A 57080-nucleotide genomic window follows, 5' to 3' on the forward strand; every position below is an offset into this window, starting at 1 on the left:
AGGGCGATCTCCATGCCCAGGGCGCGGGCCTCGGCGACGAAGTGGTCGAAGTCCTCCAGGGTGCCCAGGTCGGGGTGGATGCTGTCGTGGCCGCCATCGGGGGAGCCGATGGCCCAGGGGACGCCGACGTCGTCGGGGGTGGGGGAGAGGGTGTTGTTGCGGCCCTTGCGGAAGGTGGTGCCGATGGGGTGGATGGGGGGCAGGTAGACGACGTCGAAGCCCATCGCGGCGATGGCCGGCAGGCGGCGGGCGGCCGTGCGGAACGTGCCGTGGGGCTGGGAGGGGGTGCCCTCGGACCGGGGGAAGAACTCGTACCAGGAGCCGAACAGGGCGCGTTCGCGCTCCACCAGCAGGGGCAACGGTTCGGAGGAGGTGACCAGCTCCCGCAGGGGGTGGCGGGCCAGGACCTCGTCCACCTCCGGCGCCAACGCCGCCGCCAGCCGGGAGGACACGGGCCTGGCGGTGTCCCGCAGCGCGTCCACGGTGGCGAGGAGGACGCCCCGTCCGCTCCCGCCCTCGGGGACGCCGTCGGCGGCGCGTTCGTGGAGACGCGCGCCCTCCTCCAGGACGAGTTCGGTGTCGATGCCGGCCGGGATCTTGATGCGCGCGTGATGGCGCCAGGTGGTGACCGGGTCGCCCCAGCCCTCCACGGCGTAGGACCAGACGCCCTCGCTCGGCACGGAGACGGTGGCGCCCCAGCGGTCCGTGCCGGGGGCCAGTTCGCGCATCGGGGCCCAGTCGGCCGGGCGGCCGTCCGGGTCCCTGAGCACCACATTGGCGGCGACCGCGTCGTGGCCCTCCCGGATGACGACGGCCGAGATCTCGAAGGCCTCGCCCACGACGGCCTTGGCCGGACGGCGGCCGTGATGGACGGTCGGCCGTACGTCCACGACCGGTATCCGGCCGATGGTGGGGGCGCCCGGAGTGCCGGGGGCCGGGGGTGGCGCCGCCGGCGCGGGCGGGTCCGTGTGCGCCGGGCGTGCGGGGCGTGCGGGGCGTGCGGCGGTGCTCTCTGGAGTGGCGCTGGTGGTACTGGTCGTCGGGGGTGGTGACGAGTGGTGCGTGGCGGGCATGACCGCTCCTGTCCGCGTCAACGTGGGTGGGCGGATAAGGGTGTGGGGAGGTGGGGCCAGCGGGACGTACCGGTGGAGCCTTCCCACACGGTGCGGGTGGGCATTCCGGCACTTTGTTAACTACTCACGCGTATGTCTACACACAAGACCGGCCTCGTCCGAAAGGGGGCGAGGCCGGTCACTGTAGTCGCTCTCGGTAAAGAGACCTTCACCTCCGGTGTTACGGACTCCTACGAACGGCCGACCTGGAGAAGCCTGTTCGGGGAGCCCGCCCTCCTCTCCTTCACCTTGCCCGAAACCGCTCGTTCAACCAGGGCCCCGCGTACGTCGGCCGGTGACGCCCTCGGGCGGTCGGCCAGATACAGGGCCGCCGCGCCCGCCGCGTGCGGGGCGGCCATGGACGTACCGGAGTGGGTGGCCGCCCTGGTGTCATCGCGGTGGGAGGCGGAGGTGACGGACACGCCCGGGGCGAACAGGTCCAGGCTCGGGCCCCAGTTCGAGAAGCCGGCGCGGACGTCCTTCCTGTCGGTGGCGCCGACGGTGATGGCCTGCTTGACGCGGGCGGGGGAGGAGCGGCTCGCCGCGAGCCCGTCGTTGCCCGCCGCGACGGTGTAGGTGACCCCCGATGCGATGGAGGTGCGTACGGCCGCGTCGAGCTGGGCGTTGGCGGGGCCGTCGAGGCTCATATTGGCCACGGCCGGCTTCTTCCCCGCGTGCCGGGTGACCCAGTCGACACCCGCGATGAGCTGGGACGTCGTCCCGCCGCCCGCGTCGTCGAGCACGCGTACGGAGACGATCCGGGCCTTCTTGGCGACACCGTGGGCGGTGCCGGCGACGATGCCCGCGACATGGGTGCCGTGGCCGTTGCCGTCCTGCGCGGTCCGGTCGTCGTCGACGAAGTCCCAGCCGTCGACCGCCCGGCCCCCGAAGTCCCGGTGTGTCACCCGTACGCCGGTGTCGATCACGTACACGGTGACGCCCCTGCCCGCCGAACGCGGTCCGCCGTAGCTCCTGTCGAGCGGCAGGTCAGGCTGGTCGAGACGGTCCAGACCCCACGCGGGCGGGCCGGGCCGTCGCCGTTCGTCGCCGGTCCGTTCGTCGGTGGTCCAGCCGTAGGTGACCTTCGTGTCCTGGACGACCGAGGCCACGCGGGAGTCCGCCGCGAGACGCCTGGCCTGGGTCTCCCCGGCCGTCACGGCGTATCCGTTCAGGGCGGCGCCGTACATGTGGCGTATTTCCGCCCCGTACCTCGCCACCACGTCCCTGCCGGCCGCCGACGGGGCCCGGATTCCCGGGCCGAGGGTCACGATGTAACTGCCGTTGACGGAACCCGGATCACCGGCTCCGTGGACGGGTCCCTCCGCGGCGGCCCGCGCGGGCAGGATGCCGGCCGCGAGCACCGCCGCCGTCATGACCGCCGTGAGCCCTCCCGCCCGGCGCACACGTCTCGCTCTCGCCTCGGCCGGGTGACGCACACGCCTCGCTCTCGCCTCAGCCGGGTGACGCATGGGTGGGAACCCCCTCCTCGGACCGGGTGACGCCACGGGGCAGCCTCTCGTGCGGGGTGAAGCGCCACAAGACCGCGCAGAGGGGGGTAATCGGCCATATCGTCCGGTGGCGCATGCGCGGGTGCTGCCGGTTGCTGCCGTGTCGCCGATCGTCTGCGGCGAATTCAGGACTGAACGCCCGGGAAGGGACTGGCCGCCGGGGCGGCCGGGGTACGGATGCGCCGTAATCGCATACCGGGGGACGCCCCGTGGTTACCGGGCCCCCGCGCCGCTACCGTCGGGGGTGACGAACGGCGCACAGCGGAGTGCGTCCCCCCGGCCCGTACGTCCTGGCGCGAAGGTGGAACCCTCTGTGAAGGCCATCCGCAGATTCACCGTCCGACCCGTCCTCCCTCAAGCCCTGCATCCGCTCAGCGAACTGGCGCGCAATCTGCGCTGGTCCTGGCACGCGGAGACCCGTGACCTCTTCCAGTCGGTCGACCCCGAGCGCTGGGCCTCGTCCGGCGGCGACCCCGTGCGCCTCCTCGGTTCCGTCCCCACCCGGCGCCTCGCCGAACTCGCCGATGACCGGCGTTTCCTGCGCCGGCTGACCGCCGCCGCCGACGACCTGCGGGACTACGTCGGCGGCGACCGCTGGTACCAGGCCCAGGCGCAGACCTCCGAGCTGCCGGCCGCCATCGCCTACTTCTCGCCCGAGTTCGGCATCACGGCCGCGCTGCCGCAGTACTCCGGCGGCCTCGGCATCCTCGCCGGCGACCATCTGAAGTCCGCCAGCGACCTCGGCGTCCCGCTGATCGGCGTCGGACTGCTCTACCGGCACGGCTACTTCCGGCAGTCCCTGTCCCGCGACGGCTGGCAGCAGGAGCACTACCCGGTGCTCGACCCGCACGAACTGCCCCTGGTACCGCTCCAGGAGGCCGACGGATCGGCCGCCCAGATCGGCCTGGCGCTGCCCGGCGGCCGCCGGCTGCACGCCAGGATCTGGCAGGCCCAGGTGGGCCGGGTGCCGCTGCTGCTGCTCGACTCCGACGTCGAGGACAACGACATCGGCGAACGCGGCGTGACCGACCGGCTGTACGGCGGCGGCAGCGAACACCGGCTCCTGCAGGAGATGCTGCTAGGTATAGGAGGTGTGCGGGCCGTACGCGCGTACTGCCGGCTCACCGGCCACGCCGGGCCCGAGGTCTTCCACACCAACGAGGGCCACGCCGGCTTCCTCGGCCTGGAACGCATCGCCGAACTCGGCAGTGAGGGGCTGGACTTCGATGCCGCTCTGGAGGCGGTCCGCTCCGGCACGGTCTTCACCACCCACACACCCGTGCCCGCCGGCATCGACCGCTTCGACCGCGAGCTGGTCGCCCGCCACTTCGGCCCCGACGCCGAACTCCCGCGCATCGACGTCGGCCGCATCCTGGGGCTCGGCATGGAGACCTACCCGGGCGGCGACCCGAACGTCTTCAACATGGCGGTGATGGGGCTCCGCCTCGCCCAGCGCGCCAACGGCGTCTCCCTTCTGCACGGACAGGTCAGCCGGCAGATGTTCTCCGGGCTGTGGCCGGGCTTCGACCCGGACGAGGTCCCCATCACCTCCGTGACCAACGGCGTGCACGCCCCGACCTGGGTGGCCCCGGAGGTCTTCCGGCTCGGCGCCCGGCAGATCGGCGCCGAACGGACCGAGGACGCCATGAGCGTCGGCGGCTCGGAACGCTGGGACGCCGTCGGTGACATCCCCGACCAGGACATCTGGGAGCTCCGCCGCGACCTGCGCGAACAGCTGGTCGTCGAGGTGCGCGAGCGGCTGCACGCCTCCTGGCGGCAGCGCGGCGCCGGCACCGCCGAACTCGGCTGGATCGACGGCGTCCTGGACCCGGACGTCCTGACCATCGGGTTCGCCCGCCGTGTCCCCTCCTACAAACGCCTGACCCTGATGCTGCGCGACCAGGACCGTCTGATGGACCTGCTGCTCCACCCGGAGCGGCCGGTACAGATCGTGATCGCGGGCAAGGCGCACCCGGCGGACGACGGCGGGAAACGCCTGATCCAGGAACTGGTGCGGTTCGCGGACGACCCGCGCGTCCGCCACCGGATCGTGTTCCTGCCCGACTACGGCATGGCGATGGCACAGAAGCTGTACCCCGGCTGCGACGTCTGGCTGAACAACCCGCTGCGCCCGCTGGAGGCGTGCGGTACGTCCGGCATGAAGGCCGCGCTGAACGGCTGTCTCAATCTGTCCGTCCTGGACGGCTGGTGGGACGAATGGTTCCGGCCGGACTTCGGCTGGGCGATCCCCACGGCGGACGGCACGGCGACGGACGAGCACCAGGACCGCCGGGACGACGTGGAGGCGGCGGCCCTGTACGAGCTGCTGGAGCAGCGGGTCGCCCCGCGCTTCTACGAGCGCGGGCAGGGCGGTCTGCCCGACCGCTGGATCGCGATGGTCCGCGAGACGCTGACCCACCTGGGGCCGAAGGTGCTGGCGGGCCGCATGGTCCGGGAGTACGTGGAGCGCCTGTACGCCCCGGCCGCCCGCGCCCACCGCTCGCTGGTCCCGGACGCGGCCCGTGAGCTGTCCGAGTGGAAGGCACGGGTGCGGGGGACCTGGCACCGGGTGAGCGTGGACCATGTGGAGACCTCGGCGGCGCCGGTGGGCACGGCCGCCGAGCTGGGCGCGACGCTGGTGCTGCGGGTGCGGGTGGGCCTCGGCGAGCTGGTCCCGGACGACGTCGAGGTCCAGGCGGTCTCCGGCCGCGTCGACTCCGACGACCGCATCACGGACGCGACGTACGTCCCGCTGAAGCCGGTGAACGGTCCCGACGAGGAGGGCCGCTGGGTCTACGAGGGCCCCCTGTCCCTCGACCGCACCGGCTCCTTCGGCTACACGGTCCGCATCCTCCCGTCCCACCGCCTGCTGGCCTCCACCGCCGAACTGGGCCTGGTGACGGTGCCTTCGGAGGAGCTGGGGGAGGGGGCGGGGGTGCTGCTGCGGTAGCGGTGGCGTTGGTGGCCGCGTCCCGTACGGGTACTGCCCGTGCGGGACACCGCGTCAGCCCTTCGGGTCCTCCACCAGCCTCCGCAGCACCACCCCGCACCGCCGCGCGTACGCGTGCTGCAGTCCCCGCGTCGCCGCCCCGCCCGCCCGGGCGTACCACTTGGCGCCGCGGCTGAAGGCCGAGACCGTCAGCCAGACGGTGCCGTCCCCCGTGCGGTCGACGATGAACGCCTCCTCGCCGGTTTCCGGGTGGCCCGGCAGCGTGCCGTAGGCCCAGCCCCTGCGGCGAGGCTCGTCCACTGTGTAGACGACGCGGCAGGGGGCCTTGATGACGCCTCCGAGGGTGACCGTCACGTCGACGCCGGGGGCCGCCTCGGGGGCGGAGGCGTGGATGCCGACGCCCAGCGCGCGGTGCATCTCCCAGGTGAGGACGGCGTGCGCGGCCCGCTCGAACACGTCCGTGCCCTCGCCTATGCGGGAGCGGACGTGGAGGCGGTTGAAGTCGGGCGGGCAGTGACCCTCGCGGGTCGCGCCGACCGCTTCGTAGGTGAAGGGGCCCTCGGGGAGCGGGCCGTGTGATGCGGGCATGGCGCAAAGCCTAGGGCGGCACCCGGCGTCGCCTTCTCGCCGGGTACCGCCCCGTCACCTATTCCTGCACCACCACGTCAGGTCAGGCGTTGACGTTGACCGCCGCCCACGCCGCGTTCACCGCCGCGTACTCCGCGCTGGAGGCGCCGTACAGGGAGGAGGCCGCGTTCAGGGTCGCCGTGCGGGCGCCCTTGTAGTTGGTCGTCGAGGTCATGTACGTGCTCAGCGCCTTGTACCAGATCTGGACGGCCTTGGTGCGGCCGATGCCGGTGATCGTGGCACCGTTGGAGGTGGGCGAGTTGTACGAGACGCCGTTGATGGTCTTGGCGCCGCTGCCCTCGCTCAGCAGGTAGAAGAAGTGGTTCGCCGGGCCCGACGAGTAGTGGACGTCCAGGCTGCCGAGGGACGAGGACCAGTAGTTGGCCGAGGAGCCGTCCTTGCTGGGCTGGTCCATGTAGCGCAGCGGGGTGCCGTTGCCGCGGATGTCGACCTTCTCGCCGATGAGGTAGTCGCCCGGGTCCTTGGAGTTGGCGGCGTAGAACTCGACCGCCGTGCCGAGGATGTCGGAGGTCGCCTCGTTCAGACCGCCGGACTCGCCGGAGTAGTTGAGGCCGGCCGTGTTCGAGGTCAGGCCGTGGGTCATCTCGTGGCCGGCCACGTCCAGGGAGGTGAGCGGCTTGACGTTGCCCGCGCCGTCGCCGTACGTCATGCAGAAGCAGCTGTCGGACCAGAAGGCGTTGACGTAGGCGTTGCCGTAGTGGACGCGGGAGTACGCGGCGACGCCGTTGTTCTTGATGCCGTTGCGGCCGAGGACGTTCTTGTAGAAGTCCCAGGTGACCTGGGCGCCGTAGTGGGCGTCCACCGCGGCGTTCTGGTCCGTCGAGGAGCTCGTCGCGGTGCCGGTACCCCAGACGTCGTCCGCGTCGGTGAAGAGGGTGCCCGCCGAGGAGGACGTGGCGCGGGCCTTGTTGTACGTCTTGTGGGCGCCGCGCGAGGCGTCGTTCAGCTGGTACGTCGAGCCGGACAGCGAGGTGCCGATGGTGACCTTGCCGTTGTACTGGCTGTTGCCGCTGCCGGTCTGGATGGCCTCCCACTCGTACAGCTTCTTGCCGGTCTCCGCGTCGGTGATCACGTGGAGCTGCTGCGGGGTGCCGTCGTGCTGGAAGCCGCCGACCACCGTCTCGTAGGCGAGCGCGGGCTTGCCGCTCGCCGCCCAGACGACCTTGCGCGGGGCCGTGTCGGCCTCGGTCTTGGTGGAGCCCTCGGCCTTGGCGGCCTTCAGCGCCTGCTTCTCGGCGGTGGCCTTGGTGACGTCCGCGGTGAGGTCGGCGACCTTGACGGTGGCCTTGGTCGCTCTGGTGACGCTCTTGACGGCGCCGGCCTTGGACTCGTGGACGACGAGGTCGCCGCCGAGGACAGGGAGGCCGCCGAAGGTGCGCTCGTAGCGGGTGTGGACCGTGCCGTCGGCGTCCTTGAGGACGTCACGGACGACCAGTTCCTCCTTGGCGCCGAGACCTATCTCGTCGGCGGTCTCGGCCGTGGCCGCGTCCGCCTTCTTGATCAGGGCGGTGCGCGCGGCGGGGGTCAGCGCGACCGGGGCGCCGGCGGGCCGGGCCTTTTCCGCGACGGGCGTGGGCTGCGCGGTGGCGCCCGTGGTCAGCCCGGTGGTCAGCAGCGTACCTGCGGCGACAGCGGTCGCGATGGCCAGCGTGGTGCGACGGCGACGCGCGTAGAACGGAGTCACTCATGCTCCTTGGTGGGGGAGACCGGACGGCATGGGGCTGTCGTCCGGCGGATCTGAAGTTACGAGTGCGGCGGGTGGGTGAAGCGTGCCACCACGGCGCGTACATGTCAGGAGGGCAAGGTGATGTTGGCCGGAAATCAACAGTCCGGAAATGTTGCGGCCATGTAAAACCGCTCCGACCACGGCAAAGGAGCGACCAAGGTGCGGCAAAGCGGCCCCCGGGGAACGGCAAAGAAGGCGCCGCCCCGGGGAGTTGGATCCCCCGGGGCGGCGCCCTGTCACGTCACGCTCGTGGCGGGCCCCCGTGGACGTGGAGCCCGGCCATGTCCTACGGGAACGTCAGCTTCCAGCTGTTGATGTAGCCGGTGTCCCGGGCCGCGTTGTCCTGGACCCGCAACTGCCACACGCCGTTGGCGACTTCGGACGACGCGTTCACGGTGTAGGTGGTGTTGATGTTGTCCGCGCTGCCGCCGGTGCCGTACGCCTTCAGCGTGTAGGCCGTGCCGTCGGGGGCGACCAGCTGGACCTGGAGGTCGCCGATGTAGGTGTGGACGATGTCCACGGCGACCGCGAGGTTCGAGGGCGCGTTGCCGGTCCGGCCGGAGACGGTGACGGGCGAGGTGACCGCCGCGCCGTTGTCCGGAATCGATACGTCGGTCGTGCTCTCGAACGACGTACCGCCGCCCCCGCCGCCGCCGGGACGTGAGCCCACGTTGATGCCGGCCCACGCGTTCTGCACCGCCGTGTACTCGGCGGACGTGGTGCCGTACAGCTCACCGGCGACCGCGAGCGTGCCGGTGCGGGCCGCCGCGTAGTTGGTCGTCGACGTGAACTTCGTGGTCAGCGCCTTGAACCAGATCTGCTCCGCCTTGGCGCGGCCGATGCCCGTCACCGGGAGACCGTCCGAGGTGGGCGAGTCGTAGTTCACGCCGTTGATGGTCTTGGCGCCGCTGCCCTCGGAGAGGAGGTAGAAGAAGTGGTTCGCGGGGCCCGACGAGTAGTGCACGTCGATGTTGCCGATGCCCGAGTACCAGGAGTCCTTGGACGAGCCGTCCTTGCTCGGCTTGTCCATGTAGCGCAACGGCGTCCCGTTGCCGTTGATGTTGATCTCCTCGCCGATGAGGTAGTCACCGACGTCGGAGGAGTTCGCCGCGTAGAACTCGACCGTGGAGCCGAAGATGTCCGAGGTGGCCTCGTTCAGACCGCCGGACTCGCCGGAGTAGTTGAGGCCGGCCGTGTTGGACGTGAGGCCGTGGGTCATCTCGTGCGCGGCCACGTCGATCGACGTCAGCGGGTTGGCGTTGCCCGAGCCGTCGCCGTACGTCATGCAGAAGCAGGAGTCCTGCCAGAACGCGTTGACGTAGTTGTTGCCGTAGTGCACGCGCGAGTAGGCGCCGACGCCGTCACCGCGGATGCCGTTGCGGCCGTGCACGTTCTTGTAGTAGTCCCAGGTCAGTGCCGCGCCGTAGTGGGCGTCGGCGCCGGCCGACTCCAGGTTCGACGGCAGGCCGTTGCCCCAGACGTCGTCGGGGCCGGAGAACAGGGTCCCGGTGCCGGAGGTGCCGCGGTTGAGGTTGTACGTCTTGTGACCGCCGCGCGCGCCGTCGGTCAGGTTGAACGTCGACCCCGACTGTGTGGTGCCGAGGGTGACCGAGCCGCTGTAGACCGTGTTGCCGGTGCCGGTCTCGACCGCTTCCCACTCGTACAGCTTCGCCCCGCTGGTGGCGTCGGTGATGACGTGGAGCTCCTGCGGGGTGCCGTCGTGCTGGAAGCCGCCGACGACCGTCTCGTAGGCGAGGACGGGCTTGCCGCTCGCGGCCCAGACGACCTTGCGGGGCGCGCGGTTGACCTCGGGGTTCTTGGCCTTCTCCGCCTTCGCGGCACCGAGCGCCTGCTTCTCGGCCCGGGCCTTGGTCACGGTGGGCGTCAGCGACGACACCGCGATCTTCGCCTTGGTGGCCTTGACGACGCCCTGGGTGGCGCCCGCCTTCGAGGTCTTGACCACGAGGTCGCCGCCGAGGACCGGGAGGCCGCCGTACGTGCGCTCGTACCGCGTGTGCAGGGTGCCGTCGCGGTCCTTGACCACGTCACGGACGACGAGCTTCTCCTTCGCGCCGAGGTCGAGCTTCCCGGCCGTCTCCGCCTTCGTGGCGTCGGCCTCGCGTATCAGCTCGGCCCGCTGGGAGGGGGAGAGCTTCATCGAGACCGCGCCCGGGTTGGCCTTGCCCGCCGCCGACGGTGCCTTCTCCGGGGCGGCGGTCGCGGCGCCCGACTGGACGGCCGCGGCCAGCAGGGCGGTGACGGCGACGAGCGCGCCGGCGGCCGCGCGCCGACGGGTGCTGTGGCCGAAAGTGTTACCGGTGTGGGAGGTGCGTCTGTGGGACTGGCGTCTCAACACTGACTCCTTCTGCATGGCCGCGACCGGCGCGGCCAGGGGAGACCGGGCGGCTGGTGGCCGCCCGGGCAGAACAAGGTGAGAACTGGTGAACGCTTAAACCACATGCGTGGGGGGTGCTTCCGCGGCACGGCCGGACCCGCTGTGAGGTTGCTGTGTCGCGGTTGTGGGCAGAGTGGCAGGAGACCGAGGGTCCTGTCAGGAGCGCGTCAAGAACTTGGCTGGAAATCGTCCGTTGCCCGGTTGGTCATGTTCGCTATACGGACTGTTCGCCGTGTGTCATGCGAGGCGCTCCAGCGCCTCGGCGGCCGTGCACTCTTTCAGGCGCTCGGCGAGGGGCGCGTGTGCGTCGCAGAACCAGACCGCGTTCTCCGGGTGTCCGACCCAGCCCCCCTCGTACGCGGGGGCCGCCCGGGTCGCGCGGAAGTACACCAGGGTGAACTTCCCGAACGGAGCGGTGCCGAGCGGGTCGGGGGGACAGACGGCACACATCGGCGGCATCACGGGACGAGAACTCCACGTCGTCGTAGGGGTGTTCGGCATGCTGCCGCGTGGCCCGCGGCCCCTCAGGTCTCCCCCTCCCCGTGCCACCGCTGCCACAGCGCCGCGTACGCGCCCTTCGCCGCCACCAGCTCCTCGTGGGTGCCGAGTTCGGTGAGCAGGCCGTTCTCCATGACGGCCACGCGGTCCGCGTCGTGGGCGGTGTGGAGGCGGTGGGCGATGGCGATGACCGTACGGCCGTGCAGGACGGCCGCGAGGGCACGTTCGGTGTGGCGGGCGGTGGTGGGATCCAGCAGGGCGGTGGCCTCGTCGAGGATGAGGGTGTGCGGGTCGGCGAGGACCACCCGGGCGAGCGCCAGCTGCTGGGCCTGGGGGCCGTCCGTGCGGCGGCCGCCCTCGCCGAGCCGGGTGCCGAGCCCGTCGGGAAGGTCGCGCACCCAGACGTCCGCGCCCACGGCCGACAGTGCCGCCCACAACTCCGCGTCCGTGGCCGCCGGTTCGGCGATCAGCAGGTTGTCGCGGACCGTGCCCAGGAAGACGTGGTGCTCCTGGGTGACCAGCACGACCTGCCGGCGCAGACGTTCGGGACCGAGGTCCACTACGGGAACCCCGCCCACCGTCACCGAGCCCTCGGTCGGCGCGTCGATACCGGCCAGGAGACGGCTCAGGGTCGTCTTGCCGGCACCGGACGGGCCGACGACCGCGAGCCGTTCCCCGGGGCGGACCGTCAGGTCGACGCCCCGCAGGACCTCGCCGCCCCGGTCGTACGCGTACCGCACGCCCGTGACGTCGATACGGTCGTCCGCCGGCTCCGGGGTCTCGGCCGACCCGGCGCGCGGGGCGCCGGCCAGCCCCTCCACCCGGGCGAACGAGGCCCCGCTGCTCTGCAGCAGCTCCACCCGCATCAGGATCTCGTCGAGCGGACCGGCCAGTTGCTGCAGATACAGGGCCGCCGACACCACCGCGCCCAGACTCACCGAACCGCGCGCCAGCAGCATCCCGCCGAGCAGGAGGACCAGCACCTGCGGCACGAAGTACGAGACCTCGACCCCGGGGAAGAACACCGTGCGCAGGAAGAGGGTGTGGAACCGGCGCCGCCGGGAGACCTCCAGCGCGTCCCGGCTCGCGGTGATCCGGCGGCGCTCCAGCCGCAGCGCCTCGACCGTACGGGCCCCCGACGCGGTCGCCGCGACGATCTCCGCGACCTCCGAACCGGCCGCGCCCTCCGCGAGATACCCGGTACGCGCCCGGCGCAGATACCAGCGCAGCACCACCGCGATACCGCTGAGACCGGACAGCGCGCACAGCCCGAGCAGCGGATCCAGCGCGAACACCGCGCCGATCAGGAACACCGCCTGCACCGAGCTGATCAGCAGTTCGGGCCCCACGTCCCGCAGCGTCCTGCCGACCGCGTCCACGTCCGCCGTGCCACGCGCCGTCAGATCACCGGTCCCCGCCCGCTCCACCACCGACGCCGGCAGTGCCAGCGTCCGGTCCACGAACTCCTCCCGCACCCGCGCCAGCGTCCGCTCCCCGAACCGGTGCCCCACGTACCGGGCCCAGCGCGCCAGCAGCAGCTGCGCCCCCGCGCACAGCAGGATCGCCGCAGCCAGCCGGTCCACCGCCGCGACCCCGCCCCCGCCGCGCACCTCGTCGATGATCCGGCCCAGGAGCCACGGGCCGGCCAGCCCCAGGGCGGCAGCAGCCGCGTTCAGCCCCAGCACGGCCAGGAACGCCCGCCCGTCCGCCCGCACCAGCCGTACGGTGGCCCGCCGCACGGCGGCCGCCGACGCGATGGGCAGCCGGCCCGGGGCAGGGGAGGTGGGGTCGACCGTCGTCGTCACCGTGCGACCTCCGCGTCCGTGCTCTGCGCGCCGTACGCGCTCTCCGTGCTCTGCGCGCCGTCCCCGCCCGCCGCCTCGCCCGCGTCCCGCGCCACCAGCGTCCGGTAACCCGGCTCGTCCGTGAGGAGTTCGCGGTGGGTGCCGCGGGCGGCGACCTTGCCGTCGACCAGGTGCAGGACGGTGTCCGCGTGGTCGAGGACGAGGGGCGAGGTGGTGGTGACCAGGGTCGTACGGCCCGCTCGGGCGGCCCGCAGCCGCTGCGCGACCCGCGCCTCGGTGTGGGCGTCGAGCGCCGACGTCGGCTCGACGGCGAGCAGGATCTCGGGATCGGCCACCAGCGCCCGCGCCAGCCGTACCCGTTGGCGCTGACCGCCGGAGAGGTTGCCGCCCCGCGCGTCGACGGCAGCGTCCAGACCGTCCGCCAGGCCCTGGACGATGTCCTCGGCCACGGCCGCGTGCAGCGCCCGCGCGGCCGTGGCGTCGTCGAGGTCGCCGTGCCCGCCGAGCAGGTCCCGCAGCCGGCCCGCGAACAGGTCGGCCTCGTGGTCCGCGACCAGGATCCGCGCGCGGACCTGTGCCAGCGGGATCGCGTCGAGCGGGGTCCCGCCCCACGTCACCGCCGTCGGCGCGTACCGGCCGAGCCGGTCCACCACCGCCGTCGCGTCGGCCGGGCGGTCGGCGGCCAGCGCGACCAGCCGCCCCGGCGGCACCCGTACCCCCGACACGGGGTCGTGCAGCGCCGAGGGCTCGGCGGGCGCGTCCGTGGTGCCGTGGTCCGGGAGCGGCTCCAGGGTCAGGAACCGGATGACGCGCCGCGCGGCCACCACCCCGCGGCTGACCTCGTACCCCCAGTCGACGAAGTACGACACCGGCCGCACCAGCACGGTGACGTACCCGTACACCGCCACCAGCTCACCGACCGTGATGGCCCCCTGGGCGGCGAGCCGGGCCGCGAGCCAGGTCACCACCGCGAGGAAGACCGTCGGCAGCCCCACCCCGACCGCCTGCATCCAGCTGGTCACCGCTCCCACCCGGTAGCCCTGCGCCCGCAGCCGCTGCGAGTCCCGGTGGAACGCGTCGGCGACCAGCCCCTTGCCACCGAGCCCGTTGAGCACCCGCAGGCCGCCCGCGAGGTCCGCGATCCGCGCCGTCAGCACGCCCTGCCGCTCCCGGTACTCCGACTCCGTGCCCTGCAGCCGCCGCATCAGCGGGCCCACGATCACGGCGATCAGCGGCATCCCCAGCAGCACCACCCCGGCGATGGGCAGGGACACCGACACCAGCAGCCCCGCGACCACCAGATACGCGGCGAGCGCGCCGGCCCCCGGCCCGATGACCGTCAGCGAGGAGGAGATCGTCTGGACGTCGCCCACACCGATCGTGACGACCTCCCCGGCGCCGACGCGACGGGGCAGCGCCGCGCCCAGCCGGACCGCGTGCGCCATCACGACCTTCACCGTGCGGAAGTTGGCGTCCATCCGGACCCGGGTCATGGTGCGGTGGCGCATGATGCTCAGCCAGGCGTTGAAGGCCCCCACACCGAAAAGCGTGGCGGTCCAGCCGGCCAGGGCCGGGTAGTCACCGGGTTGCAGTCCCTCGTCGATCGCACGGGAGAGCAGGTACGGGGTGGCCGCGAGCAGCACCATCCACACACAGGAGATCAGCGAGCCGAGTGCGGAACGGCCCGCCTGTCGCTTGACCAGCCACCACAGATACCTGGCGCCGCCCCGGCAGTCGGGCGTGCCGGGGTCCTCGTACGCGTTGATCATCGGCCCCCGATTCTGTGTGTACTGGCTGAGTGGGTGAGTGGGTGAGTGGGTGAGTGGGTGAGTGGGTGGCTGGCTGGGTGAGTTCGGGCGGCGCCGCTACGCCAGGCTGTCGCGCCAGGCCCTGTGCAGGTCCGCGAACCTGCCGGTCCCCGCGATCAGGTCCGCCGGCGTGCCGTCCTCCACGATCCGGCCGTGCTCCATCACCAGGACGCGGTCGGCGATCTCGACCGTGGACAGCCGGTGCGCGATCACCACGGCCGTACGCCCGCGCAGGACCGTGGACATCGCGCGCTGGACCGCCCGCTCGCCCGGGACGTCGAGGGAGCTGGTCGCCTCGTCCAGGATGAGGACGGCCGGGTCGGCCAGCAACGCCCGTGCGAACGCCACGAGTTGTCGCTGGCCCGCGGAGATACGGCCACCGCGCTTGCGTACGTCGGTGTCGTAGCCGTCGGGCAGGGCGGCGATGAAGTCATGGGCGCCGATGGCCTTCGCTGCCCGCTCGATCTCCTCGCGGCCGGCGTCGGGGCGGCCGATGGCGATGTTCTCGGCGACCGTGCCGGAGAACAGGAACGACTCCTGCGTCACCATGATCACCCCGCGCCGCAGCTCGGGCACCGGGAGGTCACGCAGGTCGACGCCGTCGAGGAGGACCCGTCCGGACGAGGGGTCGTAGAAGCGGGCCACCAGCTTGGCCAGGGTCGACTTGCCGGCGCCCGTGGACCCGACGACCGCCACCGTGCTGCCCGCCGCGAGCGTGAGGTCGAAGCGGGGCAGGATCTCGCCGCCGGTGCGGTACGCGAACCGCACGTCGTCGAACACGATCTCACGGCCCGGCATGTCCGAGGCCGCCGCCGGCAGCTCCTTCGGCCGGGCGGGCTCGGGCACCGACGGGGCCTGGGCCAGCAGTCCGGCGATCTTCTCCAGCGAGGCCGCCGCCGACTGGTACGAGTTGAGGAACATGCCGAGCCGGTCGATCGGGTCGTACAGCCGCCGCAGATACAGCACGGCCGCCGCCAGCACACCCAGGGCCAGCGTCTGCGAGGCCACCCGGTACGCGCCCCACAGCACGATCGCCGCGACCGTGATGTTGGCGACGACACGCGAGCAGACCACGTAGCGGGCCATCTCCAGGATCGCGTCGCCGTTCCTGCGCTCGTGGATCCCGTTCAGGGCGGCGAACTCCGTGTCGTTCGCGGCTTCGCGGCGGAACGCCCGCACCGGCCGGATGCCGTTCATCGTCTCCGCGAACTTCACGATCACCGCGGCGATCGCGGTGGACCGGGCCGTGTAGACGCCGGCCGCGCGCCGCCGGTAGGACCGCACGAACCCGTACAGCGGCACGAACGACGCCAGCGCGGCCGCGCCGAGCCCCAGGTCCAGCCAGAGCAGCATGGCCGAGATGTAGACGAAGGCGAGGATCACGCCGATGAGTTCCTGCAGACCCTCGTCGAGGAGTTCGCGCAGCGACTCGACGTCCGTGGTGGAGCGGGAGATGAGCCGGCCCGAGGTGTACCGCTCGTGGAAGTCGATGCTCAGGGCCTGCGCGTGGCGGAAGATCCGGCCGCGCAGATCCAGCAGCACGTCCTGGTTGACCCGCGCGGACGCCCCGATGAACGCGAACTGCAGTCCGCCGGCCGCCAGCGCGCACGCCAGATACCCGGCCGCCACCACGATCAGCGGCCCGTGCCGGCCGTCCCGGAGCGCGGGTACGGCACTGTCGATGGCGTACGCCACCAGCAGCGGGCCCGCCTGCACCGCCGCCTGCTGGAGCAGGAGCAGCACGCTCGCGACGACCACGCGGGTCCGCATCGGCGCGAGCAGGGAGCGCAGCAGCGCGAGGGTGGCACCCGGGGGAGTGGGCAGGTCGTCGTGGTCGAACGGGTCGTCGGCGGACGCCCCGCGCCCGGCGGCGGGTCGGCCGCCGGGCGGCTCCTTCGCGGACGCGGCCCCGTCCGGCCCGCCGTCCGCATGCGCCTTGCCGGTCCCCTCCGGTGTGCCGTTCGGTCCCTCCTCCGGTTCCTTGTCCGGCGCTGTGGTCAGGGGCGCCGTCATCGCTCGTCCTCCTCGGTCCCGGACATCAGATGGGCGTACTCGGCGTTCGTACGCAGCAGTTCCTGGTGGGTGCCCACGGCGGCGACCCGGCCGCCGGAGAGCAGGGCCACGCGGTCGGCGAGCAGCACCGTCGACGGGCGGTGCGCCACGATCAGCGCGGTCGTCTCCGCGAGCACGCGGCGCAGCGCGGCCTCCACCGCGGCCTCCGTGTGCACGTCGAGTGCCGAGAGCGGGTCGTCCAGCACGAGGAAGCGGGGGCGGCCGACCACCGCCCGCGCCAGCGCGAGGCGTTGCCGCTGGCCGCCCGAGAGGCTGAGGCCCTGCTCGCCCACCTGGGTGGCGGTGCCCCGGGGGAGCGCGTGCGCGAACTCGGCCTGGGCGATGGCCAGGGCGCGGTCCAGCTCGGGTTCGCCCGCGTCGGGGCGCGCGCCCATCAGGACGTTCTCACCGACGGTCGCCGAGAAGAGGGTGGGCTCCTCGAAGGCGACGGCGACCTTCGCGCGCAGTTCGTCGCGCGACATCCCGGTGATGTCCTCGCCGTCCAGGGTGATGCGGCCGGAGGTGACCTCGTGGAGGCGGGGCACGAGCGCGGTCAGGGTGGTCTTGCCGGAGCCGGTGGCGCCGACCAGGGCCATCGACTCGCCGGGGCGGATGTGGAGGTCGACGCGGTCGAGGGTGGGGGTGGAGCCGGGTGCGGCGTCGGGGTACCGGAAGGTGACGTGGTGGAACCGCAGCCCGCCGCCTCCGGACCCGGGCGCCCTGCCCGCGGTGGCCTGCGGGGCGGTTGGGGTGACAGCGATGTCGGCGGTGACAGCGATGTCGGCGGAGGCGGAGGCGGAGGAGGAAGCGGAGAAGGAGGTGGAGGCGGAGGAGGAAGCGGAGAAGGAGGCGGAGGCGGAAGCGGACACGGAGGCGGACACGGAGGCGGCGGCGCGCACGGCGTCGGCCGACGACTCCGGCTCCTCGTCCATCACCTCGAAATACCGTTCCGTCGCCGTCGCCGCCTCCTGGCTCATCGCCAACAGGAAGCCGATCGAGTCCACGGGCCAGCGCAGCGCGAGGGCCGTGGACAGGAACGCCACCAGCGTGCCCGCCGACAGGACACCGTCCGCGACCTGGACGACGCCGAGCACGAGGGCCGCCCCGATCGCCAGCTCGGGGAGCGTGATGATGACGCCCCAGATCACCGACAGCAGGCGGGCCTTGCGCAGCTCGGTGCCGCGCAGGGTCCGGGACAGCTCCCGGAAGGCCCGGGCCTGGCTGCGATGGCGCCCGAACCCCTTGATGATGCGGATCCCGAGGACGCTCTCCTCGACGACCGTGGTGAGGTCGCCCACCTGGTCCTGGGCGAGGCGCGCGACCTTGGCGTACTTCCGCTCGAAGATCACGCAGGTGACCATCACGGGAATCGCCGGACCCAGGATGACCAGCCCGAGCGTCCAGTCCTGGACCAGCATGATGATGACGCCGACCACGATGGTCACCGCGTTGACCAGCAGGAACGTCAGAGGGAAGGCGAGGAACATCCGCAGCAGCATCAGATCCGTCGTGCCGCGCGAGAGCAGCTGCCCGGAGGCCCAGCGGTCGTGGAAGGCGACCGGCAGCCGCTGCAGATGACGGTAGAGGTCCGCGCGCATCGACGCCTCGACCCCGGCCAGGGGCCGCGCCACCAGCCAGCGCCGCAACCCGAACAGCAGCGCCTCGGCGAGACCGAGCAGCAGCAGGTACAGCGCCCCGAGCCACACCCCCGCCGGGTCCCGGTCCGCGACCGGCCCGTCGACCATCCACTTCAGCACCAGCGGGATGAACAGGCCCACGCAGGAGGCGACTATCGCGACGAGCGCGGCCACGGACAGCCGCGCCCGCACGGGCCGCACGTACGGCCACAGCCGCAGCAGCGTACGGACGGCGGACCGGCCCTCGGGCTTCTCGGGCGCCTCCGCCCTGTCGCGCTCCTCGGGCTCGGGGGCGGTCTCCGGTGCGGTCTCGGGATCCAGGGTCCGGTCGGGTTCCTCGGGGGTTGCACGTGTCGTGGCCATCAGCAGCGAGCCTACGGATCGCCACTGACAACGCCCACCGAGTTTTGGCCGGACCGCCCTCGGTCGTGAGTCCTACGACCTCTCTCCGCCACGGACGCGTACGGGGAGACCGGCGAGGTCGTACCGGCACATCGACCGATCGGCTGATGCCCGTTCGAGCGAGTCGGCCGATGTGCGTACCCGCGCGCGACCGGGATTCTCGACGCATGCCTCACACGTCGTCCACATCCGTCATCGAGGTCGCCGGCCTCCGCAAGGCCTACGGCGGCCGCAACGTCGTCGACGGTGTCTCCTTCAGCGTCGCGGAGGGAGAGATCTTCGGGATCCTCGGCCCCAACGGCGCCGGCAAGACCACCACCGTCGAATGCGTCGAGGGCCTCCGGGTGCCCGACGCGGGCCGGGTCCGGGCCGCCGGCCTCGACCCCGTCGCCGAGCACGAGGCCACCCGCCGGGTGCTCGGCGCGCAGCTCCAGGAGAGCGAGCTGCAACCCAAGCTCACCGTCCGGGAGGCGCTGGAGCTGTACGCCGCCTTCTATCCGAACCCGGCCGACTGGCGGCCCCTCGCCGAACGCCTCGGTCTGACCGCCCGGCTCACCACCCGGTTCGCCAAGCTCTCCGGCGGACAGAAGCAGCGGCTGTTCATCGCGCTCGCGCTCATCGGCAACCCCCGGATCGTCGTCCTGGACGAGCTGACCACCCCGCAGCAGCCCATCTCCCTGCTGATCGTCGACGACCATCCCGTCGTACGGGACGGCCTGCGCGGCATGTTCGAGTCCGCGCCCGGCTTCCGCGTCCTCGGCGAGGCGTCGAACGGGGCGGAGGCGGTGGAGCTGACCGCCTCCCTGGACCCGGACGTCGTCCTGATGGACCTGCGGATGACGGGCGGCGGGGGCGTGGACGCCATCCGGGAGCTGACCCGCCGCGCCGCCCGTGCCGAGGTGCTCGTCCTCACCACCTACGACACCGACTCCGACACCCTCCCGGCCATCGAGGCGGGCGCGACGGGCTACCTCCTGAAGGACGCCCCGCGCGAGGAGCTGTTCACCGCGGTCCGCGCGGCGGCCGAGGGCCGTACCGTGCTCTCCCCGGCTGTCGCCTCCCGCCTGGTCACGGCGGTGCGCACCCCGCGCGCCCCCGGCAACGAGCCCCTCTCCGCCCGTGAGCGCGAGGTGCTGGCCCTGGTGGCCAGGGGCACCGCCAACCGTGAGATCGCCCGTGAACTCTTCATCAGCGAGGCGACGGTCAAGACCCACCTCACGCACCTCTACGCCAAACTCGGGGTCAAGGACCGGGCGGCCGCGGTGGCCACGGCCTACGAACGGGGCATCCTCGGCTGACCCGGGGCCCGGGAGCGCTCACCCCAGCACCCGCAGCAGCAGCACGCACCGCGCCGCGACGGCGACCTCCGCCCCCGCCTCGTGCACCACCCCCACCGGCTCCCCCTGCTCCTCCCGCGAGGTGTCGACCACCACCTCGTACCGTTCCGCCCACGGCGTGCCCGGCAGGACGAAGTCGACCGGCCGGTCACCGGCGTGCAGGACGATGAGGAAGCTGTCGTCGAGGATCGGGACGCCCCGGGCGTCGCGTCCGGGGATGTCACGGCCGGAGAGGTACATCCCCAGCGTCGCGGCCGGGGCGTACCAGTCCCGTTCGGTCATCTCGGCGCCGCGTGCCGTGAACCAGGCCAGGTCCCGCAGTCCGTCCGCCGAGTGGGCCCGGCCGGAGAAGAACGCCCGGCGGCGCAGGACGGGGTGCTCGTGGCGGAGGGCGATCAGCCGGGCCGTCAGGTCGAACAGGCCCTTCCAGGCCGGGTCCTCCAGCAGCCCCCAGTCGACCCAGCTGATCTCGTTGTCCTGGCAGTAGGCGTTGTTGTTGCCCCCTTGCGTGCGGCCCAGCTCGTCGCCGGCGACCAGCATCGGCACGCCTGTGGACAGCAGCAGCGTCGTCAGCAGGTTCCGCAGCTGCCGCCGCCGCAGCGCGCGCACGCCCTCGTCGTCCGTCTCGCCCTCGGCGCCGCAGTTCCAGGACCGGTTGTCGTCCGAGCCGTCCCGGTTCCCCTCCCCGTTCGCCTCGTTGTGCTTGCGTTCGTACGACACCAGGTCGCGGAGCGTGAAACCGTCGTGCGCGGTGATGAAGTTGACCGACGCGTAGGGCCTGCGGCCGCCCCAGGCGTACAGGTCGCTCGACCCCGACAGCCGGTAGCCGAGATCCCGTACGTCCGGCAGGGCGCCCCGCCAGAAGTCCCGGACCGCGCCCCGGTAGCGGTCGTTCCACTCCGTCCACAGGGGTGGGAAGGCGCCCACCTGGTAACCGCCCGAGCCCACGTCCCACGGCTCGGCGATCAGCTTCACCCGCCGCAGCACCGGGTCCTGGGCGATGACGGCGAGGAACGGGGACAGCATGTCGACGTCGTGCATGGAGCGCGCGAGGGCGGCCGCCAGATCGAAACGGAAGCCGTCCACCCCCATCTCCGTCACCCAGTACCGCAGCGAGTCGGTGATCAGGCGCAGGACGTGCGGCTGGACCACGTGCAGCGTGTTCCCGCAGCCCGTGTAGTCCGCGTAGCGCCGCGCGTCGCTCTGCAGGCGGTAGTAGCCCCGGTTGTCGATGCCGCGCAGCGACAGGCTCGGACCGCGTTCGTCGGCCTCGGCGGTGTGGTTGTAGACCACGTCGAGGACGACCTCGATGCCGGCGGCGTGCAGCGCCCGCACCATCCGCCGGAACTCCCCGACCTGCTGCCCGGCCGTGCCCGAGGAGGAGTACGCCGCGTGCGGGGCGAAGTAGCCGACCGAGTTGTAGCCCCAGTAGTTGCGCATGCCCCGGCGCAGCAGATGGTCCTCGTGGGCGAACTGGTGCACGGGCAGCAGCTCCACCGCCGTCACCCCCAGCTTCACCAGGTGCTCGATCGCGGCGGGGTGCGCGAGGCCGGCGTAGGTGCCGCGCAGCTCCTCGGGGACGCCCGGGTGGGTCATGGTGAAGCCGCGTACGTGCAGTTCGTAGATGACCGAGTCCGCCCAGGGCGTCTTCGGACGGCGGTCGTCGGTCCACTCGTCGTCGGGGGCGTCGTCGTGCACGACCACGCCCTTCGGGACGTGCGGCGCCGAGTCCCGCTCGTCGCGCACGGTGTCGGCGACGTGCTGCTCGGGCCAGTCCCTCACGTGCGCGTACACCTCCGGCGGCAGGCCGAACTCCCCGTCCACGGCACGCGCGTACGGGTCCAGGAGCAGCTTCGCCGGGTTCCAGCGGGCGCCGGTCCACGGGTCCCAGCGGCCGTGCACGCGGTAGCCGTACCGCTGCCCGGGCAGGACACCGGGCACGAAGCCGTGCCAGATCTCGTGCGTCAGCTCGGTCAGCCGCAGCCGGGTCTCCTCGCCCGCCGCGGAGAACAGACACAGCTCGACGGCCTCCGCCCCGCCGGCCCACAGCGCGAAGTTGGTGCCCGCGACCCCGTCGGGGCCCACCCGGAACCGCGCGCCCAGCGGCGTCGGCGCCCCCGGCCACACGGGCCTCGTCCCCGGCGACGGCTCCTCGCGCCGGCCCCCGTTCAGCACGACGGCCGGACGCGCGGCCGGCACCCCGCGCGTCCCCGTCACTTCCTCCTGCTCGGCTGCGCTCGACACCTCAGGCCTCCCGCGGCTCGGTGGGCGACGGGAAGGGGGAGCCGGCCGTCCCCGCACCGCTCCCCGTCTCGTCGTCCTCCCAAGTGTTCTGCCCAGAGCACGCCTCGCACTCACGTTTCCCGGGGGCGTGCGCCGTCGTTGGGCCGCACGTGAACCACGCACAGACGCACGCGCGCCGCGCCGTGGCCGCCCTGGCCGCCGCGCTCACCGGGGCGGCCCTGCTGGCCGGGGCCGCCGGATGCACGACCGGGCCTCCGCTGACCAGCGGAAAGGCACCCGACGACACGATCAGGGTCACTCCGGCGGACGGCAGCAAGGGCGTGCGCCCGGAGCAACGTCTCGCCGTGCGGGTGCCCAGCGGGCGCCTGGAGTCCGTCAAGGTGGTGAAGTCGCAGGACGCGCAGGAGTCACCCGTGCCGGGCCGTCTGTCCGCCGACGGGCTGACCTGGCGCCCCACCGGCTCACCGAAGCTCGCGCTGGCCGCCCGGTACACCGTCGACGCGGTCGCCCTCGACGGCCACGGCCGCCGCTCGGCCCGGCACGTCACCTTCACCACGTACGTCCCCGACGAGCGCTTCATCGCCTACGTCACGCCCGAGAACCGGGCCACCGTCGGCACCGGGATGATCGTCTCCCTGGAGTTCAACCGGGAGATCGAGGACCGCGCGGCCGTCGAGCGCGCCGTCGACGTGACCGCCGAACCCGCCGTCGAGGTCCGCCCCCACTGGTTCGGCCGGGGGCGCCTGGACTTCCGTCCCGAGACGTACTGGAGGCCCGGCACACGGGTCACCGTCGGCCTGCGGCTGCGGGACGTCGAGGGCGCGCCCGGCGTCTACGGCCAGCAGTACCGGACGTTCTCCTTCACCGTCGGCCGCCACCAGGTCAGCGTGGTCGACGCGGCGCGGCACACCATGCGCGTGGAGCGCGGCGACGGTGTGCTCGCCACGCTGCCCATCACGGCCGGGGCGCCGAGGACGACGACGTACAACGGGAAGATGGTCGTCACCGAGATGCTGGAGGTGACCCGGATGAACGGCGCCACCGTCGGCTTCCGCAAGGCCGACGGCAAGGGCGAGTACGACATCCCGGACGTCCCGCACGCCATGCGCCTCACCACCTCGGGCACCTTCCTGCACGGCAACTACTGGGCCCCGGACGCCTTCGGCAGGGCCAACGTCAGCCACGGCTGTGTCGGCCTGCGCGATGTGAAGGGCGGCGACTCGGGCACGCCCGCGGGCTGGTTCTTCGACCGCAGCCTCGTCGGGGACGTCGTCGAGGTCGTCAACAGCACTGACAAAAAGGTCGCTCCGGACAATGGCCTCGGAGGGTGGAACATGGGGTGGAAGGAATGGAAAGCGGGTGCCGCGGTGAAGTAGGCGGACAAAGCCCGGACATGGGGGGTGCGCGCGTGATCATTGAAGTTGGGACTGAACGGTGACATACGCCGAGGCCAAATCATCCCGATCATCTGGTTAATGTACGAGCGTACGCGCGCTCTGCGCGTAGGGGTGCGGGCCTGATCAGGCCGTGCGAGGGGAGAACAGAGAGTTGAACGGGCGACCGATATCGGGGGCGTCGGTTGGCGCGCGGACGCGGCGGCGCAAGGGGGCCCTGGCCGTGCTGCCGGTCCTGATGCTGCTCGCGGTCACCGCGTGCGGCGGGGGCGGGGGCTCGGACACCGGCTCCGACGGCGGCAAGGGGAAGGGCTCCGACAGGACCGCTTCCGACAAGGCGGCGGCCACCGGTGCCTCGGAGGCCGTGGTCTCCATCGCGCCGAAGAACGGCGCCGACTCCGTGGCCACCAGCGGTGCCCTCAAGGTGAACGCCACCAAGGGCAAGCTGTCCGAGGTCACGGTCGAGAACGACAAGGGCGAGAAGATCGCCGGTGAGATATCCGGCGACGGCACCTCCTGGACGCCGTCGATCCACCTCAACTCGGCCACCGAGTACAAGGTGCACGCCGTGGCGAAGGACTCCGAGGGACGCGAGGCGGCCGAGGACTCGTCCTTCACCACGCTGACCCCGAAGAACACCTTCGTCGGCATCTTCACCCCCGAGGACGGCTCGAAGGTCGGCGTCGGCATGCCGTTCTCGATCCGCTTCACGCGGGGCATCACGGCCCCCGAGGACGTCGAGAAGGCCATCACCGTCAAGACGGACCCGCCCGTCGACGTCGAGGGCCACTGGTTCGGCAACGACCGCCTCGACTTCCGCCCGGAGAAGTACTGGAAGGCCGGCACGAAGGTCACCGTCGACCTCAACCTCGACGGCGTCGAGGGCCGCGACGGCGTCTACGGCGAGCAGAGCAAGAAGGTCTCCTTCACCATCGGCCGCAGCCAGGTCTCCGTGGTCGACGTCAAGAAGCTCACCATGAAGGTCAAGCGGGACGGCAAGGTCATCAAGACCATCCCGGTGACCACCGGCAAGCCCGGCATGGAGACCTGGAACGGCCAGATGGTCATCAGCGAGCGTCTGCGCGTGACCCGGATGAACGGCGAGACGGTCGGCTACGGCGGCGAGTACGACATCAAGGACGTGCCGGACGCGATGCGCCTGACGAACTCGGGCACCTTCATCCACGGCAACTACTGGGGCGGCGACGCCTTCGGCAACTACAACGCCAGCCACGGCTGCATCGGTCTGCGCGACACCCGCGGCGGCTACGACCGCAAGGCGCCGGGCGCCTGGTTCTTCGACCACTCCATGGTCGGTGACGTCGTGGTCGTGAAGAACTCCAACGACCGGATCGTGGACCCGGACAACGGCTACAACGGCTGGAACATGGACTGGGACAAGTGGAAGGCGTAGGCGTCACCGTCTGAGCGCCCCGACCCCGACGCACGGCCCCGGTGTGATGTACCGCACCGGGGCCGTTGCCGTTAGTCACCGTTAACCTGCCCTCATGACTGTGCATCTCGAAGTCGCCGAGGGCGTCGGCACCATCCGCCTCGACCGGCCGCCCATGAACGCCCTGGACGTCGCCACCCAGGACCGCCTCAAGGAACTCGCCGAGGAGGCCACGCGCCGCGACGACGTCCGCGCGGTGGTCCTCTACGGCGGGGAGAAGGTCTTCGCGGCCGGCGCCGACATCAAGGAGATGCAGGACATGGACCACGCGGCGATGGTCGCGAGGTCCCGCGCCCTGCAGGACTCCTTCAGCGCCGTGGCCCGTATCCCCAAGCCGGTCGTCGCGGCCGTCACCGGCTACGCGCTGGGCGGCGGCTGCGAGCTGGCGCTCTGCGCGGACTACCGGATCGCCGGGGAGAACGCGAAGCTCGGCCAGCCGGAGATCCTGCTCGGCGTGATCCCGGGCGCGGGCGGTACCCAGCGGCTCGCCCGCCTCGTCGGCCCCTCCAAGGCCAAGGACCTCATCTTCACCGGCCGGATGGTCAAGGCGGACGAGGCCCTGACCCTCGGCCTGGTGGACCGGGTCGTCCCGGCCGGCGAGGTGTACACCGCCGCGCACGAGTGGGCCGCCCGGCTGGCGAAGGGGCCGGCCATCGCGCTGCGGGCCGCCAAGGAGTCGATCGACGCGGGTCTGGAGACCGACCTGGAGACCGGGCTCGCCATCGAGCGGAACTGGTTCGCCGGGCTGTTCGCCACGGAGGACCGGGAGCGCGGGATGCGCAGCTTCGTGGAGGAGGGGCCGGGCAAGGCCAAGTTCGTCTGAGGGCGGGGCGAGGGCAGGCAGGGCGAGGGCAGGGCGGGGCAGGGGTGAGGGCGGGGCGAGTGGGCCGGGGCCCGGGGGCCTTCCGGAATCAGGCCCGCAAGTTCCGCTCACGGACTTGCAGTTGACGCGATGTATCACCCGTGTCCCCCGAAGGGGCGGTGTCTCCGAGCCTTAACGCAGCCTTAAGAGAGCCTTGCCCAATGCTCGTGCTGTTGACCGAAGTTCAGAGCGTTCGCGCAGGTCGGGCGGGCTTTCGTGGCTAGTTGGCTGCCTCTGGCATATGTCACCCGAAAGTCCCGGAATGGTTGGTTCCGGGGGTTGTATTCCTGCGGAACGGCCCCGAAAGGGGCCCGGGGCGGCCATGATGGGGGGCATGGCGGGGCTGGAGGGTATCGAACAGCCGCGGCGGCACGGGAGTGCGACCGCGGCACGTTGGTCACCTGCGATCGAGGACGAACGGGCGCAGAAGGCACTGGAGTTGTTCGGCAACCCGACCGAGGCCGAGGTCCCGCTCCCGTCCCGTCCCGAGTCCGCGGCCACGGCCCGGCGCCTCGCCCAGGTCGTCGTCCTCCGCCAGTGGCGGCTGTCGCCCAAGATGACCGAGGACACGGTCCTGCTCGTCTCCGAACTCGTGGGCAACGCCGTACGGCACACCGGCGCCCGTGTCTTCGGGCTCCGCATGCGCCGCCGGCCGGGCTGGATCCGGGTCGAGATCCGCGACCCCTCGCGCGGACTGCCCTGTCTGATGCCGGTGCAGGAGATGGACACCAGCGGGCGGGGCCTGTTCCTCGTGGACAAGCTCTCGGACCGCTGGGGCGTCGACCTGCTGCCGCGCGGCAAGACCACCTGGTTCGAGATGCGGGTCGCCGACCGATGACGCACGCGGTGACGCACGCGATGACGCACGCGACGGCACAACCGAGGGCGCGAGCCGCCGAGCGGTGAAGGGCCCTGCGCGGACACGGGCCGCCCCGGCGGCCGCCGCCACGCGCATCTCCGCCGATCGGGCCAATCGCCGGAATTCACGGTGAACCTCCCTATAAAGGTCGCGTGACCACGCCCCGCAGCTCCCTCATGCAGTGCGCCCTCGTGCGGCGCGCCCTCCTCGCGGCCGTCGTTCTCGCCGCCGTGGCCGCATGCGGCGCCGGGGCCGGGACCACGGAGCACCAGCAGCGGATCCGGGCCGACCGGGCCGCCGAGGCCGAGGCCGCCGAGCGGAAGAAGAGACAGCGCACGGCGGTCCGGGGTCTGCACGGCATGCCGCCCCTCCTGGACCCGAAGGACGTCTACGCCGCCGACCGCCCGGGCCGGCTCTCCCCGGTCGTCAAGGACTTCCCGTCCCGGGTGTACGTCCCCAACAGCGAGTCCGACACCGTCTCCGTGATCGACCCGGAGACGTACGAGGTCGTCGAGACGATCCCGGTGGGCCGCCAGCCCCAGCACGTGGTGCCCTCCTGGGACCTGAAGACCCTGTGGGTCAACAACAACCGGGGCCACACCCTCACCCCCATCGACCCGGCGACGGGGAAGGCGGGCGAGCCGGTCGAGGTGCACGACCCCTACAACCTGTACTTCACCCCGAACGGCGAGTACGCCGTCGTCATGGCCTCCCTCGACCGCGAACTCGTCTTCCGCGACCCGCACACCATGAAGCGGGTCAGGACCGAACCGGTCAGCTGCTACGGCGTCAACCACGCCGACTTCTCCGCCGACGGCACGTACTTCATCGTCTCGTGCGAGTTCAGCGGCGAACTGCTCAAGGTCGACACCGCGCGGATGAAGGTGATCGGACAGCGGAAACTGCCCTTCGAGGGGGCCATGCCGCAGGACGTGAAGATCTCCCCGGACGGAAAACGCTTCTACATCGCCGACATGATGGCCGACGGCATGTGGGTCCTCGACGGCGACACCTTCGACGAACCGAAGCTGCTCCCCACCGGCAAGGGCACCCACGGCCTCTACGTCGGCCGCGACTCCCGCGAGATGTACGTCTCCAACCGGGGAGAGGGCACGGTCTCCGTCTTCGACTTCACCGAGAACAAGCTCACCAGGAAATGGCACCTTCCCGACGGCGGCAGCCCCGACATGGGCGGCGTCTCCGCCGACGGCAAGGTCCTGTGGCTCTCCGGCCGCTACGACTCCGAGGTGTACGCCCTCGACACCCGCACCGGGGAGCAGCTCGCCCGCATCCCCGTCGGCAGCGGCCCGCACGGCCTCGCGGTGTACCCGCAGCCAGGCCGCTACTCCCTCGGGCACACGGGCGTCTTCCGGTGACGGCCGACGGCGCGCGGTCTCGCCCCGGCACGGACGCCCGGCGTGATCACCGGGCGATGAGCAGTACCTCCGAGCCCACCGGCCGGTAGCCCGCCGACTGGAACGCCCGCACGCTGCGGGCGTTCCCCGGCGCGATCTGCGCCCACAGCGGCTCGGTGACCAGATGCCGTGCGGCGGTCACCAGCGCCCGGCCCAGCCCCCGGCGCCGTGCGTCCGCGTCCACCTCCACCGACACCTCCAGACGGCCGGCGATCCCGCGGCCCGTCGTCAGCACACCGCCGTCCGCCGTGAAGACGCGTACGTCGTCACGGCGCCGCCGCGCGTACGCGACACGGGGGTGTCCGGCGTCCTCGATCTCCTTCAGCGGCAGCGGCGGACCGCCCGGCAGGGGCGGGGCGACCAGCATCGCGTCGACGGTCTCGCACGTACGGCCCGTCCGTTCCATGAGGGCCGCCAGGAACCGTGGGTTCATGCTCGCCGACAGCGGATCGCACTCCGCCGCCGCCAGCCTCTCGTACACCCACCGGGGATCCTCGTCCGTGAAGACGACGGAGTGCGCCGTGAAGCACAGGACACCCGCGTCCCGGGGGGAGTGCTGGGCGACGACGGTCGTCCGGCCGTCCGCCGGCGGGAAGAGACCCCCGGCCACGCCGTCCAGAACGTCCCGCAGGCTCTCCGTCACCGCACTCCTCCGCCGCGCTCCTCGGGTCTCCACCCGCTGGACGTCCCACACTCGCAGACATGATCGAGAACGGCACCGGCCTTTCCGTCCGCCGCTGCGGCCCGTCCCTGGGTGGTCGCCGCACTCCGGGCTCGTACGGCCCGTTAATCTGACCTGCGTCAGTAGGACCGTAGGCAGGACTGTCCGGAACGGGCAGAGCAGCAAGAAGGGGCGGATCGGTGGCGGACATCGAGGCAGCGCGCAAGGAGTTCCAGCGGATCGACGCGGACGGTGACGGGTTCATCACCGCCGCCGAGTTCAAGACCGCCCTGGCCCAGGAGGGCGACTGGAACGTCACCGAGTCCGTGGCGGAGGTCATCATCCGCACCCGTGACCTCAACGGCGACAAGCTCCTGTCGTTCGACGAGTTCTGGGCCCACCTGGACAAGTGAGCCGCAGATGAACGGGGCGCCCCACCGCACTGAGCGGTGGGGCGCCCCGTTTTGCTCGGCTCAGAGCCGGACCGTGCGGCTTCGGGGCCGTGCGTGAGGCGGTCGCTCGGATCGGCTGTTGCTCGGGTCAGCTGTTGCTGCTGGAGCGGCCGAAGAACTCGATCTCGGCTATCGCCACCTGCTTCGTGTCGTCGGCGCCGTAGGAGGAGCGGATGGTGAAGCGGACGGTTTCGGCGCTGCCGACGCGGAACTTGCGGGCCTGGGCGCCGGCGGTCTGGTCGAGGGTGATGAACTTCGTGGACCTGGTGCCGTCGGCGGCGGTGACGGTCGCCTCGATGCGGTGCGGGCGGGCCGACTCCGCGCGCTGGTCCGCCTTCTTCGAGACACCCGGGATGATCACCACGTCCAGCAGCCGGACGGGCTGTTCGAAGCGGGCCTCGATCCACTCCCCCTCACCGGACTGGGTGACACCCGGGCCCCACCACGTGTTGCTGTACGAGTCGAAGGCCAGCTGCGGCTTGTGGCCGGGGAAGGAGCGGGACGCCTTGTAGGTGTCCGGCACCACCGACGCGCGCTTGGCGAAGTGGTCACGGGCCGCCTGGTAGCCGTCGTCCGCCTTGAAGGCGAGGGTGACGATCAGGGTGAGCACGACGGCGGCGACCACCCAGTTGAGGATCGCGCCGAAGCCGCGCCGCAGGCGCGGGCGGTCGCCCGCCCACGGGGTCTGCGTGGCGCGGCCGATCAGCAGCCGGCGCCACCACGGCAGCCGTCCCGGTGTCTCCGCGCGCCCGGCCATCGGCATCGCGCAGCGCGCGCAGAAGTGGCGGTCCGGCCTGGTGGGGGTCCCGCACCACGGGCAGGGCACACCGCCCTGCGCGCCGGACTCCGGGCCGGGGGTGCGGACCTGGGGCCGCTGCACGTCCGGGCGGCCCGGCAGTACGGGCGCGACGGCCGGCTCCGCCGGGGCACGGGGTTCGGGGTCCGCGACCGGGACGAGCAGGGACCTGGCCCGGTCGGCGTCGGAGGGAGAGGGCACAGGGGGTGCCGCCGGAGTGGGCAGGGGGGTGGTGGGGGCCTCGTCGTCGTGGCGGGGGCGGGGCGCGGGGGCCGGCTCGGGGGTGGCCGCCGGGGGCGCGGTCCGGGGCTCGGCCGGGGGAGCCGCCGCCGTCGCGCTGTCGGCGGGGGCCGGTTGGGCGGCGGGGGGTGCGTCCGCCCGTACCGTCGTGGCGGTCTCCGGGGTGCGGACGGGGGCCGCGACCGTACCCGGCCGGCCGGCGTCCGGGCCCGAGTCGTGGCCGGTGCGGGCCGTGCCCGTACCCGCGCCCGGCAGGCCGAAGGCGTCCCAGCCGGGCTCGCCGGAAGCCGCCGCACCACCTGCGGGCGCGCCCGCGGGCGCGGCGGCCGGAGCCGGGTCGCCCGGGCGGTCGGCGGTCGGATCCGTCGTACGGGCGGCGGGCGCCGCGGCCTCGCCCGTGGTCGCTCGGGCCGGGGTTCCGGTCCAGCCGAGTACCGCGCCGCAGGCGTCGCAGAAGGACTGGCCGGGCTCCCCGCGGGTTCCGCACTCGGCGCAGCTGCGGGCCTGGCCGGTGCCGGGGGTCGGGCTGGTCATCTCTCGGAAATCCTTTCGGCGGCGGTCACCTGGACCGTGTAGGGCATGTGGGCGGGACGGGCGGCGGCGACGAGGCTGTCCAGCCGGTGCTCGTCCGCGGAGGTGGGGTCGGGCAGGCGCAGCGTCACGTGGAGACGCGGGCGGGCTTCGCCGGGGACCGGCCCGAGGGGGCGGGCGTCCCAGGCGGCGGCGCCGCTCTCGGTGATCTCCGGGACCACGCCGAACACCAGGCGCACCGCCTCGGACAGCCCGCGCCGCGTCCCGCGCACCCGGTGCAGATACGCGGCGGCGGCGACCGCGGCACGCAGCCGGGCCTCCGGTTCCGTGCCGTCGGTCTCGGCGCCCACCCAGCCGGCGAGCCACTGGGTGAAGTCCACGGGAGCGAGGGACGGCGTGAAGTAGGAGTCCAGGCAGTCGAGGACGGACAGGATCGGCGCGAGCACGTCGTCCAGACCACCGACGAAACGCTGCGCGAGATCGTCGTCGGCGAACACGGCGGGCAGCATCGCCCCGATGGGGTGCGAGGAGCCGAGACCGTCGATGGAACCCCTCATGCGTGGCCGCCTCTCACGCCCGGGAACCCGGCGCTCACGGCTTGTCCCCGATCACGCGGACCCGGTGGTCGAAGGAGAAGACCAGCGACGGCGGAGAGAGGTCGATGCGGTCGGTGGCCTCGCCCCGTTTGCCGGTGAGCGGGTCGGCGGGGTGGAGCTGGACGTCGTCGACGAGTTCGACGCCCGGGACGCGCTGGAGGACGGCGAAGACCTCGCCGGACTGGACGGGGCGGCCGAAGGGCCAGCCGCGGCCGTCGGCGCCGCCGGTCAGCGGGTCGAGGTGGCGGTAGAGCGCGTCATGGGCCTGCCGGCGGACCCGGTCGGTGTCCACGCCCCGGAAGGCGTGCAGCGTCGCGACGACCGTGACGCCCTGGTAGAAGGGCGGGCCGACGGCCAGCCGCGTGCCGATCAGACGGCGTTCGTCCAGGTGGCGGGTGATGCGGCGCAACAGCGCGTCACCGGGCACCAGTTGCTCGAAGCGCAGCCGGCCGCCCGGGTCCGGAACGGCCTGGGGGACCACCAGCACCCGGACCGCGTACGCCCCGTGCTCGCCCTCCTCACCCTCCAGACAGGTGATGCGGGCGGTCTCGGGGGCCGCGCGGCGGGCGAGTTCCTCGTAGTCGCGCAGGGTCACCGCGCGTTCCTGGGCGCGCAGGGTGATCGGCGCCCGGACCTTCGCCTCCTCCACGGTCTCCGCGTCCACCCCGCCACGCGCCGCCTCGCGGTTGACGACCTCGGAGACGTACGGGACGGAGGTGCGCAGCACCCGGATGGCGCCCCGGGCCACGTTCCCGGCCCGGCCGCCGCCGGTGCGGTAGCGCACGGCCCGGATGACGGCGCCCTTCGGCGCGACGGCCCCGTAGGCGCGCAGGGTGCCGTCGGGTTCCCGGACGGCCGGGCCGAAGGCGATCTCGCCGGTGGCGGAGTCCAGCGTGATGTGGCGGTCGTGCGGGGTCGACGCGGCGAAGGACGGGACGACGTCCCAGTCGGTCCAGCCGTCGTGCTCGGCGGTCTGCAGCAGCACGGGCGGGGTGTCGCCCACCACCGGGAAGTGGGCGAGGCGCAGCCGCTGGCCGGGCAGGCCGGTGGACTCGCCGAGCGCCTCGTCGTACACGGTCTCGGCGTGCACGGCGGTCGTGGTCCCGCCGATGGTGAAGGCCTCGGCGGCGCGGACGGTCGGCGAGGTGGTGTAGAACGGCTGGCCGGGCAGGGGTTCGGTCACCCGGCAGCGCAGCCAGCCGGCCTCCTGACCGCCGGTGCGGGACAGGGTGTGCCCGCCGGGCATGTGCAGGACCACCTCGCCCGGCCGGTTCAGACCGCCCGTGCCGTCACGGTCGACCTCGCACGCGGTCCAGCCGTCCTCGGTCCACGCCTCCCAGACCAGCGGCGGTTGCCGCGGGTCCACGCCGACGCCGTCGACCACGCTGTCCAGTTCCAGCACGACCGCGCAGTGGGGCACGGCGGTGGTCAGGCCGAACAGCATGCAGTCGCCGGGCCGCGGGGACTCGGCGAAGCACATCAGGTCCTTGCCCTCGGCGAGGTCGGCCGTCCGGTCGGCGACCGGCTCACCGGGCCGCTGGGTGACCAGGTGCCGCAACGCGCAGGGCACGACGGACAGTTCGCGTTCGGTGGCGAAGACGACCGCCTCCTCCCGCTCGGTGCGCACGGTGGCGACCTCGGTGCCCACCGGCAGCGGCACCGGCTCCTCCTGCGGCGCCGACAGCCAGAACGTCACGTCCGTGCGGGCGGCCGAGGGCGGGAAGAGGGTGATGCCCACCAGGTCCAGGAAGGCCAGATGGTTCTTCTCCGGCACCCGGTTGAGCCGGTAGACGATCTGGTCGGCCATGTGGGCGACCGTCTCCACCAGGGTGACACCGGGGTCGGAGACGTTGTGGTCGGTCCACTCCGGCGCCCGCTGCTGGATGTAGCGCTTGGCGTCGTCGACGAACTGCTGGAAGCGGCGGTCGTCGAGGTTCGGGGAGGGCAGGGCCATCAGCGGTCGCTTTCGGGACGGTCGGAGCCTTCGGGAGCGAGGTCCGGCTCGTCGTGGGAGGGGATGACGTAGAAGGGGAAGACCAGACTGCGCGGGTTGTTGGTGCCGCGGATCGCGTAGCGGACGTCGATGAAGAGGACGCCCTGGCCGGGTCCCGCCGTCACCTCGACATCGGTCACCTCGATCCTCGGCTCCCAGCGGTCGAGGCTCGCGTACACCTCGTGCTGGATACGGCCGGCGGTGGCCTCGTTGACCGGCGCGAAGACCAGGTCGTGGATGGCGCAGCCGAACTCGGGGCGCATCGGCCGCTCGCCCGGCGCGGTGGCGAGGATCAGCCGGATGGCCTCCTCGACCTCGCGCTCCCCGCTGACCAGCGCGATGCCCCCGGTGGGCCCGATGCGCAGCGGGAACGCCCAGCCGGATCCGACGAACTGCTCGGCCATCAGCGGGCCACCCTTCTTCTCTCAGGACGTACGACTCTTCTCTCAGGACGTACGACTTCTCGGCGGACGCGCGGCCGTGCGCGCGCGGGCGTGCGGGCGGCGGGCGTCACGGGATCGGGTACGGCTTCTTGTTGACCAGCACGATGCCGGTGATGTCGACGTTGGCCGCCCGCAGCGCCGCCTGACCGACGGCGTTGATCTGCACGGTTCCCGCCGCGCTGATCGTCGCGGCACCGGCCGCGCTCAGGGTGAGGGCGCCCACGGCGTTCACGTTGACCGCGCCGCCGAGCGACCTCAGGCCGACGACGCCCTGGCCCTGGAGGTTGAGGGGGCCGCCGCTGCGGATCGTCACGGAACGGCGCGCGCTCAGCGTCAGATCGGTCCCCGCCTCCACCGACACCGAGGTGCCGCCGGTGATGGAGACGGCGCCCTTGCTGTCCACGGTGATCTCGGTCTTCGTCCGGTCGAGGTTGATGATCAGCCGGTCGTTGCCGGTGGCTAGGCGCACGCCCTGCTTGCGCGCGCCGGTCTGCTGACTGAGCAGGTCGACCCTGTTGCCCTCCCGGTCGGACAGGGTGTGCCGGATCGCCTTCTTCTTGACCGGGTCGTGCAGCCACACGTCCTTGACCGGGGTCGGCTTGTCGACGCCGTTGTAGAGGCCGCCGATGACGAACGGATGGTCGAGCGCGCCCCGGTCGAAGGCGACCAGCACCTCGTCGCCCACGTCCAGCGGGAAGATCCCGCCTCCCGCCTTGCCGCCCAGCTGCACGGTCCGCGTCCAGTCGCTGACGTACGCGTCGTCCAGCCACGGGAACTGCAGCTTCACCCTGCCCTGCTTCAGCGGGTCCTGGACGTCGGTGACCAGGGCGTTGGCGACACTGGGCAGCCGCGGGGCCGCCGTACCGCCGCCCGACGTCAGCCCGAACAGCGAGCGCCACTGCCGGCCGCTGACGGTCACCCAGGTCTCGTAGTGGCTGCCGTCGCCGAACGTGTGCCGCACCGAGGTGCAGGTGTACTTGCCCTCGAACGGGGCGCCCACGTCGGAGAGCGTGATCGGCACCCCGGGGCGCAGCAGCGGATTGCCGCGCACCATGACCTCCAGCTCGGCGAAGGCGGAGGTGATGTCGTCGGCGAGGGAACCGGCGGCGTGCGTGACCTCGCTCTGCAGGTCGTACGGCGTGTCCGTCTCCACCAGTTTGGCGGTCCTGAACGGGTTCGACGCCTTCTGCGGGGTGGTGCCGATGGCGATGCCGGGGTTGGCGCTCGCCGGCGCCGTCGCGGTGAGCTTCTTCTTCGTGGTGACGTTCCAGCCGCGCGCCTCGACCTTGTCGACCTGGTCGGCGGCGGTGACGGCGGCCCGGCAGCGCAGGATGTCGACGCCGGCCTTCAACTCGTAGGGATTCTTCCGGCCGGGGGCGCTCGACGCGGGCGCGCCGGACGCCGGCTTCGGCCTGACGAACTGGAACTTCCCCTTGGCGTCCAGCGACATCACCATCTCGTTCTCGTCGGCGAGCCGCGCCAGGAAGTCCCAGTCCGTCACGTTGGACTGGCTGATGAAGTCGTAGACGGTCTTCGTGGACTGCACCTGTCCGACCGGCACGCCGTTCGTCGTGGCCAGCTTGCGCGCGATGTCGGCGGCCGTCTGGTTGCGGTACGCCGCCACCCTGCGCACCCGCATCAGCCGGTGACCGGCGTCGTAGCCGCGGACGACGGTGAAGGTGCCGGTGCCGTCGTAGTCGGTCTCCATCCCGGTGACCTCACCGGTGAACACCGGGTCCGCCGCGCCCTTCCCGCCGGCCACGGGCGAGATGACCACCAGGGAGCCGAACCTGACGTTCAGTTTGCCGAGCACCAGCCCGTGCGGGTCCCGGAAGGTGAGCCGGAACGCGCCGGGCACCCCGGCCCCGAGGTCGACCCAGCCGCCGACCAGCAGATCGGCGTAGTCGGTCGGCAGCTCCCTGCCGTCGACGGTGACCCGGATGATGTTGGAGAAGGACGGGTTTCCGGCCTGGGACCCGCCCATCAGTACCCCACCTCCCCGGCCGCCGGGAGGACGAGTTCGGTGCCGGTGGGCAGATACGCGGGGTCGTCGATGTCGTTGGCCTCCGCGATGGCCCGCCACGCGGACGCGTTCCCGTACTCCCGCCACGCCAGCGACTGCAGCGAGTCGCCCGCCACGACCCGGTGCACACTGCGCGCGGTGAGCGCGCCCGAGGTCGGGTTCTGTCCCTCGGTCCGGCTGGGGATCTCGTGCAGCGTCATCCGGCAGGCGGCCCGGATCGGCACACCGGTCGTCCCGAACAGGGAGTACGTGACGTCCACGGAGCTGACGTACGCGGTGAAACGCGCCGTCGAGAAGGACCCCCACTGGAAGATCACCCAGGGCGGCGAGGGCTGCTTCGCGGCGAGACTCTTCGCCGTCACCTCGCAGCACGACAGCAGCGATTCCACCTTCTTCAGCACCGTGGTGCCGCTCGGCTTGTCGGAGGAGTCGAGGAAGATCTCGACGTTCATCTCCCGCGGGTCGGGCCCCATGAACTCCGGCAGCGCGCCGTCGCGCACCGCCGCGCTCGTCGTCCGCTTCCACTGCGCTCCCTGACGCAGTGTCAGTTCGGACGGGTTGAACTCGAACTCGAACTCTTTCCGCAACCCGCCCGGAGTGGTGCTCGTCCCCACCGGCGGCTCGTGAATGGCCAGGGTGGCCCGCACGAGGCTCTTGCCCGCGCCGCCGCCCTTGCTGCCCTTCGCCATGGTCCGTCCCGCCCCTCAGTCCGTGAACCCGTGGTGCGCGATCTCCAGCACCTCGGTCGCCACGCTCGGACTGGCCGGGTCCAGGGACGGCCCCTGCCAGCTCACCGGCAGGACGTCGATCAGCCCCCAGTGCGCGACCTCCGAGCCGTCCGCGCGCAGCGCCGCGATCTGGGCCGTCGGCCGCTTCACGCCCGTCGCGACGGACGAGATCCAGGCCGCGACCTTGGCCGTGTCCGGTGTCAGCGGCCTCGTCAGCCGGATGTTCGAGAACGTGACCCGCGACGGGAACTGCCAGACGAACCCGTTGTTCCCGCCCTCCTGGCGCTGCTCGATCTCCACGGTCGAGGAGAGCCCTTCGCACCCGTTGAAGTAGCCGAGACTCTCGCCGTCGATCGTCAGCGTGAAGAAGATGGTGGAGCCCGGGTCGAGATCGCGGGACATCGGGAAGGGCCTTTCTGGTGGTGCGGGGGCGGCGCCGGTTGCGCGGGCCTGGGCCGGCGGCGGGCGGTGGGTGTGTCCGGAGGTCGGTGGCGGGGGTCAGTGGCGGGGGTCGCGGAGCCGGCCGACGCGTTCGCGGTCGAGGCGGAGTTCGGTGCGGACGAGGCGGGTGATGCGGCCGATGAGCTTGTGCGTCAGCTCGTCGAGCTGGAAGTCGGTGAGCGTGCGGGGGTCGAACGAGGCGGCGGGGGGCGCGGGGGAGGTGCGGTCGGCCTTGGCCGGGGTGGTGGCCGAGGCGGCTGGGGCCGGTGCCGACGCCGTGACGGGCGAGACGGCTGAGGTCGTGGCATTCGGGGCTCGCTGAACCTGAACCTGAACCTGAGCGGGTGCGGGTGCGGGTGCGGGTGCGGGTGCTGGTGCTGGTGCTGGTGCGGATGGTGGTGGGGGTGAGGGCGTGGGCGGGAGCGTGCGTGCGCGTGGGGTGACGAGGGGGGTGGTGGGGGTGGCGGGTGTCTTGGGGGCGGCGGCGAGGGGGAGCGCGGGGCGGGGCGGGGCGGGCGGGTGGGCGCGGCCGCCCGGGGGGGTGGGCGTGGGGGGGGGGGGGGGGGGGCGGGGGGGGGGGGGCCCCCCCGCCGGGGTGGTGCGGCTTCGCAGGCTGGTTGGCCGTGAGGCGTTGTACGGCGTGGCCGGCGCCCGGGGCTGTGCGGTGGTCGTGGGTGGGGGCGGGGCGGCGCAGGGGTACGGCGGGGCGGGCGGCCCGACGCTGGAGCGCGGGGGGTGCCGTAGTGGTGGGCAGGGCCGAGGTGAGAGCGCGGGTGGGCGTGAGGGGGCGTACGGGAGTGAATGAGGGGGCGAAAGCGGGCGCGGAGGAGGGTGTTGCAGGGGGCGTGGGTGCCGGAGCGTTCGGTCGTTCGAGAGCGCGCCGGGCGGGGAGCGCGGGGGGCTGCGGGGTGGGGGCGGCCGGTCGCACGCTTCCCCGCGCCTCGCCGGGGCGCTGTCCCTGGCCGGTGGACTGCAGGGGGACCACCGGAGGGTGGTTCGCCTTCGGCTGCTGTGCCGCTGTCGTCCGCTGCAGGGGAGGGGGCGACGGGTGGGTGCCGGCGCCGCCGGAGGGCTTGCGGGGGGAGAGGGGCTGAGCGTCCTGGGGCGGGGTGGTGAGGGGGGCGCCCAGGAGGGGGCGCTGACGGGGAGCGGGTGCCGGCGCCGCCGGGGTGAACGGGGTCGGCGCGGGGGCGGGGTCGGCCATCGGGACGGGGCCGGAGGTGGGAGCGCCGAGCCCTACCCGCCTGGCTCCACCGGGGGTGCGGGGGTGTGCAGGGTTGGCCCGGGCGGCCGGACCGCCGGGGGCGGTGGGCGCGTCGGGGGAGGCGGCCGGTGCAACGCCGCCACCGGCTGCCGCTCGCCGGCTGCCGGTGGCTGAGGGTGTGCTGCTGGTGAGGGGAGGGACTGCGGCTCCGGCGGGTGCGGGTGCGGGTGTGGGTGCGTGGGCGGCCGTGCGGCCGGGGCTGGCCATGGACCTGCTGCTGGCAGGGGCGCCGGTGCTGGTGTCGGCGGACGCGCCGGAGTGGGGGGTGCCGGCGGGGCCGGTCGCCGGGGTGCTTGCGGCGCCGGGCGTGCGACGGTGACGTGGTGTCGTACCGGATGCCGTGGCCTGTGTGCCGCCCGATCCCGCAACGGGCTGTCGGGCGATGTCCGTGGCCGCGCGCGCGGTGGCGCGGGGCGCGGTCGGTGCCGCGGCCGAGCCGGTGTCCGTCGCGTGGGTGGGGGCGTGGGCCGACGCACCGCTGGACGCGGTCGCTGCTCGCTGGACGGTGGCCTCAGCCGATTCCGGGGTGGCGGTGGTGCTCTGCGGGGCGGGGCCCGGCGCCGTCGTGCGGTCGTCCGCCGCAGCACGGCCTGCGTGGGCGGCGCGCTGGACGGCGGCCTCGGTCGGCCGGGGGGCGGCCGGGGTGCTGCGGGGCGTGGGGACAGCGTCGTCGGTGCCGCGTGCCGTCGTGGCGGGGGCGGTGCCGCGGGAGCCCGCTGCCGTACGGCCCGGGTGGTCTGTCGCTCGTCGGACGGTGACCTCGGTCGGTCCGGCGGCGGGGGTGCCCTGAGGAGGGCCGGGCCGAGTGCTGCCGGAGCCTGTCGGTGCAGCCGGGGCTGTCGCCGGGCCGGGGTTCGCTGCCGTACGGCCTGTTCCGGGCGCGGTCGGCCGACGGGCGACCGCGCTGTGTCCGGGGGTGGCAGTGCTCTGAGGGCCGGGGCTCGGTGCCGCCGCCGGGCCGGGGTGCGCTGCCCCACGGGCAGGGTCCGGCACCGCCCGCTGCACGGTGGCCTCGGCCGGCCGCGTTGCGGCGGGGGTGCCCTGAGGGTGGCCGGTTGCCGTCGCGGCGGCCGGCGTGGCACCGGAGGCCGTCGGCGTACGGCCCGAGCGGGGCGCCGCCCGCTGGAGGTCCCGTCCCGCGCGGCCGAGGTCGGCTGCCGCGTCGACGGAACCGGTGACCATGTCGGCGCGACCCCCCTCGGGGACGCCGACGGCGGCTACCGGTCGCGTCGTCGCCCCTGGAGGGCTGACGGACGTGTCGACCTGACCCGCATCCGGGTCCGCCGGCCCGGACGTGGTGGACCCGGTGGTCGTAGGCCTCGGCGGCGGCGTACTTCCCGGCGCGACGCCACCCGACACCGAACGCTGCAACAGCGTCATGTCATCGGAGGCCGCACCCGGGCCCCTGTGGCCGGACGGGGCCGTGTCGACAACCGCCCGGCCGGACGGGCCGGCACCGACGACCGCGCTGTCCGACGGTGCTCCACCGCCGGCGACGTGACCGAACGCGGCTCCGGTCGCGACCGTGCGGCCCGGTGGTGTTCCGTACACGGCCGCGTGACTCGGTGGTGTTCCGTCCACGGCCGCGCGGCCGGACGGTGCCGCCCCTTCCGTCGGATGCCCGGGTGCGGAGCCGCCGGACACCGCCGGGTGGCCGTCCGACGTGTTCGTGGTGCCCGATGCCGTCCGGCCGACAGGGGCCGGGGCGTGGGTGGAGGCGAGGGCGGGGGCGCTGTCCGACGGCGGGGTGCCGCGCGAGGCATCACCCCGGGTCCCGCTCGGTATCACCGGGCCGGGCGCCACACCGTCCGCTGCCGTGGGCCGGGCAGCGCCACCCGGCGCCGCGCCCTCGGAGCGTGTGCTCCGCGCCGCGTGAGAAGGCCGTGCCGTGGGCAGCGTGCGGCGCTGAACGGCCGGCGGTGCGCTGGGGACCTTGGTCAACAGGGCCGGACGGGCGCTCCGGGGCGGCACGGGAGTCACCCGGGGGCCGGCCGGGCGGGACGGCGTGACCTGGTACGGCGCGCGTTGCACCGGCAGGGCGTCGCCGGGCGCGTCGGCGCGGGGCGCGGCCTCGCCGCTCGCCACCGGCAGGGTGCGCGAGGGCAGTTCGAGGCCGGCGACCGGCGCGGCCGAGGTGGTGAGGACGTCCCTGACCAGCCCGCCCGGCGCTCCGGGCAGCACGGCATGGGACAGGGTTCCGGTGAAGGACGGGTTCTGCCAGGTGCTCAACCGTCCGCTGAAGCCGGAGTCCGCGACAGCGGCCCGCCCCTCGACGGCCCGCCGCATCGGCGCCAGCCCCTGCCAGCCACGCCCCGAGGCACCCCCCGGAGCCGCGGACGCGGCATGCGCCGACGTCGAATCAACGCCTGAGCCGCCCCGGGCCGAACCGTCGCTTGAGCCGCCCCCGGCCGCGCCGGCCGCGCCGACCGCGTCGGTCCCGGCGCCGCGTCCCGAGCCACCGCGTAGCCGATCCAAGAACCCCACGTGTCAGCCCTCCGCCCCGCCCCGTGTCACGAGGGACGCGATCTGTTCGGTGTAGCGGCGGCGGTCGTGGTGTTCGAGGTCGAGGATCTCCTCGAAGCCCCAGTGGAAGTGGTAGGCGACGTACGCGATCTCCTCGTGCAGCCGGTCGGTCGCGTACGTCACGATTCCCCCAGGCGGCTCCCGCCGAGTTCGACCTCGAAGGGCTCGGAGCAGTGGGGGCACTCCACGGCCGCGCGGGTGTGTCCCTCGGCGTTGACCTGCCGGTAGAAGTCCTGGAGGAAGGCGAGGTCGGACGCGAACATGTTCTCCACGATCCCGTCGTGGACCATCGGCAGGTTGCCCAGCCGGGTGATGACCCGGCCGAGCAGCACGACCGACAGATACGCCGGGTTCTCCTGGACGCGGACGTCCCGGAGCGGGATCAGCTCGTCCCGGGCGGTGGCGAGACGCATCACGCCCTCCCGGTGCACGTTCCCCGCCTCGTCGACATACCCACGCGGCAGTTCGAACGGGAACTCCGTCCGCAGCCGCTGCGCCACCGGCGGGGCGGCCGGGGCGGCGGCGGGAGGGACGGCGGTGGTGGGGAAGGGGGACGCGACCGAAGCCGCCTCGTCCCCGGCCCCCGCCACCGCACCCGCCGCACCCGCACCGGGGACGTCCACGATCGAGCCGGCGCCCGCGCCCGCCCTGCCAGCCGTGCGCCGCATTACTCGATGACCAGTTCTTCGAAGACGATGGTCACGGTCTCGGTGAGCGCGGAGGCCTCGCCGGCCTTCAGGGTGCTCGCGTCGATCTTGCTGCACCAGGCGTTGCGCATGTTGTACCGCTTCACCGGGTTGTTCTGGTAATCCATCATGATGATCGACGCGTTCTTGCGCGCCGAGCTCATCTGGCCGTTGATGGAGTCGTTGATCCACGTGTTGAACGCGGCCGACTGGGTCATACCGCGGACCACGGTGCACTGCCCGTTCTTCTGCACACCGGGCAGCAGGTTGACCTCGGGCCGGCCCTGCGCGGAGTTCTGCTGGTACGTGATGACGTCCTGTTCGAGGGTGAGGCCGCTGACCTCCGCGAGGTACTCGACCATCACCCCGTCGATCTGCAGGCCGAAATTGTGTGAGGTAAGGGCGTCACCCGGCGCGAGACTCATCTGTTCTGTGTCCTTCTAAGGGGGCGGGCAGGGGCTGGGGCTGGGGAAAGGGCTGGTGCGCGAACGCTGGTGGGCGCGGGCCGGCGACGGCCTACTCCTCCAGCTCCCCGCTGCCGCTGGAGAACTGCGCCAGCCGGAAGATCACGAACTCGGCGGGCTTGACCGGGGCGATGCCGATCTCGCAGATGACCCGGCCGAGGTCGACCGACTCCGGCGGGTTCGTCTCCTCGTCGCACTTGACGTAGTACGCGTCCTCGGGCCGCTGGCCGAAGAGGGCGCCGCTGCGCCACTCGTTGACCAGGAACGCGGAGACGTTGCGCCGGATCCGGGCCCACAGCGCGTGGTCGTTCGGCTCGAACACCACCCACTGGGTGCCGATCAGGATCGACTCCTCCAGGTAGTTGAAGTACCGGCGGATGTTGAGGTAGCGCCAGGCCGGGTCGGAGGACATGGTGCGGGCGCCCCAGACGCGGATGCCGCGGCCGGGGAAGGCACGGATGCAGTTGACGCCGATGGGGTTGAGCAGGTCCTGCTCGCCACGGGTGATCTGGAGTTCGAGATCCACCGCGCCGCGTACGACCTCGTTGGCGGGCGCCTTGTGCACACCGCGCTCGAAGTCGTTGCGGGCCCAGACGCCGGCGACGTGGCCGCTCGGCGGGATGACCCGGGACTGGCCGCTGGCCGGGTCGAAGACCTTGATCCAGGGGTAGTAGAGGGCCGCGTACTTGGAGTCGTACCCGGCGGTCTCCTGGCGCCAGACGCGGATCTGACGGGCGTTGAGGCCGGGCGGCGGGTCGATGACGGCGACCCGGTCGCCCATCAGCTCGCAGTGCGCGATCAGACCGAGCTGGACCGCCTTGACGGCCTCCAGGTCGATCGCGCCCCGCTGGTAGGCCGCCATCAGGTCCGGCACCGCGACCATGGAGATCTCGTCCACGGCCTCCAGGCCGCCGAAGCCCGTGCGGTCGGAGGAGTCGCCGAGATACTGGGCGGGGCCGGGGTGGCCGTCGTCCGCCGCGGCCGGCGCGACGGGCGCGGGGGCGGCCGGGGCCGCCAGCGCCACGGTCTGGTTGTCGGGGCGCGCGAGCTGCGCGGCCGGTGCCGTCTCCTGGACCGTGATGAGCTTGGAGCGCTCCTTGACCTGCGTGACGACGTAGTTGCGGCCGCCCTTCTTGGCGGTCACGTCGAAGGTCTCGACCTGCTTGTCGCCGTCCTTGACGATCAGCCGGAACCGCTCGGCCGGACCCTCTCCCTCGGGGTCGGCGACCTCGACGCTCAGCGAACCGCCCGCGATGGCGGTCACACTGAAGGTGCCCAGCTGCTTCGGCTCGCCCGGCGGCAGCGCGGCCGGCGCGGCGGTACCCGTCACCGCGGCCTGGCCGCCCGTGGACGCGCCGCCCTGGTCGGTGCCGCCGACCCGCACGACGTACGCGGCGCTGCCGCCGTTGTTGAAGAACCCGTACACCGAGTGCGCGAGGTAGTAGCCGTCGGTGAACTCGCCGAAGGCGGCGACGTACTGGGACCAGTTGGTCACCAGCGTCGGCTCGTTCAGCGGACCGGTCGGGGCCAGACCGACGAAGGCGGCGACCGAGGTGCCCACACCCTCGATGGGACGCGAGCCGCTGGCCACCTCCTCGACGTAGACGCCCGGCGACAGGTAGGACGGCATGCTCTGCTCTCCTTGGGGTACGAGACAGGTCGCCTCTCACCCTCACGCGCGAAGCGCGTCCGTCGAAACGTCCTCCGGTACCTGATCGGGGGCACGCCCGTTGCCCCCAGGGGCAGTCGGGCCGGCCGGCGCCGCCGCCCCGCGGGCCGCCGACTCGCACCGGCCCGCCGCCGGCGTCCCGGTGAGCGCCCTCGTGCCCGCGCGCGCTGCCCTTTCGGGCACCGCGACCGTGCCTCTTCTCCTCCTGACCCGGCTCCCGCCTGCTCGGTAGCGTCCTGACGTGAGCCTGTGGACTTCCCTCGAACCCGCCTCCGCGACCGTGGACCCGGGGAGCAGTACGACGGTGCGGCTGCGGCTGCGCAATACCGGTGACGTCGTGGACGAGTACCGATTCGAGCCGGTCGGTGACCTCGCGCCGTGGACGACGGTGGAGCCGCAGACGTTGCGGCTGTATCCGGGGACGACGGGTTCGGTGGAGCTGACGTTCTCCCCGCCCCGGACCCCGGACGCGACGGCGGGCCCGAACCCGTACGCGGTGCGGATCCTGCCGACCGAGCACCCGGAGGCGACGACGGTTCCGGAAGGGAACCTGACGATCACACCCTTCACGGAGGTGCGGGCGGAGCTGGTCCCGCCGACGGTGAAGGGGCGTTTGCGGGGGCGGCCGAAGCTGGCCATCGACAACCTGGGCAATACGAAGGTCACGGCGTCGGTGAGTGGCAGTGACAACGGTGACCAGCTGTCGTACGACCTCCATCCGAGCAATGTGCAGATCGAGCCGGGTCGTGCCGCGTTCGTGAAGGCCACGCTGAAGCCGCGGCAGATCACGTGGTTCGGGTCGAAGGAGGAGCGGCCCTACACCCTCGCGGTGAAGCGGTCGGGGGTCACACCCCTCGACGTCGAAGGCACCTACGTCCAGCGGAGCTTCCTGCCGGGCTGGCTCGCCACCTGCCTCGCGATCTGCCTCGCCCTCGCGATCACCTTCCTGACCCTCTGGATCGCCTACAAGCCCAGGGTCGTCAGTGCGGCAGATGAGCTGCAGAAGGCCGGGGTCAGCACGCTGCCGCCCAGCCCCTCGGCGCCCGCGTCGACCCCACCGCCGCCCACGCCCTCCGCCCCGCCCGCCTCCTCGCCGCCCCCGCAGGCCACGGAGACGGAGGCGGCGACCGCCGGTGGTGGCGGGAGCGGCGACGGCAGCGGTGGCGGGTCCGGCGGTGGGTCCGAAGAGAAGAAGAAGCGCGCGCCCACGGCCGCGACCGCGGTCCGGCAGCTGGCTGCGGCGGACCCGGGCGGCCGGCACATCTGCTACCGCGCCTTCGTGACCGGCAAGGGCTGGACCGCCCCGGAGTGCGACGGCGACACGGCCGGCACGGTGGGCCAGGGCCGGTCGCTCAAGGCCCTCAACATCGCGGTGTCCGGCGTCAACGGCACGGCCAGTGCCGCGTTCGTCCACAATCCCGACTCCACCAACGGCCAGGGCCACTACCCGAAGCCCTGGTCGAGCGCGAAGGACGGCTTCGACAACTACTTCGGCAGCTCCAAGGCGGGCGCCCCGGACCTGCTGGGCTTCACCATCAACGTCGACGAGGGCGGCAAGGGAGTCTGCCAGGCGGTCCACCAGAAGGACCGGGGCTGGCAGAACCTGGCCTGCGACAAGCCCAACGAGGGGGAGCACTACATCTTCGGCGGCACCCTCGACAACGGCGTCTGGCTCGAAGCCGTCAAGTTCACGGTGTGACAAGGCCGTTGGGGCCGCAGCCAGTGGCCGTCGGGGCAGCCGTGCCTGCCCCGACGGCTCCTGACCGGACGCGGCCCGCCGCGTAGCGTCCCTCTGTGAGCCTTTGGACTTCTCTGGAACCCGCGTCGGCCGCGGTGGATCCCGGCGGCACTGCGACGGTGCGGCTGCGGCTGCGCAATACCGGTGACGTCGTGGACGAGTACCGTTTCGAGCCGGTCGGTGACCTCGCGCCGTGGACGACGGTGGAGCCGCAGACGCTACGGCTGTATCCGGGGACGACGGGTTCGGTGGAGCTGACGTTCTCCCCGCCCCGGACCCCGGACGCGACGGCGGGCCCGAACCCGTACGCGGTGCGGATCACGCCGACCCAGTACCCGGAGGCGACGACGGTTCCGGAAGGGAACCTGACGATCACGCCCTTCACGGAGGTGCGGGCGGAGCTGGTCCCGCCGACGGTGAAGGGGCGCTTCCGCGGACGGCCGAAGCTGGCCATCGACAACCTGGGCAACACCAGGGTCACCGCCGCCGTCAGCGGCAGCGACAACGGTGACCAGCTGTCGTACGACCTCCACCCGAGCAACGTCCAGATCGAGCCCGGCCGTGCCGCGTTCGTGAAGGCCACCCTGAAGCCGAGACAGATCATCTGGTTCGGGTCCAAGGAGGAGAGACCGTACGCGCTCACCGTCCAGCGGGCGGGCGTCGCACCGCACCCGGTCGACGGCACCTATGTCCAGCGGGGGTTCCTGCCGGGCCCGCTCGCCACCTGCCTCGGGTTGGCCGTGGCCCTGGCGGTCACCTTCGTGACGCTGTGGTTCGCCTACCAGCCCAGGGTCACCAGCGCCGCGACCGACCTCCAGCAGGCCGGTACGACGGCCCTGCCGAGCGGCAGCCCGTCCGCGATGGCACCGCCGCCGAGCATCTCGGCGGCGCCGCTCCCGTCTCAGACGCCCGAGGCTCCCCCGGAGGAGAAGCAGGACGAGCAGCCCGGGAACCCGGGCTCCGGTTCGGGCTCGGGCGGTTCCGGCTCCGGGGGATCCGGGTCCGGCGCGCGGCAGGAGCCGGACACGAAGCCCACGGCGAAGAAGCCCGCCGCGGCCAGGGGCTTCGCCATCATCGGCGAGGGCTCGGACCGCTGCGTCGACGTCACGGACGCGAAGAACGGCAAGGGCAAGGACGGCACCCCGCTCCAGATCTGGGACTGCGCAGGCACCGCCAACCAGAAGTGGGACTTCCGGGGCGACGGCACCGTGCGCTCCCTCGGCCTGTGCATGGACGTCGCGTGGGGCTCCCGCGACGACGGCGCCGTCATCCAGCTCGCCCGGTGCAGCGGCAACCCCGCCCAGCAGTTCGTGCTCAGCACCGCCGGGGACCTGGTCAACCCGCAGGCCGACAAGTGCGTCGACGTGAAGGACAACGCCACCGGCGACGGCGCCAGGCTCCAGCTGTGGACGTGCGCGGGCACGCCCAACCAGAAGTGGCGCGTGAAGTAGCCCTGTTCGGCGGGAGCGACCCGGCCCGGACGCTCCCGCCGTCCGCCGGCCCCGGTGCTCCCGTCGTTCCCGGCCGCTGACGAGCCCGGCCCGCAGGCTCCCGCCGTCGCCGGCCGCCGGGCCCCGCTACCAGGTGCCCTCGCCCGGCACCAGCCGCCCGGCCTTGCGGTACTCGCGCTCGGCGCCCTCCCGCAGGTCGGTCGTGGTCACCGGACCGCCGCGCCCGGCGGCGGCGTAGGCGGCGGTGACGACCGCGCTGCGGATGGAACCGCCGGCCAGCTCGAAGTCACGGGCGACCGCCGCCGGGTCGGTGTCGTCCGCGCCGGGCACCGCGGCGAGACTGTGCCGCCACAGGGCCAGCCGCTGGGCGGTGTCCGGGAACGGGAAGTCGACCACCAGATCCAGCCGCCGGGTGAACGCCTCGTCGATGTTGGCCCGCAGATTGGTGGTCAGCAGGGCGATGCCGTCGAAGGACTCCAGACGCTGGAGCAGATAGGCGCTCTCCATGTTGGCGTACTTGTCGTGGGAGTCCTTGACCTCCGAGCGCTTGCCGAACACCGCGTCCGCCTCGTCGAAGAGCAGCACGGCGTCCGTGCGGTCCGCCTCCGTGAAGATCCGTTCGAGGTTCTTCTCGGTCTCGCCCACGAACTTGTCGACGATCGAGGAGAGCTGCACGACATAGAGGTCCAGGCCGAGTTCGGCGGCCACGACCTCCGCCGACAGCGTCTTGCCGGTGCCCGACTCGCCCGCGAAGAGGCCCAGGACCCCACGGCCCCGGCCGCCCCCGGCGCTCAGCCGCCAGTCGCCGAGCACCCGGTCGCGATGGCGGGCGCGCAGGGCCAGTTCCCGCAGCTCGGCGAGGGGCTTGTCCGGCAGGACGAGGTCGTCCCAGCCGACGTCCGGGCGGATCCGGCGGGCGTGCCGCTCCAGGCCGGAGGCCGACTGCAGCCGCGCGGCCAGCCGCAGATGGTCCGCGGTCACCCGGGTGCCGTCGAACGCTGCGAGACCGGCGGCCGCGCGGGCCGCCCGCTCGATCCGGTCACCGCCGAGCCGGTACGGGGCGACCGTGGCCGCCAGGTCGAACCCCGGCCCGTCCGCCCCGGCACCGAGCGCCGCCGCCCAGGCGTCCACGGCACCCGAGGGCGGGCGGGGCACGTCGAGGACCAGCGGATCACGGTCGCACCACTGCGGGTCGTACGGCTGCGGCCCCGTGAACAGCACGGACACGTCGGGCGCCGTCAGCCCCCGGAACAACGGCCCCGGCTTCTCCGGCAGGGGCGCCACCACGACCGCGCACCCGCGCAGCCGGGCCTCGCGCAGCAGCGGGGGCAGGAGCCGGGCCGCCTCGTCCCCGGCCGCCGGGGGCGTGAAGTGCAGCGCCTCCATCCCGGCGGCGCCCAGGGCGGCCGAGGCCCGCATCAGCCCGTCGCCCTCCCGCCGCTCCCGCAGATGCACGGTGACCGGGGCGGCGGCCAGCCGTCCCGCCAGCCTGGCGGTGAACCCGCCGTCCTCCACGGACGCGGAGACCCCCGCCCCTGCCCCCGCCCCCGTCTCCACCGACGATGGCGGCGGCGCGAGCGGACGCACCTGGCCGACCAGTACGGCGTCCATCGTGTCGTCGCCGAGAAGATGCGCGACCAACCGGTCCGGGACCCGCAGTTCCCGCCCGAGGAAGGGCCGTTCGGGCTCCTCCACGGTCAGCAGTCCGAGCGCGCACAGCGGCGCCGAGGGCAGGAACCGGGCCCGCGCCCACGCGAGATGTACGGGCAGCCCGCACAGATCGAGCGCGAGTCCTACGGTGGCCCGACGCCTGCTGACGTCGTCGTTCAGATACCCGTACAACGGCTCGTAGGAGCGGTCCAGATCGGGTGCCAGGGCGATCAGCAGGACGCGTGTGTCCAGCGCGGTCAGCCCGAGCCGCCCCGCGAGCCGCTCCAGCGGACCGCCCGGGTCCGTCTCGGCGCCCAGGATGCCCCCCTCGCCTCCCTCGGCGTCCTCGAACACGGAGGCGTACGGGCCCGCCGACGGCTCCAGCAGATGCCGTACGCCCTCCTCCGACACGTACAGCCCCCGCAGCGGATCCCCTGCCGTCGGGTCACCCGCGCGGCGCTCGGCCACCAGCGCGGCGACGCGGTCGCGCAGCCGGGCGAGCCGGAGGAGGATCGCGTCGGTGCCGGGTGAAGCACGAGGCACGGGGGAGGAGGTGGGAGTGGTCAACGCCGTCCCTCGCCGGTGGCCGGTGCGGACGCAAGCCGGTCCGGCCGGTGCGCGCGCTCCTGTGAGCCCTCCAGGGAGCCGTCCATGCCGCGCACGCGGATCGCCGCGCCCTCGGTGACCGGGGGACCGGCGTCGTACTCGGGGAAGGCCGGGAAGGGCACGGTGACGACGAGGTCGAGGGACGGCTTCAGCTCGCCTCCCAGCGCGGACCAGATCTCCGCGAGGGACCGCGACTCGGTGTGCAGTCCCGCCACGGACAGCGGCACGGTCAGGCCCAGCGCCCCGAGCGCGCCCGGGAGCCGGTCGGCGGGCAGCAGTTCGTGCGGCAGCAGCGTGGCCAGCACCGCCGAGAGCAGCCGGTGCTCGTCCTGGGGCTGCTTGGTCCAGGCGGTGACCAGGTACGACAGCCGGAACCAGCGGGGCGGCTGCCGACGGCGCACCACGATGTCACGCTCGTCACGGACCGGCATGTGGCCGCGTTGGCGACGGGAGACGTCCTCCCGGATGTCGTACAGATAGGTGTTGACGGCGGGCGCGTTGCGCCGGGCCGCCCAGTCCCGGGTCGGTGCCTCGAAGGAGACGTCGATGCCGGAGCCGGCCAGGGCACCACCGCCGATCAGTCCCTTGAGGACCTCGTCCACCTCGTGGATCACGGTCGTGCTCCTGCTGTGTCGTGTGCCTGTCCGTCGATCCTGTCCGCCGGGGGCTCCTCCCTCCAGACACGCCGGGGACGACGCGGGGGCACGGTGCGCTGCCCAACAGGCCCGGTCCGGCTGCCCGTTCGATCAGATGTAGCCTTCCCGGAGGGCATAGGCCACCGCGTGCGCCCGGTTGCGCAGATGCAGCCGGGTGGTGAGCCCGTGCATCACGTTCTTGACGGTGCGTTCGGAGTAGGAGAGCTTGCTCGCGATCTCGCCGGTGTCCATCCCCTCGGCGACGAGCCGGAGGACGTCGATCTCACGCGGCACCAGGCCGGACAGCGGCGCTCCGGTGCGGCCGGCCACGGAACGCTGCAACGTCCCCACCTGGTTGATCAGCCGCCCGAGCAGATCGGCGGGCAGGTCGCCGTCCCCGCGCGAGGCCGCGAGCACGGCCTGCGCCAGCCGGTGCGGGGTGGCCTCGTGGCGCCACACGATGGCCCCGACCCCGCACTCGATGACCTCCAGCAGCTCGGTCTCGCGGATCAGGCCCACGACCAGGACGGCCCGCGCCCCCTCACTGCGCACCATCCGGCGCAGCGCCGACAGCAACGGCTCGTCCGGGGTGTCCCCGACCAGCACGGCCACGGTGCCCGGCCGTACCACGGCGTCCTCCCTGAGGTCGATCACCGGATGCCCGCGCAGCTGGCTGAGCACCCCGGCGCGGGAGAGCGGGTCGAGGGTGTGGACGACGACCGGGACCCGGCGCCGGGCCTCCTGGTGCTCCGCCGCGGCGGGGACCGGGCCGATGACCGTGCCGGTGACGGCGGCCGTGGCCGCCGCCGTGTCCGCGGTCCGGAATGTGCTGCGCAACCGTTTCTCCCGTTTGCACGAAATCGCCGCTCCTGTGAGAGGAGTGGCCGAGGGGCTCGATTCACCCTTCTGTGTGTCGTGTGCGCCGCGCAATCGTGGAGGACCACGAGACACACCACGAGATTCACCACGGGCCCGGCAGCGGAGATTTCCCGCCGGACCTCCGCGAGCGGTGCACCCGGACGGCCCCCACGCCGTCTACGGAAGCGGAGAACGACACTCCACGACAGCCACCACGGAACACCACAGCAACCAGGTCATGACAGCAGCAACCACGGTCCCCGCGGCCACCACGATCACGACAGCAACCACCGTCACGACAGCAACCACGGCCACGACGGCCACGACGGCCACGACGGCCACGACGGCCACGACGGCCACGACGGCCACGACAGCCACGACAGGAGACAGCGATGTGCGCGCCGGAACCGCTTCTCGAACGCCGTGAACCCCTGGAACTGCTGGCCGCCGAGGCCGTCCGCGCCCGGACCGGCTCCGGCCGTCTGGTCCTGCTCCGGGGCGCCACCGGCACCGGCCGCACCGCGCTCCTGGAGGCGGCGGCCGGCCACGCGGCGGCCAACGGCATGCGCGTCCTGCGCGCCCGCTGCTCTCCCGAACACCGCACCATACCCTTCGACACTGTCTTCCAACTCCTCTCCCACGGGCCGGAGTTCGACCAGGCCGCGGGCGAGGCGCCGGACCCGCCGGGCACCCAGCCGCACCGGGGCAGGCCCGCGCGCCTGTGGCGGCTGCTGCGCTCCTACGCGGCCGAGTCCCCGCTGCTCGTCGCCGTGGACGACGCGCACCTCGCCGACAGCCCGTCCCGCCGCTGGCTCGTCGAGGCCGTGCGCCGCATCGACCGCCTGCCGGTGCTCCTGGTGGTCACCGAGCGCAGCCAGTACGACATCGACCCCCCGGCGGACGGCTTCGCGCACGCCCTCTCCCCCGCCCTCGTGCACACCCGCACCCTGGCCCCGCTGAGCCCGGACGCCGGTGCGCGGCTGGTCCGTTCGTTCCACGGCGACGCCCCGCCGGACTGGGTCGACGACTGCTTACGGGCGGGCGCGGGCAGCCCCCTGCTGCTGCGCGCCCTGCTGGCCGACCTCCGTGACTCCGCCCCCGGGACCCTCCCGGCTGCCCTTCCGGACACCTGCGCCGCGCTCTATCCGGGCACCTACGCCGCCGCCGTGTCCTGGTGGCTGGACAGCGCCGGGCCCGCGACCACCGGCATCGCCCGCGCGCTCGCCGCGCTCGACGACGAGGACACCCCCGTGGCGGCCGACGCGGACCTGCTCGCCCGGACGGCCGGCGCGGACCCCGCCCGCGTACCCGGCTGGCTCACCGCGATGACCCGCCTCGGCCTGCTCCGCCCCGACTCCGAGAGGCGCCCCCGGTACGCCCACCCGCTGCTGCGGGACGCCGTGCTCGGCGGCTGGGCCGGCGCCGACCGCCAGGCCGCGCACCGCCGCGCGGCCGAGGCGATGCTGCACCGCGGCGACCCGGCCGAGGCCGTCGCCGGACAGCTGCTGCGCTCCGGCCCCGTCGGCGAGGCCTGGGCGACCGGCGCCCTGCTGGACGCCGCCGACCTCGCGGTCCGCGCCGACCGCAGCGACGACGCCCTCGCCCTCCTCCGCCGTGCCCTCGACGAACCCATGCCGGCCGCCCGCCGCACCGTGGTCCTCACCGAACTGGGCTCCCTGGAGTACGCCACCGTGCGCTCCACCGCCGGCATTCCCCGGCTCGCGGAGGCGATGCGGCTGCCCGGACCGCCCCGCGAACGCGTCCACGCCGCGGTCGCCCTCGGCACGGCCCTGGCCCGCCGCGGCGAGGCCCGTGCCGCCGTCGACGTGCTGCGCGGGCTGCGCGACGAGCACCTGACGGGCCACCCGGACCTGATCCGCACCGTCCAGACCGCCTCCGCGCTGCTCGCCGACCACGACCAGGGCGTACGGCAGGAGGTGTACCGCTGGCTGCGCGAGACCGCCGAGCGCTCGCCCCACCTGGTCGGCACCGCCGGACAGGCCCTCCTCGTGCGCTACGAGGCCACCGCCGGCCTGACCTCGGCGGCCTCGGCGATGCACCGCGTCCGGGCCCTGCTCGCCCAGCCCGCCGATCCGTTGTCCGAGGTCTTCCTGCTGGGCACCGCCGCCGCCGTCGCCCAGTGGGCCGACCAGCTGGAGGAGGCCGCACGCCTCGTCGACCGCGGCCTCAGCGGCCAGCGCACCTCCCTCCTGCACCCCATGCACCTGGCCCTCCTCAACGTCCGGATCGACATCGCCGCCGCCCGGGGCGCCCACGCGGAGGTCCTCGCCGATCCCGAGGTCGCCCGCGCGGTCTCCGGCGGCCCCGAGTCCGCCAACGCGCTGGCCCACGCGGTCGTCGCCCTCGTGGAGACCGGCCGTACGGAGGAGGCCGCCCGCCTCGCCGACGGCTTCGACGTCCGGCACGCCCACGACTCCTGGGAGGCGAACCGGTTCCTCCACGCCCGCGGCCGCCTCCGCGCCGCCACCGGCGATCCGGCCGCCGCACTCGACGACTTCCTGGAGTGCGGCCGCCGCCAGTCGGCCCGCGACGTCGTCAGCCCCGTCGTCACCCCCTGGCGTTCGGCCGCCGCCGCATGCCATCTCGCCCTCGGCCGCCCCCAGGAGGCCCTCGCCCTCGCCGAACAGGAACTCCGTCTCGCCACCGTCTGGAACACCCCCCGCGTCCTCGGCCGGGCCCTGTCCGCGCTCGGCACGGCGACGGGCGGCCGCCGGGGCCTGGAGCTGGCCGACCGGGCGGTACGGGCGCTGCGGCAGGGGGTCGACGGCGTACCCGAGGAGGCGGCGGGGACGAGCGGAGCCGCTGTCGTGGCGCTCGGCAGCGCGGCTTCGGCGGGCGGCGGCCGGCTGTCGGCCAGGGGGCCGGCGACGGCCAAGGGGGGCTGGAAGCAGGGCGGCACCCGCGTGAAGGCGGCCTCCGTGCACGGCTGGGCGCCGGGCGGAGCCCTGGCACGGGCCGTGGGCGGCTGGTCCTCCCAGGCGCCGTCGACCGGCGGCTGGGCGGTGGTCGGAGCACCGGACGGCCGTCGACGGGCCGGGGCGCCGGGCGGCTCGCCGGTGACGGCGGAGCTGATCCCGGCCCTCGTGGCGCAGGGGCGGGCGCTCGCCGCCGCCGGGGAGCGGGCCCGGGCCCGCGACGCGTTCCGGGAGGCGGCCGAGCACGCCGAACGCCTCGGCGCGCGCCGTCTGCGCGCGGTCGCCGAGGAAGCCCTGCGCGAGGGCGGCGCCCGCCGCCCGGCGACGGCACTGACGGGCCCGTCCGCGCTCACGGCCGCCGAGCGCCGGATCGCCGAACTCGCCGCGCAGAGCCACACGAACACCGAGATAGCCCAGCTCCTGCACCTCGCACGCCGCACCGTGGAGACCCACCTGACCAGCACCTACCGCAAGCTCGGCATCCGCCGCCGCGCGGAACTCGGCGCGGCCCTCGCGACCTCCGACGAGACCACGTGAGCGGCCACGCACCGACTGAACCGGAGCCCGGGCGCATGCGTAGGGAGGGCAGGGGCCACCCGCCCACAGCCGCCACACCCGAGGAGCAACCATGAGCAGCACCCCGCGCCTGCACGACTGGCTCGACACGCGCCGGCCTCTCGTACTGGGACTGTTCCGTATCGTCCTGGGGCTGCTGTTCGCCAGCGAGGGAGCCGCCACGGTCTTCGGCGTCCTGGACCGGAAGGCGAGCCCGGTCGGCGACTGGCCCTTCTGGTACGCCGGGGTCATCGAGCTGACCTGCGGCGTCCTCGTCCTCCTCGGCGTCGCCACCCGCGGCGCCGCGTTCCTCAGCTCGGGCGTCATGGCCTTCGCCTACTTCACGGAACACCAGAAGGACGGCCTCTTCCCCCTTCAGAACGGCGGCCTCGCCCCCGTCCTCTTCTGCTGGGGTTTCCTCCTGCTGGTCTTCGCCGGCCCCGGCGCCCTGTCGCTTGCGGGCCTGACCCGCCGTGAGACCGGCACCAGCCCCGGCCCCGACCGGGTCACCGAGCCGTCCCGCTGACCGAGCCGCCCCGACGGGCAGGAGGCGGTGGCAGGGGGTGGGACGATCATGCGGCGCATGCGCACAGCCCTGGTCCCGGCCCGAGGAGGCACCCGACGGGCGCTCGTTCGTTCATGATCGCGACCCGCGTACCGATGACGCGCGACGGCTTCGAGCAGTGGCTCCGCACACCCCTGCCCGGCCTCGGCGTCATCGAGAACCCCTCCGAGATGTACACGGGATGGGCCGCCGACGGCGCCCGTCCGGACTGGGACCTGACCGGGATCGCCGCCCACCACCCGTCGGCGCCGGCCGGCATCCGCGCCGACCGGGAGAAGACGCCCACGCAGCTGCTCGCCCCGCGCGCCGCCCAGGGGTTCACCCTGCTCCGCCACCGCGCCGACACGCTGGAGGCGTATCTGTACGACTACCACGGTGACGAGGCCGGCACCCACACCGCGCTGCTGATGCTGGCCGGCGCGGGCCGCTTCGCCCACCCCGGCACCGAGACCCCGGTCCTGTACTGGGGCGGCGACGTCCACCCCGGCCTGCCCCCGCGCGGCGACCGGCCCCTCGCGGTCCTGCTCGTCGGCGGCACCCGGTCCCGCTTCGTCGCCACCCACCCGCTCGACACGCTGATCGCGCACCTGACACCCGTCGAGGCCGACTTCCTCGCCGCGACCGAGCACATGGAAGAGGACGGCCACCCCGGCCACACGCCGGACCTGCTCGACCCTGCCCTGCGCCCGGACCGCCGGCAGCCCGAGCCGTCGGACGGCGGTCCGCTCAGCACTCGATGATGTTGACCGCCAGCCCGCCCCGCGCCGTCTCCTTGTACTTCACGCTCATGTCGGCGCCGGTGTCCTTCATGGTCTTGATGACCTTGTCGAGGGACACCTTGTGGGTGCCGTCGCCGCGCATCGCCATACGGGCGGCCGTGACGGCCTTCACCGCCGCCATGCCGTTGCGTTCGATGCAGGGGATCTGCACGAGGCCGCCGACGGGGTCGCAGGTCAGGCCGAGGTTGTGTTCCATGCCGATCTCGGCCGCGTTCTCCACCTGTTCGGGGGAACCGCCCAGCACCTCGGCCAGCGCTCCGGCCGCCATGGAGCAGGCGGAGCCGACCTCGCCCTGGCAGCCGACCTCGGCGCCGGAGATGGAGGCGTTCTCCTTGAACAGCAGGCCGATGGCACCGGCGGCCAGCAGGAACCGCACGACGCCGTCCTCGTCGGCGCCCGGCACGAAGTTGATGTAGTAGTGCAGGACGGCGGGGATGATGCCGGCCGCGCCGTTCGTCGGGGCCGTGACGACCCGGCCGCCGGCGGCGTTCTCCTCGTTCACGGCCATCGCGTACAGCGTGATCCACTCCATGGAGCGGGCCAGCGGGTCGCCCTCCGCCCGGAGCTGACGGGCCGACATGGACGCGCGGCGGCGGACCTTCAGACCGCCGGGCAGGATGCCCTCGCGGGACATGCCACGGGAGACGCACGCCTGCATGACCCCCCAGATGTCGAGGAGTCCGGAGCGGATCTCGTCCTCGGTGCGCCAGGCCCGCTCGTTCTCCAGCATCAGCGCGGAGATCGACAGACCCGTCTCCTTCGCCACCCGGAGCAGCTCGTCACCCGTGCGGAAGGGGTACTTCAGGGGGGTGTCGTCGAGCTTGATGCGGTCCGCTCCGACCGCGTCCTCGTCGACGACGAAGCCGCCGCCGACGGAGTAGTACGTCTTCGACAGCACCTCGGCGCCCGCCGCGTCATGGGCCCATATGGTCATGCCGTTGGCGTGGTACGGCAGTGCCTTGCGGCGGTGCAGGACCAGGTCCTTGTCGAAGGAGAACGGGATCTCGTGGTCGTCGAGGAGGCGGATGCGCCCCGACGTCCTGATCGCCTCCACGCGGTCGTCCGCCGACTCCACGTCGACGGTCCGCGGGGAGGCGCCCTCCAGACCGAGCAGCACCGCCTTGGGGGTGCCGTGGCCGTGGCCGGTCGCGCCCAGCGAGCCGTACAGCTCGACGCGGACCGAGGCCACGCCCGCGAGCAGCTCCTCGTTGCGCAGCCGGCGCGCGAACATCCGGGCCGCGCGCATCGGGCCGACCGTGTGGGAGCTGGACGGGCCGATACCGATCGAGAACAGGTCGAAGACCGAGATGGCCACGGTGACTCCTCAGAACGGGGGAGAGCGGTGCGGGGGCGGGGCACCGCGCTCACTCCCCAGTGTGCGCGGTGCCCCGGAATGCGGGGTGTGGACCGGTGAAGCCCGGGTCACTCACCCAGCGTCGGGTACAGCGGGTGCTTGTCGGCGAGGGCCTTGACCCGGGTCTTGAGGGCTTCGGTGTCGTACGAGGGCTTGAGGGCCTCGGCGATGACGTCGGCGACCTCGGTGAAGTCCTCGGCGGTGAAGCCGCGGGTGGCCAGGGCGGGGGTGCCGATGCGCAGACCGGAGGTGACCATCGGCGGCCGCGGGTCGTTGGGGACGGCGTTGCGGTTGACGGTGATGCCGACCTCGTGGAGGCGGTCCTCGGCCTGCTGTCC

At 73.1% G+C, this 57080-nt stretch carries 42 protein-coding genes and 2 pseudogenes; 15 read left to right on the plus strand and 29 right to left on the minus strand.

Annotation, left to right across the window (positions count from 1 at the left end; genetic code table 11):
* A partial coding sequence (locus ACFU5F_RS29210) for a maltotransferase domain-containing protein (RefSeq protein ID WP_383893434.1) occupies positions 1 to 1073 on the minus strand: 1073 nt, incomplete at its 3' end.
* Positions 1074 to 1303: 230 nt separating this feature from the next.
* Positions 1304 to 2485 carry a S8 family peptidase gene (locus ACFU5F_RS29215; RefSeq protein WP_383893437.1) on the minus strand — a complete coding sequence of 394 codons (1182 nt, stop codon included), beginning with the start codon at positions 2483 to 2485 and terminating at the stop codon, positions 1304 to 1306.
* Positions 2486 to 2933: 448 nt separating this feature from the next.
* Between ACFU5F_RS29215 and ACFU5F_RS29220 the strand changes: the two genes are divergently transcribed.
* On the plus strand, positions 2934 to 5570 hold the full coding sequence (locus ACFU5F_RS29220; RefSeq protein WP_383893440.1) for a glycosyltransferase family 1 protein: 2637 nt from the start codon (positions 2934 to 2936) through the stop codon (positions 5568 to 5570).
* A gap of 54 nt (positions 5571 to 5624) precedes the next feature.
* On the opposite strand, the gene ACFU5F_RS29225 is transcribed toward ACFU5F_RS29220, so the two are convergent.
* From ACFU5F_RS29225 to ACFU5F_RS29260, 8 genes are all read right to left on the minus strand, one after another.
* Positions 5625 to 6158 carry a DUF1990 family protein gene (locus ACFU5F_RS29225; protein ID WP_383893442.1) on the minus strand — a complete coding sequence of 178 codons (534 nt, stop codon included), beginning with the start codon at positions 6156 to 6158 and terminating at the stop codon, positions 5625 to 5627.
* Positions 6159 to 6240: 82 nt separating this feature from the next.
* Positions 6241 to 7902: a M4 family metallopeptidase gene (locus ACFU5F_RS29230; RefSeq protein WP_383893445.1), complete on the minus strand. Its 1662-nt coding sequence runs from the start codon at positions 7900 to 7902 to the stop codon at positions 6241 to 6243.
* Between the two features lie 328 nt (positions 7903 to 8230).
* Complete coding sequence (locus ACFU5F_RS29235) at positions 8231 to 10315, minus strand: M4 family metallopeptidase (RefSeq protein WP_383893448.1); 2085 nt, start codon at positions 10313 to 10315, stop codon at positions 8231 to 8233.
* A gap of 261 nt (positions 10316 to 10576) precedes the next feature.
* On the minus strand, positions 10577 to 10798 hold the full coding sequence (locus ACFU5F_RS29240) for a hypothetical protein (protein WP_383893451.1): 222 nt from the start codon (positions 10796 to 10798) through the stop codon (positions 10577 to 10579).
* 65 nt (positions 10799 to 10863) lie between these two features.
* Positions 10864 to 12642 (minus strand): ABC transporter ATP-binding protein, encoded by a 1779-nt coding sequence (locus ACFU5F_RS29245; protein WP_383893454.1) that lies wholly within the window; start codon positions 12640 to 12642, stop codon positions 10864 to 10866.
* Positions 12639 to 14411, minus strand: coding sequence for an ABC transporter ATP-binding protein (locus ACFU5F_RS29250; protein ID WP_383893457.1), 1773 nt, complete (start codon positions 14409 to 14411; stop codon positions 12639 to 12641). The genes ACFU5F_RS29245 and ACFU5F_RS29250 overlap by 4 nt, the downstream gene beginning before the upstream one ends.
* Positions 14412 to 14507: 96 nt before the next feature.
* The gene (locus ACFU5F_RS29255; protein ID WP_383893461.1) at positions 14508 to 16463 is read right to left on the minus strand and encodes an ABC transporter ATP-binding protein; all 1956 of its coding nucleotides are present in this window, start codon (positions 16461 to 16463) and stop codon (positions 14508 to 14510) included.
* The gene (locus ACFU5F_RS29260; protein ID WP_383893464.1) at positions 16460 to 18502 is read right to left on the minus strand and encodes an ABC transporter ATP-binding protein; all 2043 of its coding nucleotides are present in this window, start codon (positions 18500 to 18502) and stop codon (positions 16460 to 16462) included. The genes ACFU5F_RS29255 and ACFU5F_RS29260 overlap by 4 nt, the downstream gene beginning before the upstream one ends.
* A 206-nt stretch (positions 18503 to 18708) precedes the next feature.
* On the opposite strand from ACFU5F_RS29260, the pseudogene ACFU5F_RS29265 reads away from it, so the two are divergent.
* Both ACFU5F_RS29265 and ACFU5F_RS29270 read left to right on the plus strand, forming a co-directional pair.
* Positions 18709 to 19137 (plus strand): annotated as a pseudogene (locus ACFU5F_RS29265) (ATP-binding cassette domain-containing protein); the annotation flags it as partial.
* Positions 19138 to 19191: 54 nt separating this feature from the next.
* The gene (locus ACFU5F_RS29270) at positions 19192 to 19839 is read left to right on the plus strand and encodes a response regulator (RefSeq protein WP_383893546.1); all 648 of its coding nucleotides are present in this window, start codon (positions 19192 to 19194) and stop codon (positions 19837 to 19839) included.
* 18 nt (positions 19840 to 19857) lie between these two features.
* Here ACFU5F_RS29270 and glgX read toward each other — a convergent pair whose 3' ends face one another.
* Positions 19858 to 22122: a glycogen debranching protein GlgX gene (gene glgX / locus ACFU5F_RS29275; RefSeq protein WP_383893467.1), complete on the minus strand. Its 2265-nt coding sequence runs from the start codon at positions 22120 to 22122 to the stop codon at positions 19858 to 19860.
* A 149-nt stretch (positions 22123 to 22271) separates the two neighbouring features.
* Between glgX and ACFU5F_RS29280 the strand changes: the two genes are divergently transcribed.
* The 5 genes from ACFU5F_RS29280 to ACFU5F_RS29300 all read left to right on the plus strand — a co-directional run bounded on the left by ACFU5F_RS29280 (position 22272) and on the right by ACFU5F_RS29300 (position 28066).
* A complete protein-coding gene (locus ACFU5F_RS29280) occupies positions 22272 to 23498 on the plus strand; it encodes an Ig-like domain-containing protein (protein ID WP_383893469.1) in 1227 nt (408 codons plus the stop codon).
* Positions 23499 to 23670: 172 nt separating this feature from the next.
* A complete protein-coding gene (locus tag ACFU5F_RS29285; RefSeq protein ID WP_383893471.1) occupies positions 23671 to 24930 on the plus strand; it encodes an Ig-like domain-containing protein in 1260 nt (419 codons plus the stop codon).
* A gap of 94 nt (positions 24931 to 25024) precedes the next feature.
* A complete protein-coding gene (locus ACFU5F_RS29290) occupies positions 25025 to 25792 on the plus strand; it encodes an enoyl-CoA hydratase/isomerase family protein (RefSeq protein WP_383893474.1) in 768 nt (255 codons plus the stop codon).
* Positions 25793 to 26165: 373 nt separating this feature from the next.
* A complete protein-coding gene (locus tag ACFU5F_RS29295; RefSeq protein ID WP_383893476.1) occupies positions 26166 to 26669 on the plus strand; it encodes an ATP-binding protein in 504 nt (167 codons plus the stop codon).
* A 173-nt stretch (positions 26670 to 26842) separates the two neighbouring features.
* Positions 26843 to 28066, plus strand: a complete 1224-nt coding sequence (locus ACFU5F_RS29300) for a YncE family protein (RefSeq protein ID WP_383893479.1) — start codon at positions 26843 to 26845, stop codon at positions 28064 to 28066.
* Positions 28067 to 28112: 46 nt separating this feature from the next.
* Here ACFU5F_RS29300 and ACFU5F_RS29305 read toward each other — a convergent pair whose 3' ends face one another.
* A complete protein-coding gene (locus tag ACFU5F_RS29305; RefSeq protein ID WP_383893482.1) occupies positions 28113 to 28748 on the minus strand; it encodes a GNAT family N-acetyltransferase in 636 nt (211 codons plus the stop codon).
* A gap of 218 nt (positions 28749 to 28966) precedes the next feature.
* Here ACFU5F_RS29305 and ACFU5F_RS29310 point away from each other — a divergent pair, with 218 nt between their 5' ends.
* Positions 28967 to 29179, plus strand: a complete 213-nt coding sequence (locus ACFU5F_RS29310) for an EF-hand domain-containing protein (protein ID WP_013000557.1) — start codon at positions 28967 to 28969, stop codon at positions 29177 to 29179.
* Positions 29180 to 29306: 127 nt separating this feature from the next.
* On the opposite strand, the gene ACFU5F_RS29315 is transcribed toward ACFU5F_RS29310, so the two are convergent.
* From ACFU5F_RS29315 to ACFU5F_RS29345, 7 genes are all read right to left on the minus strand, one after another.
* Entirely contained in the window at positions 29307 to 30788 is a 1482-nt protein-coding gene (locus ACFU5F_RS29315) for an NADase-type glycan-binding domain-containing protein (protein WP_383893485.1), read from the minus strand.
* Complete coding sequence (locus tag ACFU5F_RS29320) at positions 30785 to 31342, minus strand: phage tail protein (RefSeq protein ID WP_383893488.1); 558 nt, start codon at positions 31340 to 31342, stop codon at positions 30785 to 30787. The genes ACFU5F_RS29315 and ACFU5F_RS29320 overlap by 4 nt, the downstream gene beginning before the upstream one ends.
* Before the next feature lie 34 nt (positions 31343 to 31376).
* On the minus strand, positions 31377 to 33335 hold the full coding sequence (locus ACFU5F_RS29325; RefSeq protein WP_383893491.1) for a putative baseplate assembly protein: 1959 nt from the start codon (positions 33333 to 33335) through the stop codon (positions 31377 to 31379).
* Positions 33335 to 33778, minus strand: coding sequence for a GPW/gp25 family protein (locus ACFU5F_RS29330; RefSeq protein WP_383893494.1), 444 nt, complete (start codon positions 33776 to 33778; stop codon positions 33335 to 33337). The genes ACFU5F_RS29325 and ACFU5F_RS29330 overlap by 1 nt, the downstream gene beginning before the upstream one ends.
* 106 nt (positions 33779 to 33884) lie before the next feature.
* The gene (locus ACFU5F_RS29335) at positions 33885 to 35801 is read right to left on the minus strand and encodes a VgrG-related protein (protein ID WP_383893497.1); all 1917 of its coding nucleotides are present in this window, start codon (positions 35799 to 35801) and stop codon (positions 33885 to 33887) included.
* Positions 35801 to 36529 (minus strand): LysM peptidoglycan-binding domain-containing protein, encoded by a 729-nt coding sequence (locus ACFU5F_RS29340; protein WP_383893500.1) that lies wholly within the window; start codon positions 36527 to 36529, stop codon positions 35801 to 35803. The genes ACFU5F_RS29335 and ACFU5F_RS29340 overlap by 1 nt, the downstream gene beginning before the upstream one ends.
* Before the next feature lie 15 nt (positions 36530 to 36544).
* Entirely contained in the window at positions 36545 to 36970 is a 426-nt protein-coding gene (locus tag ACFU5F_RS29345) for a phage tail protein (RefSeq protein WP_383893503.1), read from the minus strand.
* Between the two features lie 1472 nt (positions 36971 to 38442).
* Between ACFU5F_RS29345 and ACFU5F_RS29350 the strand changes: the two genes are divergently transcribed.
* Positions 38443 to 38592, plus strand: a complete 150-nt coding sequence (locus tag ACFU5F_RS29350) for a hypothetical protein (RefSeq protein WP_383893506.1) — start codon at positions 38443 to 38445, stop codon at positions 38590 to 38592.
* Between the two features lie 2168 nt (positions 38593 to 40760).
* On the opposite strand, the gene ACFU5F_RS29355 is transcribed toward ACFU5F_RS29350, so the two are convergent.
* From ACFU5F_RS29355 to ACFU5F_RS29370, 4 genes are all read right to left on the minus strand, one after another.
* A complete protein-coding gene (locus ACFU5F_RS29355) occupies positions 40761 to 40919 on the minus strand; it encodes a DUF6760 family protein (protein WP_013000546.1) in 159 nt (52 codons plus the stop codon).
* Positions 40916 to 41464, minus strand: a complete 549-nt coding sequence (locus tag ACFU5F_RS29360) for a hypothetical protein (protein ID WP_383893510.1) — start codon at positions 41462 to 41464, stop codon at positions 40916 to 40918. Before ACFU5F_RS29360 ends, ACFU5F_RS29355 begins: the two co-directional genes overlap by 4 nt.
* The gene (locus ACFU5F_RS29365; protein WP_005480063.1) at positions 41464 to 41907 is read right to left on the minus strand and encodes a phage tail protein; all 444 of its coding nucleotides are present in this window, start codon (positions 41905 to 41907) and stop codon (positions 41464 to 41466) included. Before ACFU5F_RS29365 ends, ACFU5F_RS29360 begins: the two co-directional genes overlap by 1 nt.
* A gap of 91 nt (positions 41908 to 41998) precedes the next feature.
* Entirely contained in the window at positions 41999 to 43576 is a 1578-nt protein-coding gene (locus ACFU5F_RS29370; protein ID WP_383893514.1) for a phage tail sheath family protein, read from the minus strand.
* 280 nt (positions 43577 to 43856) lie between these two features.
* Between ACFU5F_RS29370 and ACFU5F_RS29375 the strand changes: the two genes are divergently transcribed.
* On the plus strand, positions 43857 to 45314 hold the full coding sequence (locus ACFU5F_RS29375; protein ID WP_383893517.1) for a hydrolase: 1458 nt from the start codon (positions 43857 to 43859) through the stop codon (positions 45312 to 45314).
* Positions 45315 to 45409: 95 nt separating this feature from the next.
* Positions 45410 to 46804: a ricin-type beta-trefoil lectin domain protein gene (locus tag ACFU5F_RS29380; RefSeq protein ID WP_383893520.1), complete on the plus strand. Its 1395-nt coding sequence runs from the start codon at positions 45410 to 45412 to the stop codon at positions 46802 to 46804.
* Between the two features lie 126 nt (positions 46805 to 46930).
* Here the strand turns inward: ACFU5F_RS29380 and ACFU5F_RS29385 are convergent, their stop codons facing one another.
* The 4 genes from ACFU5F_RS29385 to ACFU5F_RS29400 form a co-directional block, all read right to left on the minus strand.
* Positions 46931 to 49021 carry an ATP-binding protein gene (locus ACFU5F_RS29385; protein WP_383893523.1) on the minus strand — a complete coding sequence of 697 codons (2091 nt, stop codon included), beginning with the start codon at positions 49019 to 49021 and terminating at the stop codon, positions 46931 to 46933.
* Positions 49018 to 49674, minus strand: a complete 657-nt coding sequence (locus ACFU5F_RS29390; RefSeq protein WP_383893526.1) for a DUF4255 domain-containing protein — start codon at positions 49672 to 49674, stop codon at positions 49018 to 49020. Before ACFU5F_RS29390 ends, ACFU5F_RS29385 begins: the two co-directional genes overlap by 4 nt.
* A gap of 132 nt (positions 49675 to 49806) precedes the next feature.
* Complete coding sequence (locus tag ACFU5F_RS29395) at positions 49807 to 50532, minus strand: LuxR C-terminal-related transcriptional regulator (RefSeq protein ID WP_383893529.1); 726 nt, start codon at positions 50530 to 50532, stop codon at positions 49807 to 49809.
* Between the two features lie 198 nt (positions 50533 to 50730).
* Complete coding sequence (locus ACFU5F_RS29400; protein ID WP_383893532.1) at positions 50731 to 50922, minus strand: hypothetical protein; 192 nt, start codon at positions 50920 to 50922, stop codon at positions 50731 to 50733.
* A 23-nt stretch (positions 50923 to 50945) separates the two neighbouring features.
* Here ACFU5F_RS29400 and ACFU5F_RS29405 point away from each other — a divergent pair, with 23 nt between their 5' ends.
* From ACFU5F_RS29405 to ACFU5F_RS29415, 3 genes are all read left to right on the plus strand, one after another.
* Entirely contained in the window at positions 50946 to 54026 is a 3081-nt protein-coding gene (locus ACFU5F_RS29405) for an AAA family ATPase (RefSeq protein WP_383893535.1), read from the plus strand.
* 91 nt (positions 54027 to 54117) lie between these two features.
* Positions 54118 to 54570 carry a DoxX family protein gene (locus ACFU5F_RS29410; RefSeq protein ID WP_383893538.1) on the plus strand — a complete coding sequence of 151 codons (453 nt, stop codon included), beginning with the start codon at positions 54118 to 54120 and terminating at the stop codon, positions 54568 to 54570.
* A 113-nt stretch (positions 54571 to 54683) separates the two neighbouring features.
* Positions 54684 to 55349, plus strand: coding sequence for a hypothetical protein (locus ACFU5F_RS29415; RefSeq protein WP_383893541.1), 666 nt, complete (start codon positions 54684 to 54686; stop codon positions 55347 to 55349).
* Here ACFU5F_RS29415 and ACFU5F_RS29420 read toward each other — a convergent pair.
* A complete protein-coding gene (locus tag ACFU5F_RS29420; RefSeq protein ID WP_383893543.1) occupies positions 55336 to 56703 on the minus strand; it encodes an L-serine ammonia-lyase in 1368 nt (455 codons plus the stop codon). The genes ACFU5F_RS29415 and ACFU5F_RS29420 overlap by 14 nt on opposite strands.
* 107 nt (positions 56704 to 56810) lie before the next feature.
* Positions 56811 to 57080 (minus strand): annotated as a pseudogene (locus ACFU5F_RS29425) (serine hydroxymethyltransferase); the annotation flags it as partial.

The sequence above is a fragment of the Streptomyces sp. NPDC057438 genome, assembly GCF_042802995.1.
Classification (GTDB): domain Bacteria; phylum Actinomycetota; class Actinomycetes; order Streptomycetales; family Streptomycetaceae; genus Streptomyces.

Bases quoted from the DNA above. Each gene is read 5' to 3' on its own strand.
- ACFU5F_RS29215 (WP_383893437.1), bottom strand. From the start codon at position 2,485: ATGACGGCGGCGGTGCTCGCGGCCGGCATCCTGCCCGCGCGGGCCGCC.
- ACFU5F_RS29225 (WP_383893442.1), bottom strand. From the start codon at position 6,158: ATGCCCGCATCACACGGCCCGCTCCCCGAGGGCCCCTTCACCTACGAA.
- ACFU5F_RS29235 (WP_383893448.1), bottom strand. From the start codon at position 10,315: ATGCAGAAGGAGTCAGTGTTGAGACGCCAGTCCCACAGACGCACCTCC.
- ACFU5F_RS29240 (WP_383893451.1), bottom strand. From the start codon at position 10,798: ATGCCGCCGATGTGTGCCGTCTGTCCCCCCGACCCGCTCGGCACCGCT.
- ACFU5F_RS29250 (WP_383893457.1), bottom strand. From the start codon at position 14,411: ATGATCAACGCGTACGAGGACCCCGGCACGCCCGACTGCCGGGGCGGC.
- ACFU5F_RS29255 (WP_383893461.1), bottom strand. From the start codon at position 16,463: ATGACGGCGCCCCTGACCACAGCGCCGGACAAGGAACCGGAGGAGGGA.
- ACFU5F_RS29260 (WP_383893464.1), bottom strand. From the start codon at position 18,502: ATGGCCACGACACGTGCAACCCCCGAGGAACCCGACCGGACCCTGGAT.
- ACFU5F_RS29290 (WP_383893474.1), top strand. From the start codon at position 25,025: ATGACTGTGCATCTCGAAGTCGCCGAGGGCGTCGGCACCATCCGCCTC.
- ACFU5F_RS29295 (WP_383893476.1), top strand. From the start codon at position 26,166: ATGGCGGGGCTGGAGGGTATCGAACAGCCGCGGCGGCACGGGAGTGCG.
- ACFU5F_RS29315 (WP_383893485.1), bottom strand. From the start codon at position 30,788: ATGACCAGCCCGACCCCCGGCACCGGCCAGGCCCGCAGCTGCGCCGAG.
- ACFU5F_RS29320 (WP_383893488.1), bottom strand. From the start codon at position 31,342: ATGAGGGGTTCCATCGACGGTCTCGGCTCCTCGCACCCCATCGGGGCG.
- ACFU5F_RS29325 (WP_383893491.1), bottom strand. From the start codon at position 33,335: ATGGCCCTGCCCTCCCCGAACCTCGACGACCGCCGCTTCCAGCAGTTC.
- ACFU5F_RS29330 (WP_383893494.1), bottom strand. From the start codon at position 33,778: ATGGCCGAGCAGTTCGTCGGATCCGGCTGGGCGTTCCCGCTGCGCATC.
- ACFU5F_RS29335 (WP_383893497.1), bottom strand. From the start codon at position 35,801: ATGGGCGGGTCCCAGGCCGGAAACCCGTCCTTCTCCAACATCATCCGG.
- ACFU5F_RS29340 (WP_383893500.1), bottom strand. From the start codon at position 36,529: ATGGCGAAGGGCAGCAAGGGCGGCGGCGCGGGCAAGAGCCTCGTGCGG.
- ACFU5F_RS29345 (WP_383893503.1), bottom strand. From the start codon at position 36,970: ATGTCCCGCGATCTCGACCCGGGCTCCACCATCTTCTTCACGCTGACG.
- ACFU5F_RS29360 (WP_383893510.1), bottom strand. From the start codon at position 41,464: ATGCGGCGCACGGCTGGCAGGGCGGGCGCGGGCGCCGGCTCGATCGTG.
- ACFU5F_RS29365 (WP_005480063.1), bottom strand. From the start codon at position 41,907: ATGAGTCTCGCGCCGGGTGACGCCCTTACCTCACACAATTTCGGCCTG.
- ACFU5F_RS29370 (WP_383893514.1), bottom strand. From the start codon at position 43,576: ATGCCGTCCTACCTGTCGCCGGGCGTCTACGTCGAGGAGGTGGCCAGC.
- ACFU5F_RS29405 (WP_383893535.1), top strand. From the start codon at position 50,946: ATGTGCGCGCCGGAACCGCTTCTCGAACGCCGTGAACCCCTGGAACTG.
- ACFU5F_RS29410 (WP_383893538.1), top strand. From the start codon at position 54,118: ATGAGCAGCACCCCGCGCCTGCACGACTGGCTCGACACGCGCCGGCCT.
- ACFU5F_RS29415 (WP_383893541.1), top strand. From the start codon at position 54,684: ATGATCGCGACCCGCGTACCGATGACGCGCGACGGCTTCGAGCAGTGG.